The sequence below is a fragment of the Mammaliicoccus sp. C-M13 genome (genome assembly GCF_022386845.1).
Taxonomy (GTDB): Bacteria; Bacillota; Bacilli; order Staphylococcales; family Staphylococcaceae; genus Mammaliicoccus; species Mammaliicoccus lentus.
In genome coordinates this window covers 1-57,671 of record NZ_JAJNHQ010000001.1, presented here as the reverse complement: position 1 = coordinate 57,671, position 57,671 = coordinate 1, and the positions used below count along the sequence as shown (strand labels likewise).

The window sequence follows — 57,671 nt, the reverse complement described above, 5'->3', positions numbered from 1 at the left end:
ATTTTAATATTGGCATTTTAAAATTTGTGTATTTTTTAATTAATACATATCCAAGATTAAATATAAACAACATAGCAATAAACCATAAAGGACCTATATTCATACTCTTGAAAAATACATTTATATCGTATGTTTTGTTAAATATAAAATATTCACTTATAGGTTGAATTTGGCTAAGAATAATAAAATAAAAAATAATAGGTAATACTAATTTTTTAAAACGCTGTTTTAAAAATAGTTGACTACCCTTCCGATTATATGAGTTTTCAACAAATAACCCTGAGATTAAAAAGAATCCACCCATAAAAAATGCTTGGTTAAAACTAACGAGTAGAGAACTAATCCCATTTATAGACTCATTGACCTCCCCAGATAATACATAGCTCATTAAAGAATGATGAGTGATAACAAGCAATGCGAAAAATAATTTGATATTATCTAGGTACGTTATATGCTTTTGCATAAACTACCTCCTTCAAAAGTACACACTAACTTTAATACAGTTGTATTAAAAATTCAATAAGTTTATAATATTAATCGAGGTGAAAAATAATTAATAAAAAATCTGAACAAAAGAAAAAAGAAATTAGTAATGTAATAATAAAGCTTATATATAGGGATGGATTAGATACTGTAAGCTTTAGAAAAATATCTAATGAATCAGGATGGTCATTAGGATCTATTCAAAATTTCTTTGGAAATCAACAAAGTTTATTAATTTTTATTTTTAAAATAATCAGTGAAAATGGCCAAAAAAGAATGGAAAAACAAAATTTATTTGTAAATAAAATAGATTTTGAAGAATTTATAAATTTTGCATTACAACTGCTACCTTTAGACAAAGAAAGAGAAATTGAATTTGTAGCATGGACAGCGCTAGTAAATAAATCGTTATCCAATGAAGATATGAGGAAAGTCGCTCACGACAATTTATTAAAAAATTACGAAGGTATAAAACAAGTTTTTAAATTAATGATAGACTCTGGTATTTTCAAAGCAACTTTAGATATCAATAAATCGACTAACGAGTTTTACTCATTTTTAGAAGGCTTATCACAACATAGCTTATTATTACGTGACTATTATAATGATAAATTGTTAAAGGATCTTGTTGAAAGGTTTGTAAAATCTAATTATTTAGACAAAGACTTAAATAATTAGACTGGTGAAATCATAAAAAATTTATACATGTTAAAAATCTTTTAAATTTCCCTACTCTCTAACCACTATCACTACACAAAGGTACGATTTTTAATACTATGTATTATTATTTTGCCTTCTTCCATATGAATACTGAGTGGTTTAATATGCTATATATCATAAAGCATTAAATTAAGAGAGGGATTAATAATGAATGAAACTATAAATTTATTACAGAATCACAGTTCAGTACGAAAGTTTAAAAATAAACCTTTAACTGATGAACAAGTAAACCATATTTTCAAATCTGCTAATCAAGCGTCATCGTTTAGTTTACTTCAAGCTGTTTCTATTATAAGAATCACTGATAAGGATACAAGAAAGGCTATAATGGAATTAAGTGGCCCTCAAAGTTATATTCAAGAAGCTTCTGAATTCTGGATATTTGTTTCAGATTTCAACCGAAATCATCAAATTGCACCAAATGTTGATATAACTTATACAGAATTTTTACAAATAGGTGCTGTAGATGTTGGTCTAATGGCTCAAAATGCTATGATTGCAGCTGAATCAATGGGATTAGGTGGCGTTTATATCGGTGGAGTCAGATTAAATATTGAAAAACTATCAGAATTACTCGAACTTCCTAAGTATGTTATTCCATTAGTTGGTCTATGTATTGGTTATCCTGCTGAAGAAAAAGCACAGTTGAAACCTAGGTTACCAAAAGAGGTTGTAATGCATCATAATAAATATGAAGAATTTAGCTTAGAAGATATAGAAGATTACGATCAAGAAATGAAGAAATATTATGAGAACAGACCAATAAGAGCGCCCTTTACAGCTAAAAAAGTTAAAGGTTGGAGTGACCATATTGATGATCACTTGGAAAGAAGTATTCAACCGAATATGTTGAGTTACCTTAACAAGCAAGGTTATGCTGTAAAGTAAATTTTTAAAGATTAATAATAAAAAGAGCCTTAAATATAAGGCTCTTTTTATTATTGAATTTATATGGTCATTTAACATGTTTAACGACATTACCGGTTATTATTAAAATAATCCCAATTACACATCCAATTATTACCGGAATAGAAAAAGATTCTTCAAGAAATAATATATTAATTAAGCCCCATATAAAGAAGAGCACTATAATAGAAACACCATAAAACAAGAACTTTTTAGATAACTTTTCTACATTCATTTATAAATAACCTCATGACAAAATTTTTATACAGCTAAAAACTCTAAACGTTGTCTTTCATGCTTATCAATTACAATTTGTGAAGCATCAACGCCTAATTCAATTAAGTTTTTAATGTTTTGAGCTACGAACTCATCACTACCTACAATATAAAATAGGTCATTCTCTTCTGGTTTAATACTATTCACTTCTTCATAGTACGCTTGTCTGCTATCCACAAATTTTGAGGTGAATTTTTTATCTGGAACAGAATTAAATATATCATTAAATAAAAATTCTGAAGATGAATCAACGTTTATAGAATGTATTTTATGAACGCCTTCATTATCTTCTAAATACTTAAGTACTAATGGTCTAAACGTTGCTAACCCTACTCCTGAAGATAATAAGTAGACATTTTTATTTTCTCTCTTTAATGGAACGTTAGAATGCGTTTTAAAAATCGCTACTTCTTGGCCAACATCTAAATTTCTTAAAATTTGTTTGAACTCAGAGCATTGCTCTCGTATTCTCGTAGTAATCCCGATTGTATTCTCATTAGGTACAGTGGATATGGACATATGTCTTACCAAACTCTTATTTGGTTTTTCACCTTCATTGAATCCTTTCAAACCAAAGTGCGTATGCGCGCCTTCTTCCCAAGTAAACCCTTCTGGACAATCCAGCAAATAAGTCTTAATTTCAGATGTTTCATCTATAATTTTATTTATTTTAGTCCAATATATCTGCATTAATATATCCTCCTGTTCATTTATATCTATCTACTCAATATACCTTAAATGATAATGATTATCAATTAAATTGAATAGATATTTAAATATACTTATAAAAATTATTAGGGTAAACTGATATATAAGGAGAAGGTGATTGGATGATAACACGTGAAGAAATTTTTGATTTTGTTAAGGATAAATATAATATAAAGTCAGATTACCCTTGGGAAAAGTATTCTAATTATGCTGCTTTGAGACATAAAGATAATAAAAAATGGTTCGGGCTAGTTATGGATATTACTTCTGATAAAATCGGTTTAAATACTGATGAACATATTGATGTTATTAATCTTAAAGTTAGAAAAGAGTTTATAGGCCCTTTAAGAAAAAAAGAAGGATTTTATCGTGCTTATCACATGGATAAATCTAATTGGATTACGATTAATTTGAAAGAGATAAATACAATTAATGAAATTAAAGATTTAATTGCTGAAAGTTATGAATTAACGACATAAGGTTTAACTATATAAAACAAGAGCCTGGGCTTAGCCCGGGCTCTTGTTTATTTAAATATTAATCATATTTCGTTACAATCAAAATGTTTTTGTTAGGATTTTTCTTTTCAATCACTTTATAATATTTATCAGTAGATTTTGAATAGTATTTATAAACACCATCAGAAAATTCATCGACTTTTTTAGCATCTTTCTGCATAAATTCTTCTGGCGATACGTCATCATTTGATTTGTTGATAACTTTTATAATAGTATTGCCTTCACCTAAAATATATTTTGTTTGTGTTGCTTCGTCATAATAAGCACCTTGTTCTTTATGATCACTTAAAGTAAGATCTCCATATACAACGTTTTCTTGTTGTTTAGGTTCTTCTTTTTCTTCTGACTTTTCTTCAGACTTTTCTTCAGATTTAGAATCTGTCTTACTTACTTTTTCTTCTTTATTAGAATCTTGATTCTCTTGTTCACTCTTATCATTGCTTTTTGAAGTACTACATGAAGCTAATAACAATAACGCTATTAACGTAGTAAAATAAAGTTTTTTCATCTACAACACCTTTTATTATTATTTATTCTGCAGTTTCTCCGCCGTCTACTGGAAGATTAACACCGGTAATAAATGAAGATTGTTCTGAACATAACCATACAGCTGCGTTTGCTTGTTCATTTGGTACGCCCATGCGTCCCATTGGAATACCCGCTTCAAATGCTTTCGCTTGTTCTTCAGCATTTTTACTCCAAGTTTCAACTGCCGAAGTTCTTGTCATACCTGGGCAAATTGAATTAATACGTATATTTTGCTTACCAAATTCTAAAGCAGCGCTTTTAGTTAATCCGTTCACACCGTGTTTAGCTGAGATGTATGGTGATAAACCAGGTGTACCGACTAAACCTCCAGTAGAAGCTGTATTGACGATAGCTCCTCCACCAGACTCAAGCATAGCAGGTATTTCATATTTTAAACATAAAAATGTACCAGTCAACGTAACATCTATCGCACGTTGCCATTGTTCTGTTTTAATTTCTGTTACTGGAGCTGTTGGTGCACCAATTCCAGCATTATTGTGTGCCCAATCTAATCGACCAAATTGTTCAACAGTTTCGTTTACTAAGTTTTTAACATCTTCTTCTTCAGCAACATTACATTTAATAAATTGAGCTGTTCCACCTTGTTCTTTAATTAATCTAACCGTTTCATTTCCACCCTCTTCAGAAATATCCGAAACGACTACAGTAGCACCAGCTTTCGCAAAGGCTAACGCGCTTGCTCTACCAATACCGTCTCCAGCACCAGTTACAATTCCGACTTTATTTGTCATTAAGTTTTCCATCATATATCCCTCTATCTCTATTTTTTTAATATAATTTAATACTGCCGCCGTCTACCATAACTGTTTGTCCTGTAACGTATTGAGAATCACTACTGGCTAAAAATACTGCTACTGGGCCAATATCTTTTTCTACATCTCCAAATTTTTGTAACGGGATACCTTTGACGACTTGGTTATAATATTCCGGATTTTCTTTTCTCCATTGATCAACGCCTTCAGAATATGCAATAGGAGAAATGATATTCGCATTAATTCCAAATTCTCCAAATTCATTTGCAATAACACGCGTCATACCTCTAATAGCTTCTTTAGCTACAACATAAGCACCTTGATTTTTATCTCCTTTAACAGCTGCTCCTGAACCGAAGTTGATGATATTCCCTTTTGTTTCTTTCAAATAAGGAATCACCATTTGACATAAATAGAATGACGCATAAAATCCTGTATTTAAAGATAACTCTAAATCTTCTTCTGTAATATCTAAAAAGCTGCTCATTCTTGATGCATGTGCATTATTTACTAATATATCAATTTGACCATATGTTTGAATTGTAAGATCTACACACGCTTTTAATGATGCTTTATCACTTAAATCCGTTTTAATAAATAAAGTTTCATAACCTTGATTATTTAATTCTTCGCTTAATGCTTGTCCTTTTTCTTCAGCAATGTCCGCAATAACAACCTTTGCATTTTCTCTAACATAAGCACGTACAATACCAGAGCCTATGCCACCTGCTCCACCTGTTACAATTGCAATTTTATTATCTAATTTAGTCATATAAATCACCCTTCTATTTGGAATTCCAATATCCTTTTTCAACTAGTACTTCTTTATTTTTGAAAGCTAAAATAATAGAAATAATATTTACAATAAACAATATAATGATAATGATTAGGCCTAATGTATAACTGCCTGATACATCGTATATAAATCCATAAGCTGGTAAAGCAACAATTGATGCTAACGCCAAACCGATTGATGAAGATGAATAAATTTGACTGTAATCTTTACTTCCAAATAGCGATGAAGCCATAGCAGGCGCTATCGTTCCAATTGAAGCGGTAAACATGCCAAATAGGAATAATGCAATTGTTACTACAACTACTAAATCAGGAAGGCTAATTAATAACACACTTGCTAACAAGCCTAATGTCATAGCTAGTAGCCCAACTTTTTTAGCACCAATTTTGTCTGTTAAATAACCAAAAATAAGCGATCCAACAAAGACACCTGCCATAAGTGCAGACATCATTGCACCTGCAACACTAACTTTTTGACCATGGTTAACGAGATATGTTGGGACATGCATAGTAAAACTTGAGATTGCAGTAATAATAAAGAAAAATAGTCCCAACAAGAAGAAAGCTGGTGTTTTTTTAGCAATACTGTAATCAATACCTTCTACCACTTGTTGTTGTTCATTTTCGTTACTGTCATCACTTAAATCGCCATAAGCTTTCGTATTTTTATCTTTAGGGAAATTACGAATTAATAACAGAATGATAGGTGCAACAATAATCATTACCCCTAAACCAGTAATTAAGTATGCCGTTCTCCAACCAAACTGGCTAATTAAAGCACCTACTATAGGTTGTGCGAAGACACCGAGTAATCCACCAATGGCTGATAAAATACCAAGAGCAAGTCCTTTTCCTTTGCTAAACCATCTTTCAATTAAAATAGGACCACCTATCACTGTAATAAAGACGCCCCCGATAGCCAGAGGAATAGACAGCACGTACCAGCCCCATACAGAATTCATTACTCCGAATAAAGCGAACGATCCTGCTTGTAGAATAATTGCAATAAATAACACGATACGCGCACTATATTTAGATAATATCTTTCCTCCAAACGGAAGGAATAATAATGTAACTATTGAAGAAATACTTAAATAAATCGTTAAACTTCCCATACCTACATCTAAATCTTTAGCTACAGGAGATAAGAATAAACCAGATGAATTATTCAGTGCTGATTTCCCTAACCCTACAGCAACACAGAGTCCAATTAATATTAACCAAGCAAAATGTATCTTTCTTTTATGCATTTAGTACACTCCAATAATTTTATTTGTCGTCTTTATTTAGTTGTTTTACTCGTTCATATAGTTTTCTTTGAATATTTAATAATTGTGAAACTTCATCATTATTTAAGACAGAATAAACTTCATTCCTCATATTTTGTCCCTGATTTTGAGCTTCATCAAGCACTTCTATTCCTTTCTCTGTAATCGTAATTAAAATCACTCGACGATCATCTTCTTGATGTTCTCTTAAAATATATCCTTCTCTTAATAGGTTATTTGTTAATTTTGTAATTGCTCCAGAGGTATAACCTAAAGATTGTGCAAGATATGATGGTCGTTGAGGACCCTCTTCTTTTAATTTTGATAACGCTAAAATTTGAGAGATGTTAACGTTCAGCTCAAATTTTTTCATAAAGAGCGTCATTGTAGCATCGTTAAATAATTCAGCATTATGAATAAGTTCAAAAAAATTGTTATTTTCCATACATATTCCTTTCTTTAATCAAATTATAGTGATAGTATACCAGTAAAAGGTTTACCGGTAAACCAATTAAGGAGTGGAAGAAAAAATGAAAAGATTAGAAAACAAAGTAGTAGTTATTACAGGTGCAGCACAAGGCATGGGTAAAACGCATGCTGAGAAAGTTTTAAGTGAAGGTGGAAAAGTTGTTATTACTGATATCAATGAAGAACTTGGGAATAATGTTGCACAAGAATTAGGAGAAAATGCTATATTTATTCGACATGATGTTTCCAACGAAGATGACTGGAAAAACGTAATAGATACAGTGGTTGATAAATGGGGACGCATTGATGTGTTAGTGAATAACGCTGGTATTACGACTAATACATCGCTAGAAGAATTAACTTTGGATTCTTACATGAAAATCGTTAATATTAATCAAGTATCTGTATTTTTAGGCATGAAAACTGTAGCTCCAATTATGAAAGCTCAAAAAGAAGGTTCAATTATCAATATTTCATCTATGAATGGATTAGTTGGCGGCGCAATAGGTTACACAGATACTAAATTCGCAGTAAGAGGTATGACAAAAGCAGCTTCAAGAGATTTATCACCTCATAACATCCGAGTAAATTCAGTACATCCAGGTGTTATTCAGACGCCGATGTTAGAACTAGAAGAAGTTAAAGAACAAGTAGAACAATTCAAAAAGACGATTCCAATGAGACGAGTTGCTCAAACTGAAGAAGTTTCAAATATGATTGTCTTCCTTGCTTCAGACGAATCAAGTTATTCCACAGGATCTGAGTTTGTAATCGACGGTGGAATTACAGCTTTATAACGGTAAATATAATCTCATTAAGTAATATAATTAAACTTGTAGATGAAAATCGACGTAATACTTACGTTCGAATTGATTATTCTACAAGTTTTTTATTTATTATTTGCAGTTGTTATTTCTTTAATATTTTGTATAATTGAGAAGTGTTATCAATTAGAAATGAAGGAGAACGAAATATGAGAAAATACATAACTCTTGTCGTTTGTGCACTTTTACTATTAACTGCATGTAGTAATAATGACAATAAAGCAGCAAAAAGTGAGAAAGAAACAGTAACAATCAAGAAAACATTTGAATATAAAGAAAAGAACCAAGATCACAATCGAGGTAAGAAAAAGACTGAAACTGTGACAATTCCTAAAAATCCTAAGAATGTAATTGTTATGGACTATGGCGCACTAGACATTATGCAAGATTTAAACTTAGAAGACCATATCACAGCAATACCTAAAGGAGAAAACGGTAGCTTTTTACCAGACTATTTATCAAAATTTAAAGATAAAAAGTATACAAATTTAGGCAATCCTGGAAGACCTAATTTCGAAAAAATTGCAGAAAAAGATCCTGATTTAATTTTGATTTCATTTAGACAAGCATATACTAAAAACTTAGAAGAATTTAAGAAAGCTGCACCAAACGCTAAAGTGTTGTATGTAAGTCCTGATGATGATCAATATATAGATTCTATTAAAGAAAATGCTACGAACATTGGAAAAATATTTGATAAAGAATCAGAAACTCAATCACTTATCAAAAAGCTCGATAAAAAAGTTTCATCAGTAAAAGAAGTCATCAATAACGACAAAGTTATGTTCACAAATGTAGATAATAAAGGTATTAAAACTTACGGCTCAACTGGTAGATACGGTGGATTTTTAAATGGAGATTTAGGAATTAAACATATCGATTCAAAAATGCCAGCCAACTCAAGCGGTCAAGTCGTTTCGTATGAATACATAGCTAAGAAAAACCCAGATAAAATCTTCTATATAAATAGAACAGATAAAGAAACTAAAGGCATACCACAAGAATTAAAAAATCCAGTTATCAAAAATGTAAACGCAATTAAAAATAACGACATTTTAGAGTTTGATGCTAACACATGGTTCTTCGGTGCAGGCGGTATCAATTCTACAATTAAACAATTAGATGATATTGAGAAAGCTTATAAATAAAATTAAAAAACTGCTCTCCATTAATAAGTTTTTATTGGAGAGCAGTTTTTCTACTACTTTAATAAATCCATTAAAAAGTTCGTAAAATATGTTTCTAAAAACGCAGCGATAATACTAAGTGGTAGTACTAATAATATGTATACTTTAGCTACTGTGACGATACTTTTTAAAATAGATACTTTTGTCTTTTTGTTTTTGCGAAATAAATTACTTATCGTTCTAATAATTGATTTATTAAGTAAATATAATGCCGCAGCAAATACTGCGTAACTTAACAGCTCTATTACTGTATGAGGAATTGACGACCCTACACCTATTAATCCTAAATGTAAGTCGAACCTTATTAATAATGTAAAGACAAATCCAGTTAATATGGATGTTGATATTAAGTTTGCTGAATATAAGAATGGTATAGGAATAATTGATAATATTAACATTTGTAATGGCACTTTAAACCCATTATTTATAATATATTGCCAAACTTTCTCTAATCCTTCTGCCCGTTGTTTATCCTCAGGTAAACCTTGTATATTTTTTATTATTTCGATATTAGGATTCACAATATATGTAATAATTCCTGATATTAGCATAAGACTCATTGATATACTAAAAAATATTATAATCCTTTTAGTCATTGGTTTATCTAGAATTTTCAATGTTAGTCACCTTTATTTTTAGATTTATTTCTATTTTAACATAGTATTTTTCTAGATTGTTAGACTGTCGGCAGACTGCTTTTAAGTTATGATGTTTCCGGGTATACAAAGAATAGTCGATTTAAAAGAGGTGAAAGAAATGAGTAATATTTCTTGTAAACGTGTATTAGCAACAGGAGTCGTTGGTGGATTACTCGCTGGAGCTGTGAAAATGGGCTGGGAATCGCTACTCCCTCCTCGTACTCCCGAACGTGAAGAAGAACCACCACCTGTAAAAATGATGAAACAATTTAATGTTCCAGAAAACGTACAAAATTTCACCGTCACTTATAATGAGAATGAAATACCTATCCCTGTAATGGGCATTCACTATGGTTTCTCTGTTGGAAACGCATTACTATATGGTTTAATAGCTGAAAAATGCAGCAAGATTACTTTCGGCAAAGGTATATTATTTGGTGTAGGTGTCCATGTTATATTCCATGAATTTGTATTACCAAAATTAAACTTAACACCAGCAAAAAAAGACTTACCTGCTGAAGAACATTTATCAGAATTACTCGGTCACATTATATGGATGAACACGATAGATATTGTAAGAAATTCAGTAAAATAAGTATTAAGAAGAGTCCGGACAAATACTTGTCTCGGACTCTTTCATTGTGTTAGCAGCAGCTGCGTATATTGGAAATAGGCTTATATCCAGTTTTTCACCCCTTTTATCTTATAAGAGCTGACTTTATGTTGCACGTGGACCTCGTCTTGCAACATTCAGGGGTGCTATGTTGCACGTGCTCCTCGTCTTGCAACATTCGAGGGTACTATGTTGCACGTGGACCTTGTCTTGCAACATTCGAGGGTACTATGTTGCACGTGGACCTCGTCTTGCAACATTCGAGGGTACTATGTTGCACGTGCTCCTCGTCTTGCAACATTCAGGGGTGCTATGTTGCACGTGCTCCTCGTCTTGCAACACTCGTAACTTTATACCGTATTTACTAAAACAAAAAACTGAGACAATTTAACTGCCTCAGTCTCTTAATTATGAGCAAGGATTCAAATCCAGACTCCACTATTTACTTAGATTAATTTTTGATTTGTGTTTTGTTTTTTTATTTTCATTAAGAATCCGAATAGTCCTATACCCCACAATAAAAATAGAGGGTCCCACACCATCGCTTGGCCAAATGTAGTATGAAAGTCATGATACTGAATAACTTGCAGCAACTTTAACCATCCTACAACTGTATTTAAACCCCCATATATCATTAAAAATACTGAACCTATACATGATATATAAAATAAAATTTTATTATATGTTTTCATTAAATACAAAGGTGCTAATGTTGCTATTCCTTTAAATAAACCGACCACAATTAACATGAGGTTCATCCATATTCCCCACTGTGCATTAAATGTAAAAACCCAAGAACCGACTGATAATAATCCAGCTGTTCCTCCAAATGCCCAATACAACGAGAATAATGTATGTACCAGCCCACTTACAACGAAAATTGAAATAAATTTTTTCACTTTATCACCTATTTTGAACAAATATCGTCTTATTTGCTAAGCGACTTGCTTTCTAAATTTCAATAATTTGAATTGTATTTTGTATTTCTTGTTTTAAATCTTTAGAACGCCATTCTCTTTGATACCCTAAGCATGGACAAATAAAATTGACACCTTTTTCTTCTATATTATTACGAAAATGTACGTGTCCCATTATGCTATATTTTATCGGATACTTCTCATAAAATAAATCAAAATCTGATGTTCCTATAAACGCATTAAAATAATCAAATATTCTATGTGGCATAGGTACAGCAAATTGTTTGTGTGTGACGATGTGCGTCATCAAAATAATATTTTTGTCTTTAACTTTTTCTAAATCTCGTCTTACTGAATCTGCTGCTAGTTTAGACATTTCTAGATCAGACTTACCCCAATCTATTCTTTCTTTATCTAGCCAAGTAGATCCGTAATATTTTCTTCTTTCTAAACGCTCTAGGCTAAATTTTTCACTATCAGCAAAGCTGTAATCATACCAACCGCTATGACCTACAATCGCCCATTCATCATTGATTATATATGGGTCTGCAATTATACTTTCTGGTTGTGATTTATAATACTCAAATATTTCATAAGAAGTCTTTTCTTCCGCTTCATTTTTCCAATAATCATGATTGCCAGGAATAAATAACACTTCTATATTTGTTTGATGTTTAACATTTTGTATAAATGGCATTGTTTGTTGATAATGGTTAGAAATATCGCCTGCTATGAGTAACATATCTAGTCTCAATCGCTTCACTTCATCAATTAAAACATCTTCAAAATCTTTCGGAAAATAATGATTACTTCGATCGATATGCAAGTCAGAAATCGCACCAATTTTCATACTTATTACCTTACTTTCTATTGTATACCCTTTAACTTCAATCTTATATTAACATATAAATGTAAACTATCCTTTATAATAGAATTAATAATAATTATTGGAGGCATATAAATGGATATTCAAAAGTTTGAAGAATATTTAAAAATAGATTCTAAAAATTATAATCAAATTAATTTAGAAACTTTAAATCATTATATAACACGCTTTATGTACACTGTTCCTTTCGAAAATATTAGCGTACAAAATCAAAAACCTATTTCCGTTAATATCGATGACTTATATGAAAAGATTGTTATAAATCATCGTGGAGGATTTTGTTATGAAATGAACACTATATTTCAGTTTTACTTAGAACAAAAAGGTTTTAGTATTACTTGCGCATCCGCTACTATACACACACCTGATGATGGATGGAGTAACGATGGTTCACACATGACAACTATCGTGCAATTAGATAGACCATATATAGCTGACGTGGGATTTGGAGACTTACCTATTAACGCTTTACCCGTTCACCATGAATCTGAAAATATGACTGTCACTACTGTATCAGGTAGCTATCGCGCAATCTACGGAGAAAACGAAGAAATCCTTGTTCAAAAACTACAAGACGATAATTCTTGGAGAACTTCATATAAAGCTAAAAATATATCCAGACCATGGTCATATTTTGTAGAACATTTAGAATTTAATGAGCATAACCCAGAATCTATATTCGTACAAACATTGCTCATCACAATGGCCAAAACCTATGGTCGCGTTACAATGTCACAAGATCAACTAACGATAACTAAAGCTGATGGTAAAGAACAATCACCAGTAACACCACAAAATTATAAATCCATCTTGCAAAAATACTTCGGGTTAGACGTGACGATACAAACAATTGAAAATAAAGTATAAAAATCATAAAAAAATCTCCTAACCCGCTGCTGAATATACAACGGATTAGGAGATTATTTATAAGAAAAGGATATGTCTCAGTCCTTATTTCTCTTTTATTTGTAATTCTTGTTCTTTCCACCATAATGCTTCTTCAGCATTTTTAACAACGTGATTAAATTCTTTTTCATTTGATACAGTAGGATATGAGCCTTTTAAAGCTTTTCCTGAAGTTGTTTCAAATAATACAAGAATCGTTATGAAACCGATAAGACTGACAGCTGTTAAGTAATATGCTGGTGCTAGTGGGTTTTGAGTAACGTGCACTAACCATGTTGACACTAATGGTGTTGTACCACCAAATATTGATACTGATACGTTAAATGTAACAGCTAGTGTGCGGTAACGTACGTCTGTAAAGAAAATACTCGGTAATAGACTTGGCATAGAACCTTCATAAGTTGAAAGGAAGAATCCAAGTATTAAAATACCAAATGATACAAACATTAACTGATTCATGCCCATAAAGTAAAAGGCTAGTAATGAAAATGCAGTTAACCCAAATGAACCGAATAAGACAACTTTCTTATTACCAATCTTGTCACTTAGACGTCCGAATAAGAATGCTAGTGGAACCATTACAACCATAACACTCGTAATGAGAATTGTACTTACAGTCGTTGAGATGCCAATAACTTCGTCTAAATATGATGGCATGTATGAAAGTAACATGTAGTTCGTGATATTAAAGAATGCCACTGTAATAAAGCATAAGATAATATCTTTTTTATGATTTTTAATAATCGATACAAATGATTCAGGTTCTTCTTCATTTTCTTCGATTTCATTTTCAAATATAGGTGTTTCATCTAAATGTCTTCTTAAATAAAGACCAATTAATCCAAGTGGTGCGCCAAGAATAAATGGAATTCTCCAGCCCCACGCTAGCATTTGTGCATCAGATAAAGCAATAAACATACCACTCGCTAATAAAGAAGCAAGTATGTAACCTGCTAAAGTTCCAATTTCTAATCCACTGCCTAGTACGCTTCTTCTGTTATCAGGAGATAATTCAGCAATATATACCATTGCACCGGCATATTCTCCACCCGTTGAAAACCCTTGAATAATTCTAGCAATTAACAAAAGAATAGGAGCCCATATACCAATTTGATCATATGTAGGTAAAAGACCGATTAATAAAGTTGAAGCGGCCATTAATATAATAGTTGTCGTCAATACTGTCTTACGACCAAGACGATCACCAATTCTACCAAATATAACCCCGCCTAACGGTCTCATTAAAAATGCAATCGCAAACGTTGCGAATGTAAATACTAATTTTAATTCATCGTTCTGTACGCCAGTAAAAAAGTTTTGACTAATAATAATTGCTAAATAAGAATATAGACCGAAGTCAAACCATTCCATAGCATTACCTATACCTGTTGCGTAAACACTTTTCTTAGTTTGTTTCATATCAACAACATTAATTTTGTTTTTGTTAAATTTCATGTTTGATTAAACACCCTTTCGATATAGTTATGTATCTTAGCATATCGACAAATTAACACAACTGTAATATTACACTTATATACCTTGTCGTAAATTGTGAAAACCGCCACAAACGTTATAACTTATACCGATTGAAACTGGTCGACCAATGGTGTAAAATTATATTAATTTTCTTAAAATTTGCATTGATTTTCTATAGAAAGTTACTTTATTTATATAGTAAACAAATGTTATCTTTCCTAAAATTTGTATGATGAAACAGTGAAAATAATACCTTAAATTCAAAAATTTCATAATGTTTTTATAAAGTACTATAATTGGTTATAGAGATTATGAGATGGAGGTTTTATACTATGAAGCATTATGACATGTTAGTGATTGGTTTTGGAAAAGCTGGTAAGACGCTTGCTAAAGATTTTGCTGGTCAAGGAAACCAGGTTGCTGTAGTTGAGCAAGATTCAAATATGTATGGTGGCACGTGCATTAATGTCGGATGTATACCTTCTAAAACGTTATTACATGAAGGTAATGAAAATCACACCTTCACTGAAGCAATTAATCGTAAAAAAGATGTTGTATCGGCATTAAATAAGAAAAATTTTGATAATCTAGATTCTGATGAAAATATTAAAGTTTATACTTATAAAGCACAGTTTAAGGATAATGAAACTGTCGATTTGTTAAATAAATCAAATGAAATTGTTGAATCTATTCAAGCAGGCCATATCATTATAAATACAGGTAGTCGCTCAAATATACCTGAAATAGAAGGGATTGAGCAAACTGAGAACATTTATGATTCTAAAGGTATTATGGAATTGAGACATTTACCAGAACATCTCGTGATCGTTGGTGCAGGTTATATCGCTTTAGAATTTGCGACGATTTTCTCAAGTCTCGGTAGTAAAGTTTCGATGATTCATAATCGTAAACATATATTAGGTACTGAAGATAAAGATGTAGCATCTCATATTTACGACCAGTTGTTGAACCAAGGTATAGAATTTATAGATGAAGCGGAAGTTCACGCTTTTTCAACTGAAGATAATCATCCTGTCGTTCATACTAACCAAGGTGATATTTCTGGTGATGCTGTCCTACTTGCGACTGGACGCATACCAAACACTGACCTCGCATTAGAAAATACTGATATTAATCTAGGCGATAAAGGTGAAATTAAAGTGAATTCTTCATTAGAAACTGCTGTAGATAACATTTATGCAGTTGGTGATGTTAAAGGTGGCCCACAATTCACATACATTTCTTTAGATGATTATCGAATCGTTAAAGATCAAATTTCAGGCAATAAAAAACGTTCAACTAAAAATAGAGGTCATGTTCCATATACAGTATTCTTAGACCCACCTTTAGGACGTATAGGAATGACAGCTAGTAAAGCTAGAAAAGAAGGCTTCAATGTAAAAGAAGGTATGATTGAAGTTAAAAATATTCCTCGTCACAAAGTTAATAACGATGATAGAGGTATATTTAAAGCGGTAGTTGATGTAGATTCACAACAAATATTAGGCGCTAGTTTGTACGGCACAGGATCTGAAGAAATTATTAACGTTCTTAAACTCGCTATGGATATGGATGTGCCTTATACAAGATTAAGAGATAATATTTATACGCATCCTACTATGGTCGAAGCATTTAACGATTTATTTGATATATGATAAAAAAACTTTTGGTCAATAAAGGTCAAATTATTTGAAATGCACTTATATATCATTCACAATAAAGTTAAATATTATGATAGGAGTGATTTCATGTCTGAAGAAAAACAACAAGAAAAAGACATACTAACTGAAAAACTATTAGAAACACGTACGATCATTATAACTGGTGAAATTAATGATAAAGTTGCAAAAGAAGTCGGTAACCAACTTTTATTACTAGAAGCAATGGGTGATGAACCAATTACTTTATTCATTTCCAGTCAAGGTGGTCATGTCGATTCAGGTTATTATATTCATGACATGATTAATTTCGTGAAACCAGAAGTAAATATTATCGGTTCTGGTTGGGTAGTAAGCGCAGGTGTAATTATTTATCTAGCTAGTAAAAAAGAAAACAGATATAGCCTGCCAAACACAAGATTCATGATTCACCAACCATCAGGCGGCGTACAAGGACAATCTGTAGAAATGGAAATTACAGCTAAAGAAATTATACGCACACGTCAAAAAATCAATGAATTAATCGCGAAAGAAACAGGACAGCCTATAGAAAGAGTCGAAAAAGATACAGGCCGCGACTACTGGTTAAGCACAAAAGAAGCTTATGATTACGGCTTTATCAATAAAATTATTAAATCACGCGATGAAATTGATAAATAAATATATTGTTATTAAATAAGAATCTCTCCATTAGGTTTAAGTCTGATGGAGAGATTTTTATAGATTTTATAAACTTATTTCTTCGAATCTATCAATTGTTTCAAAATGGAAAGTGGCCCTCTAGTTGAAATCGTTACGATATATTGTACAAGTTCTTCTATAGAAACACGATTTTCGTCGTGCACCCAATATTTAACCATAGACATTAAAGCACCTGATACATATCTTAAGTAATAATCGTCTGGTACACCATAAACTGTGTTATTTTCTCCAATTAAATAATTAATATTTGAGAGAATCATATCTGTAATACGTTCTTCGATTTTACTAGTCCTATCTAAGTTTAAAATAGCATGATAAAATTCTATATTTTCGCTAATGTGTATAATCACTTTTTTAATAACTTCATTAGAGAATATTTCAATGAATTCTTCTGCAGTTTTTTGAGCAAGATTTACTTTTCGGATGTCGACTAATTTTTTTAAATCTGCAATTTGTTCGTCTTCCATTTCTTCAAGGAGTGCGTATTTATCATCATAATTTAAGTAAAAGGTACCTCTATTAATGTCGGCTTTATCAGAAATCTGACGTATTGTAATACGTTCTATTTGGCTATCTTCTAATAATTGTATAAAAGCTTTCTTTATAGCCGCTTTACTTTTTCTTACTCGACGGTCTTCAGCCATTTCATTAATTCCTTCCATAGAAAAGTTTATTTGTTAAATATCATTATAATCAACAGATTGTATATTAACAAAGAAAGAGTCCAGGACATAGATAATTGTCCTGGACTCTACTTTTGTATGGCAGTAGCTGACTGGACTGAAAATATGCTTATATCAAGCTTTTCAATTCTAGTCATCCTTGCTCGAGTGGGACTACGAAATCTTTTTAGCAAAATAAGATTTCTGTTCCACTCCCTTATAATATTTCTTTTGCTGCTAGTACTGCTTCTTGTGTAATTTCATGACTGTTCACCCAAGTTTCATGTACTTCTGCACCGCGTTCTTTAAATATTTCAATCACTCGTTCACTTTGTTCTTGTGTAACGATTGGATCTTGTTTACCCATTGATAGGAATACTTTAAAGTTTGATAAATCTTTTTGATTATCTTGTAAGTCTAAAGGATATAATGGTGCGAATAATAATGCTTTTTGGAAAGGTGTACTTTCTCTTAGTATTAAGTTAATCGCCATATTCGACCCGTTTGAAAATCCTACTGGTATAACGTCTTCTAAATTAAATTCATATTCTTTTGATGATTCTTTAATAAAGTCATATAATTCTTGACCTCTATACTCTAAATCTTCTAAGTCATAATCGCCTTCTGCACGTCTTTTGAAGTAACGCGCCATACCATTTTCGGATATTTCACCTTTTACACTTAACACATTATAACTTGGATCAAGCATTTCTGCTAAAGGTAGTAAATCTCTCTCGTCTCCACCTGTTCCGTGTAATAAAAGAAATACAGGTTTGCCTTGTTCACCTTGTTTAAATATATGTTTCACTTCTAGTCAACTCCATTCACTTTATGGTCTTTCTATTGTAAATGTGCGCCCTATTTCAGCGTAATCATTACCTGCTAATCTACTTACTGCACTTAATTCATCTTTATTAATATAGCCATCGTTATAAATAGCATCATCAAAATGATAATGTTTTATTTCTAATAATATTAAATCAGATACAGGTTTATCATCTTTTTTAATAACCATTGTATCGTGTAATACAGCTTCAAAGCGTACCTTACTTTGTTTCAATCCTGGTACTGAGACACTTAACGATTCTACAGTATCAAATGTTGTACGCGTAAGTTCACTTTCATTTCTATTTAAAAGCGCAGCGGTTTCATTTGTATTTTCAACATTTTCTGTATCTACAATGTGTACGACCGCTTCTTTTTGCTCCAATATATTTCGAGCCGTGTCTTTCGATTCTCCATTTACTCTTTGTACCGCTATAGATAGTATAGGAGGTTCTGAAGAAACAACGTTAAAGAAACTAAAGGGTGCAATGTTTAATATACCGTCTTCAGATTGTGTCGTAACTAATGCAATTGGTCTAGGTATAACAGACCCTATTAATAATTTATAGTTTTCTTTTTGCGTTAATTGTTCTGGACGTAACACTTTCATCAGAACCACTCCTTTTCTATTTAATTAGTCATGCTTTCTTGTCGTATCAAAATGTTTAATTTCAGATTCAATATACTCACGCTGAGACTCTAAGAATGGTGGTAACGCAAGACTTTCCCCTAATGTTTCATAAGGCTCGTCTCCCATAAATCCTGGACCATCTGTAGAAATTTCTATTAGTATATGTCCAATTCTGGCATATAATGCTTCAAAGTAGAAACGATTAACATTTCCAGAGTTACCAATGCGCAGTTCTTTATATTTTTCTTCCCATGCTTTGATAGCTTCGTGATCTTTCACTCTAAATGATACGTGATGAACTTCGCCGTACCCTTGTCTAGCTTCAGGTGTTTTGTCATCTTTTCTTAAAATAACTTGACCACCGTTGCCACCTTCGCCAACTTCAAATAATGTTACATCTTCTTCTTCAACAATTGGTTTCATACCATATATTTGTTTCAATACTGATTTGAAATCGTCATAATAACTAACTGTAATTTCAATTGGTCCTAATCCATATATCGCTTTATCTTCAGGAACTGGTCCGTTTTTCCATGGTATGCCTGGTTCAACACCTTTATTTAATTCATCTGAGAATAATTGATATCTTTGACCGTCTTTCTCTTCAAATGGTAAAACTTTTTTACCAAACAGTTCTTGAATACCGTCATTTTTAACACCAAATTCTTCAAATCTCTCTAAATAATATTCTAAAGCTGCATCGTTTGGCACTCTGAAGCCTGCACGGCTAATAGAATTTGTACCTCTTTGACCTTTAGGACTATTTGGGAAATCAAAGAATGTCATGTCTGTCCCTGGTGATCCTTGATCATCTGCGAAAAATGTATGGTACGTATATATATCATCTTGGTTTACTGTTTTTTTAACTAAACGCATTCCTAATACTTCTGTAAAGAATTCATAGTTTCTTACTGCATCATCTGTTATAGCAGTTACGTGATGGATTCCGATAAGTTCGTTATTACTCATTATAGATTCCTTCTTTCTTTATTTTTTATTTCGAATTCGAAATAATAACGCTGAAAAAAATTTGCGCGACTTACTCATTAGACATTGCGCTAATTTTTTTTAGTGCTCTTCTTAATATAGCAAGTTCTTCATCATCTAAGATAGAAAAAGCATTCGCAATTGTTTCAGCATGCTTTGGAAAAATATTTTCCATTAACTTATGCCCTTCATCAGTTAATACTGCATACGTGATTCGTTTATCTTTCGTATCTTGACGACGTCTCACATAACCTTTCTTAACTAATTGATCAATGACATATGTTGTACTACTACTTGCTATTAAAATACGTTGTTTAACCTTTTGAATAGGCTGATCACCTTTATGAAATAACAGTTCCATTACGGCAAATTCAGTAATATTCAAACCATAGTTCTTCATATCTTGCTTAACAATACGATCAATCGTATCATTCGAGCGTTTAATACCGACCAATGCCTTTAAAGATTCATCTGTTCTATTCATGTCATCACCTATCCACATATTATTTCGATTTCGAGATAATTGTAACGCGATTTTAGATGTAAGTCAACAGTTTTGAGTATATTAATTATACTAAGTATAAAAATGATGAAAAATAAAAGCCTGAGACATAGTACACGTCTCAGGCTGATTCAATATAATGGCAGTAGCTGCCTGGTATGAAGTTGCACTTATATCAATCTTTTTTCATACCTAGTCCTACTTCGCTTATTTTAAAACTTTAATTTATCTGGTCTATAGAACACTAATATAACCGCCGCAAATACGAAGAAACCTATCGCAACGTACATCGGGAAGTTGATATCTATATCGAACACTACCCCTGCTACTAACGGGCCAACTAAGTTACCGACGCTTGTTGCGGCAGAGTTTAAGCCACCCGCTGTTCCTTGATTTTTTCCGGCCAATTTCGAGAAGTAATTCGTCATTGACGGTCTTATTAAATCAAATCCTATAAATATAATAAAACTTACAAGCATAACGGATAAATAACTCGAAGCGAAAATAAATGCGAATAACACGATTACTGAATATATAAGTGAGAACAATGTAAGTCTAATTTCTCCAATTCTTCCTACGATTCTTTCAAATAGGAATAGTTGGAATATAACCCCTACAATAGCTCCACCTGTAATCGCAATAGAAATATCTTTCGGTTCGAATCCTACTTTTTCTGCTGTATATAATGAGAACATCGTCTCAGTTGAAGATAAACCGTAAGATAAAATCAACATCACAACGACAGGAACGACGAACAATTTATATGGGAATGGTTCTTTTACTTTCGGTTTGTCGACATCTTCTACTTCTTTTTCTTCTTTTAACAAAATAATAGAGAAGAGTAGCGCAATGATACCTAATATACCGGCAAAATAAAAAGGCATTCTATGCGATATTTCTGCTAAGAATCCTCCCACTCCTGGTCCAATAATAAATCCTGTGTTAATAACTGCTGACATGTAACTAAAGTTTCTTGCTCTATTTTCCGCGGTTGATAAGTCACCGATCATACCATTAACACCAGGCATTACAAACGCTGCACTAATACCACCTAACACTCTTGATAATAAAAGTATTGAAAAAGTATTCCCTACCGCAAAAATAAATTCTGATATGGAGAATAATAAAAGTCCAATAATGATAATGATTTTCTTACCAAACTTATCTGCAAATCTTCCTCCAAATGGAGAAGCAATCATTTGAAACAACGCAAACACTGCTACTAATAATCCTAAATCACTACCGTTCAAATCTAAATCGTACAATATTGTTGGTAGTACTGGGATAACAATACTAATACCTAAAAACATAAGAAATATATTAAAATATAAAATGTTTAACTTATTCTTCATATTAGACCTCCTTATTCATTACTTTATTAAATATTAAGTGATTTTCACTATATTCTAATCTATTTGTTTTCATTTTCATATCAAAAAACACCTTTAATATATTAAATTTAAAGTGTATAGTAACTATATAGTCAAGTGGAGGAATTCAATTTATGCAAAAAATTAATCATATACCTATAAGCGAGTTTGCAAGTCTAACAAATGTTAGCAGACAAACATTGATTTACTATGACAAAATAGGCTTATTTAAGCCGGATTTTAAAAATGAAAGTGGCTATCGTTATTACTCAGTTAAACAAATCGAGTTTATTAGTGTCATTACATTATTGAAAGAATTAGGTATGTCCTTAAAAGAAATTAAACAATATACACAAGACAAATCACCAGAACTTTTCTTAGATCTCATGCAACAACAAAAGAAAGTCATACAAGCACAGAAACAACAATTAAATTTTAATGAGCTCGTAATAAACGATAAAATCAAATCTATCAAAGATGCTATCCATACAGAATTCGATAAAATTGAACTTCACGATATAGAAAACACTACATTTTATATTAGTGATAACATCAATAATGTTTCCGAGCTAGATTTTCTAATGTCAATAAACCAATTTGTAGATGAGCTCAAGCATCACAATTTATTCTCTAGTCAGCCAATAGGCGTTGTAACAAAGAAAAATGAAATTTTAAATAAACAATATAATCAATATAGCTACCTTTATGTTGAAATCCCATCAAATAAAAGTGACTATACAAATACCATTACCCTAAACGGACAGTACTTAGTCGGGTATCATGTCGGTTTAGATCAAACAATTTATGAAACTTATCAAAAGATGTTTAACAAAATAGAAGAGTTGAATTTAGAGATCGGTCAATACGTTTTTGAAGAATATGTATTCGACTCAGTGATTAAAAATAATGAAAAAGAATATATTACGAAGATTATGATGGAAATTACTTAAGGGAGCCTGAGATGTTTATATGTCTCAGCTTTATTTTTAGATTCGGTCAGAAGAAAAGTTAGTTTGTATATTTATGTAATAATTAATCCAAAAAAAGAGCTCAGGATTTATGTCCCAAGCTCTTCAGAATTTTTGTAAGTACATGCTCTCCCTACTCATCAGCACCTTACAAAATCGTCATAGTTTTTATTTTCTACTATTATAAATATTCACTCTTTCATTCGAGCTTTTATCATTATAGGGTATATCAAGAGTGCTGCTATTACACCAACTGCTCCTAATATATGAAATGTTTCATAAATATGATTCATTATCCATTCTACAAGTGGCATAATATCACCTAAAACAGACCAAATGAATACAATTACGCCAAGAGCAAATACACTTAATGCAGTTGGAATTATACCAATTCGATACATAATAGCTGCTAGTAAGAAACATACTCCTGCGATAAATAGTATAGCTAAGAAATCAATCCAAAAGTTATCTAACACACTCGCATTTGGTACTAAGTCTCCTGCTCTCAATAATACTACTGTACTTTTTGAAGAGTCTGTAATTAATCGAACGATATAGCTAACAACTTCTTGTACGATAAGCAATGCAACCATGAATATTAGGTAACTAGACCATACGCTAAAAATATATTGTTTTCTCGTTGCACCTAGTTCAATAGATGCTTTAAACGGATCGTGAAATAAGAACAATGGTAAGAATCCTAATATACCAAACACAGGACCTGATAATAGTGGTCTAAAGTCTTCTGGTTCTCCAAAATAACCAATAGCCACATAAAGCGCTGCTAGAAGTATAAGCACAACCGTGAATATATAAAGTTGAAGTTTCAGTTCCCTAAATACAATTGAAAATGAACCTTTAAAATTATTCATGATGGGCCTCCTTCGTCATCGTTATATTAACTAAATAATCTTGTATATTCGCTTTATCCACTTTAATGTTTAAAGCTTTACATTGCTCTATCAGTGAATCACTATACGAAACATCTACCATTACTTTATGCTGACTGAGTATTGTAGATTGTTCGATAATATCTTTGTCTGATACAACTTGTTTAATATCTTCTAATTTGCCAAGTAATACTGCACCTCTTGATTGGAAATACTCAATAGGTTCATGTAACTTAACCTCACGATTAGAAATGATAATTAGCTTTTCACAAATTTTTTCTATTTCTTTAATATGATGAGAAGCAATCATTATATATCTTGGGTCTTCATCATATGACTTTATTAATGCTTTAACGAATACCTTTCTCATATATGCATCTAAACCATTCGTAGGTTCATCTAACATTGTCACAGGTGCATGACTCGCAATACCAATCACACCTTGTACCATAGACTGCATTCCTTTAGAGAAAGTCTTAATTTTCTTCTTTCTTGGTAATTCAAACAAATCAATTAAATAATCCGCTTCTTCTTGATCCCAATTCGTATTAAACATCGCTGCAAACTTCATCGCCTCATTTACTGTCCATGATTTCCCAAAATAATGATTCTCTCGCAAATAAGTGATTTCTTCCGTTGCACTCGTATTGTTAAATGGCTTCTTATCCAATACAGATAGATGACCTGCGTCAGGACGCTCTTGCCCAGAAATTAATTTCATTAAAGTTGTTTTACCAGAACCATTACGTCCCCATAATCCAACAATCATAGGTTCGTCTTCTTGGAGTGATAAATGCTCTAGAATGTTTTCATCCTTATACTTAAATGACATATCTTGAATATCAATGATTGTCATAATCTTGTTCCACCCTTCTTATGAGTTCTTCTTTACTTATATTTAGTCTTTTAGCTTCTTTAACCATATTCTGGATATAAGAATTAGAGAATGCTTGCATTCTTGTATTTACGAGCTTGTCGCGCGCGTCTTCAGCTATAAATACACCAATACCTCTCTTCTTAACAACAATACCTTCATCAACCAACAGTGTAATACCTTTTTGAGCCGTCGCCCTATTGATATTATAAAAATTCGAAAGTTCTGTTGTAGAAGGTATTTGTTCACCTTCTGACAAAAGTCCTTCAACTAAATCATCTTTAATCATATCTGCAATTTGCAAAAATATAGGTGTTTCATCATTCAATGTAGGTTTCATATTCATTCTCCTTATCCTATAACATGATTGGTTGATTAGTTGTGTAATCAACTATAATTCTTACCATGTTATTTGTCAATCAATTTTATGTATATTTACTCTCATAATACTGCAATATTCCCATTATATCAGTATTTTAAAGTTATGAAATTTTTATAAAAGGTTGGTTAGTCATCTTGTTGAAACAATAAAAAAGCAAGAGATAAATAATTGTTCCGGACTCTATTTTTGTATTGGCAGTAGTGGATTGGATGATTATGTTGCACGTGGACCTTCTCTTGCAACATTCGGAGGCTTTATGTTGCACGTGGACCTTCTCTTGCAACATTCGGAGGCTTTATGTTGCACGTGGACCTTCTCTTGCAACATTCGTTATCTTATTTACACAAACAAAAAAGCTGAGACAAATAAAAATTGTCTCAGCCTGTTTCATCACATTGGCATTAGCCGATTAATACAATATTTTATTAATACCCTCTGCAAAATACGTTTCAAAAAAGTGGTGACGATGTATACCTTCAGGATGTGTTACAAAAGTTAAATGAGAATCAGGGTTAACTAACTTCTCTTCAAGAATTTCTACACCCTCTTTAGTACAAGGAACCATATTCTTTAATATATTTGGATACTCAGCACCCTCTAACTCACCGACATACCAATAAACATCCCGAGGATATTCAATATTATCAGCCTTTTTAAGAAAATCAATAAATCCCGGATACCACATTGAAGCAGACATTACTAAATACTTACCAAACAAATGGGGTCTTGTAACTAAAGCATAAATAGATAATAACGCACCAAACGAACCGCCACCAATAGTTAAATACTCCGACTCATCAAAAATATGATACCTTTCCTTTAAGTAAGGGATTAATTCAAATTCCAGTAAATCTAAATACTGCTCAGCTTCCCCACCATAATGCTGTCCACTAACATCCTCAATCCAAGGCGTATATTCCCTATTACGCTCTACTGGTTCAACACCAACAAACATGACATTACTTGGATATTCTTCTACAAGCTTATCAAAAAGATATGAACCATCCTGTACAATAACAGTGTGAAAAGGCACAGGATCAGAATTATCATCTTCATAATGTTCAGGAAGAGCAATCGTTAATAAACGACCATTCCATAAAATTTTTTGTACCTCTTGCAAACCCATCCACTCCTATCATTCTCAATATTATCAATTGAGAAATATTATCATTTATAACATCATAACATAAATACTTTCATACGTTATAGCACAATCTCTTGCAGTTATCGTTTGCATATCAGTTATATTTATATCAAGATAAAACAAAATACTTTCATAAAAATACAATAGAAATAAGGAGCCAATAAAATGACTCAACATAATGAAATTATTAAATGCGCAGAAAAATATCAATTGCATATCCAACCTCAAACAATCTCGTTGAATGAATCAGGACTAGATTTCCAAGTTGCATTTGGAGAAGATGAACAAGGCGTAGAATGGGTTTTAAGACTACCAAGAAGACCTGACGTTCATAAGCGAACAAAATCTGAAAAACAAACGGTAGATTTCTTACAAAAGAACGTTTCATTTGAAGTACCAAAGTGGAAAGTACACGAAAAAGACCTTATCGCTTATCCAAAACTTACCGGTAAACCTGCAGCAACAATAGATCCGCAAATACAAAACTATGTATGGGAAATTGAACACAAACCAGTACCAGAAAACTTTGTTAACACATTAGCTGAAACACTCGTAGACTTGCACAACATACCAGAAGAAAACATTACCGCACATCATATAAATATCAAAACTATACAAGAAATAAGAAATGACTTTCAAAGAAGGATGAATAAAGTCAAAGAAACTTATGGCGTAGCAGATGAGTTATGGAACAGATGGCAACAATGGTTAGAAAACGATGAACTTTGGCCACAACATGCAACCATGATACATGGAGACTTACATCCAGGACATATAATGGTAGATAACGAAGCAAACGTCACAGGACTCATAGATTGGACCGAAGCAACCCACTCCGATCCTTCAATGGACTTTATGGGGCATCATCGTGTATTCGGAGACGAAGGATTAGAGCAACTTATAACAGCATACGATAAAGCTGGAGGAGAAACATGGCCACGAATGAAAGAACATATATTAGAACTCAATGGAGTGTTCCCAATGTTTATCGCTGAGTTTGCTATGGAATCAGGAGAAGTGGCGTATGAGAAAATGGCATTGAAAGAGTTAGGTATGGAAGAGTAGAAGTTATAAAATAAGATATTTATAAAAAGCTCCCTTTATGAGTTATAAAGGGAGCTTTTTATTGATTTCCGTTTTTAAATGCTACTTGATCCTACTGAATCAAGCGTCTTATTGGTAGAATTGTTTGTATTTCTATATTTGTGTAATTCATAATGAGTTAAAGAATTTACATTTCCTACGAAATATTTTCCGTATTTACTTAAATTAAACAAGTAAGATACAGCTACTGATAAACAGACTGCGACAATAAATTTATATAATATGTCTAAATAAACGATTTCACTAAGCATTGTCATTTTATTTAAAAATATTAAATGCATTAAATAAATACTAAACGAGAAATTACTGATAAATAATATAAATTTAGGTACATATGTAAACCAGCTACTCAATAAAAAGAATACTAATATTATAGATGTAGTGTAAATAGGTGTATCTATTCGTTTTGAACCTATTGCGCTATTAAATCCACTTGTATGAATATAATAAACAAATATAATACTAAATACTAATAATGAAATAATTGGAACAGTATATTTTTGTACACTATTTTTAAATGCTGTATAGTTTTTGCCGATATAATAACCTAATAAGAAATAAGTTAACCATCCTAAAAATATAGTTTGTCCTTCTTTACCCCAAACTAATTGGCCAAACATGTTATCAGGTGCTGGAAATCTTAAACGAATAGACCAATAAATTGAAGTTAATATAATCGAACCTATAATTATAGGTAAAGGCTTAATATTCTTTAAATATTTTGCAAATAGATAATGTAGAATATAAAACTGGAATATAATAACAATGAAGTATGTTACTGAATATCCACGGATGGAAACATGCATGAAATTATTTATAAATTCTACAAAATTGGCACTATCATATTTGCTAAAAGTCCAAAATATATTAAACAATACATATGGAATTCCTAAAATTATTAATCTCTTTTTGAAAAAACCTTCTTTTAAAGTATCACCATATTTATAGGCTGTTAAAAACTCAGTAATGAATACAAACATTGGCGTTGCAAACATTAAATAAACTTGTAAATATGTTGGCCACTCATTTTTCACAAGGTTTGGATTGTTCGATAACGTTATAGAAATAGAGTGTATCATTACTATTCCTAAACAAGAAATCGCCCTCATCCAGAAAACTACCGGTATAAACTTATTCATAAACTTCTCCTTTTAAATCCAATATCTGCTATTATTCTTTTAAACTATTAACAATACTTTCATAAATTCTATGATTGTTATTTTTATCAATATGCTTAAAGATACTATCTTTTTCAAGTTCAATTTTTTTAAATGAATCATTAACGACATAGTCGGATATTTGATCAACTAATTTCTTTTCATCGTAAATTATTTCTCCAAGAAACGTTTCATGAATTGGTCTTAAAATACCTTTTCTAAAGAACCTATCTACGTCGAAATGATAAAAAATAACAGGTTTATTCATATACGTAAAATCAAAGCTGACACTACTATAATCAGTGATTAACAAGTCATGCTCAATCAATAGTGATTGAACAGTCTTTTGACCCAGTTCAATGTACTGCACTTTTATATCATTATTCATTAAAAATAATTTAAAATAACTTTGAGCTCTATAGTGAGGGTAGAAATTTATTTCAATCTCTTCTTGCTCTATAAGCTGATTTAATTTTCTATTTTTTATTAGACCTAAATACCTTTCTAAATACTCACTATTTTCAAATGCAAAATCACTGTTCAACCAATCACGCCAAGTAGGCATTATAAGAATTTTTTTAATCTTTTTATTATCTTTTTCTATAGGTAAGTTATCAAAACGTGATAGCCCAGAAATAAACACATTATCTTTGTCATATCCCATTTCATTCACAACAACATCGTACTTTTCACTCATACTACTCACATTAAAAATATCAAAAGGCTGCTCATAAAACTCTTTATGATACTCAACATTCTTTCTACCTAAAACACCATGTTGTAAGAATACTTTTAACGTATTTTCATAACCAAAGAACCCTTTTGCTGGTTTATATGGAAGTATATTTTCAAAATCATGAGTGCTTACTAAAACTTTAGCTTTACTTGCTACTTTAAAGTGTTCTATAGAACCGAATTTAATTACATTTTTATTATGTTTTATATTTTGATAATCTAATGCCGTTTCATCTATTACATAATAAGCATTTATAGATGTATTTGCTCTCAACCAATTAAAGAAAACAATGCCATTATCTTGAGCAGTATCAAATCTTTCACCTATTAACCAAACATTCGAATCTTTAGTTGTATTATTCATGGCTTTCAATTGATTATCTGTAATAGAAAATCTTTCTAATTTAATGTTCTTAAATGGAGTTATAGTACTGAGATAATATATTTCTTGATTATTGTCGTGAATAATTTTTTTTGAAAAATATGTATCTTTTTTGTATGTAGCTGTTCTATATCTAATTTTTTCTCTTCTCACAATGTGATTTTGTTCTCTAACAGTTATAAATAAATCCACAATCGTTTTAGGCTTGGATATAATCTTCTCCATTTCATGGTATTCAAGATTTAAGTCAGTTTCACCAGGCTCAATATAATATTCAATTACTTCTTTACTATAGCGTTCTTCAAAAGATAAACTGAAAGTACAGTGTCTATATATGTCGTCTGCTTTTACAAAGAAATTAATTTTATTTTCATTAAAATAATTAACTCCTGTTTTTAAAAATGGCTTTTTATATTTTATAAAAATACCATTATCAGATATAAACTTCATATAATAATATTGATTATTAACTTTTATAGCAGTTTCATAAATTTTCCTCTTTTTAGCATATTCAGAAATACTATATAAAACTCTGCGATTAGTGTTTTGTTCAATTGCTTCTATATACATATTTTTATTAGACTTATTCTCAACAAAAGTATCAAAAGATATTTTTGAAGTAATCACATTCTTATAAATTTTTATTGGATACTTTCCAATAATTTCATTTTCACTATTCATTATTACAAAATTTAGATATTCTTTTATATGACTATTTTCTTTACTCTTTAAATTTATAATAAAACCTAATTTATCAGGTGACTCATTTAAAATAACAGTTTCTGCTTTAAAAATCTTATGATATACGAAGAAATTATGCCTATTAATCTTTATATAATAATGATCCAAATTAAAACTATACTTCTCATCAAACTCGATTTTATAAGCATTATCATCACTTATTAAGTACATTACTTGATACTTTTCCATCGCTAATAATTCTATTTTTTCAATAGGAACTGTATAATTAGAACAACCACTATTTGCTAAAGATATTTCGGATTTATTTTGTCCGTTTATTAATAATATTTTAGTAAATTTATTATCATTGATAGCTTCAAAGATTATTTTAGTTTCTTTGATAGAGGGTTTTAATTTCACTTTCTCACTAACAAATGAATAATCCTCATTTAATATTTTAATATACATACTTTTAGAGCATTCAAATTCACATAGTTTATTATTTAAAACCAAATACAAATTTTCTTTAATATTATTTCTTACCCATAACTTTTTTCCATTATAAAAACAATTTATTTTTATGAACGTCTCCATTGGTTCAAACACTAATAATTCTTTATTTATTTCAACTTTTATTCTGTTAGTCCCTGATTTTTTAACTGTCACAGGCACAGTTTTATTTTGAATTCTTATCTCAAATTTTTCCTTATTAAATAACAAATAGTTCTTATACTGGTACTCAATAATAATTTTATCCGTATTATCTTCTACAAAAACACTGTCAAACCTTCTTACAAGCAAATTTTTCATTTTATATAAAGTACTCATTAATTTACCTCATTTATTATTTGAATTTTAATACTAAATTCGTTAACCAAAAATTTTATTAAAAACTCAATGTTTATAATTCTATCTATTATTTTCAATGTAAATAATCAATAAAATAAAGTGTATCATTCCATTTATTTAATTTCATATAATTTTTAATTCAATATTAACAATATTAACAAATAGTTTACAAATGTCTACATTTTTTTGAAACACTATCATAATAATACGAGTTATCTCTGTCAATACAGGAGTTTCTATAAGTTTTAGTGTCTTATAATTAACCTTAAGTTTATTATATGGGTGTTTATAAATTTTATTGATTTTTATCTTCAGGTCATTTTCGTTTTCTAGTTAACAAAATCTAATTTTTAATTCCTATAGTTGGTAGTATTCAAATAAAAAAGCCACATTGGATTTTTTAACCCAATGTGGCTTTTCAAAATATTTTATTTCAAATTGTAATTTCGTAAAAACTTTTCAACTATACCATCAAAATCTTCTACATCAAGCGAGAAATATAATTTCATTTTTGGTTCTGTCCCTGATGGTCTGACTGCGATGAATCCTTCTTCAAATATAAATTTAATTAAATCTGCTTGAGGCAAATCGATTTTACTTTGTTCACCTGTTTCAATATTTGTTCTTTCTTGTTTAATATAGTTCTCTATAAATAAAGGCTTTAATCCTCCTACTTCAATTGTTGTAAGGTTATTAAAGTGTTCCATTATTTGTTTGATTTGTGCTTTGCCTTCCATCCCCTTAAAGGTTGGTGATAAAGTCTTATCTTGATAATAGCCAAGCGTTTCATATATTGTTTCTAATACATCTTTAAACGTTTGTTTCTCTTCTGTTAGCTGTTCTTTATATTTAATTAATAAGGCCGCGGTTTGGATGGCATCTTTATCTCTAGAAAAATCATTTAATAAATAGCCATGACTTTCTTCGAAAGCTAATACAAGTTTAGCTTCATCATTTTCTAACGCTTTAAGTTGTTCTGATATATATTTAAATCCAGTTAAGACATTAATTACATCTATATGTAAATGTTCTGCTAATTTCTCACTTAAAGCACTTGTTACAACTGATTTAATCATATATGATTTTGTACTTTGTAATTCATCATGTCTTAATTTTAGAAGTAACAATCCAATTTCATTACCATTAAAGTAACGGGTTGTACCATCTTCATATCGTTCTACAATACCTAACCTATCTGCATCTGGATCCGTAGCTACGATTAAATTCGCACTCTCTTTATCAGCTAATTCCTTCCCTAAATCAAATGTATCTTCCATTTCTGGGTTAGCAATATTAACCGTTGGAAAATCGCTGTCTGGCTCTGACTGAGATGTTTCAATTACAAAATGATTATAAGATAAATCATGTAAAATATCAGAAAGTATTGGCAAGCTTGTACCATGTAAACTTGATAATACAGTTTTTGAGTTTTGAGTTTTGAATGTGCCAACTAAATCGCAGACTGCTTTTTTATAAGCTTCTGTCGTCTCATTTTCAAATGGTATAACGATGTTGTTTTCTTTCAGTGTCTTTAAGTCATTCACTTTAATATTTAATGGGTCATTTACTTGATCAATATATTCACTGAGCTTTAATGATGGTTCTGTTAATAATTGTCCACCGTCGGCTCCGTATACTTTAATGCCATTATAGTTTTTAGGATTATGACTCGCTGTTATCATAATACCTGCGGTTGTATTTAAATGACGAACTGCAAATGATAATTCTGGTGTCGATTTATAAGTATCAGGTAATACCACTATCACACCATGAGTTCCGAGAACTTTAGCGATTTCTTCTGAAAATTCTTTTGATAAGTATCTTGTATCAAAGTGGATTACCACTGTTGGTTCCTCTGAAATATCCTTTAAGTAATTTGCGAAACCTAAAGCAAATTTTTGTATCGTAAATTTATTTAACCTGCCTGGCCCAATACCGAAAGTACTTCTAATACCGGCTGTACCGAATGCCAATGTATCTTGAAATCCTTCATCTATTTCTTGTTCAGTGAGTTCATTATGAAACGATTCAACTAAACTCTCAGAAAGCTTATCTTCCCATGCTTGTTTCACAATCTCGCCGCCTTTCTACACTATGTAAGTAACTCTATTCTAACCTTTTCAATTATATTTGTCTTTAATACCTACTATGCATTGAATGTTTTTAATAGCATTTTTATATTAGCCTATAAATTTATATTTCTTTAATTTTATTTACAATAGTTTCTCTTATATTTTGTTTCACTTCATACAGTCTTTCATAAGAATTTTCATATTCAGGTAATAATGCAAATTGATTATCTTTAAACTTGTTTAGCGTCGCAAATAATTCTTCTAAATTCGCCACTACTTCCCCTATTTCTTCATATCTAATTTGTTTTGAAGGGACATGATGAGAAGCATATTTATTGTACTGATAAAACACAACATTCTTTTTTTGAAACAGAAAGTCCACAGCTACAGATGAAAAGTCTGTAATAAGAAATTTACTCTTAGCAATTAAATCAGGTATTTCTACTTTAGTTGTACTTTGAAATTTCACATTTTCATCATTACCTGTTAGCTGTTCAGAATATTTTTCAAACTGAGGATGCATTAATACATTTAATGATAAATTATTATCTTTTAAGTAATTATAAAGTAACGGGTGATTAATAAAGTGATTTAACTTCTTGTAATATTCTGTCTGTAAAAATTGAGATTGACTTAAATTTTGTAATCCTCTTTGCCAAGTAGGCATAAATAATATTTCATTACTCATTTTTGAAGTTTCAAGTAAATTATCATGACGTGCCATTCCTGTTATAAGAACTTCATTATCATTATATCCTAATGTTTCCATTATAATTTCTTTCTCATATTTGCTATTTGCAGTAATATAATCAACTTTATAACAGTTTTTACTTAAGTATGGCGATATATTGTGAATAATCATACCATGCTGAATCGAAATAACTTTTTTATTCAGTAGTTCTTGTTTATATATTTTCTTATAGAGGCTCTGATTAAATGGTGCCATTGTTTCTTCAAAGGTAAAGGATGTAATGTATTTATCAGCTACAAGCATTAATATTTTATGTTTAAATGATTTAAGATATATCAAATTTTTATACTTTCTTAATTTTTTTATTGCTGATGTTGCTTTTTTATCTATTAAATAATAAGCATCTAAGTCTGTTCTATTTTCCTGGATATATTTGTATAAATAGTATGAATTATCAGAGGCACTATTAATCCTTTCACTTATTAACCATACTTCTTTTTTATTTTTTAATTTATACACTTTGGCGCAGATCTTAAGTAAATTTTTCTCAAAGTTAAATAGGTGTTCTTTAAGTTTTATTCGGGTGTCTCTAAATTTTTGTGTTTGTCTCCAAGCATTTGTTTGTTTAATATCTTGTGTTAAATCAACTGGTTGATCTAAATATTGTGCAGTTTTTTCTTTCCAATAACGTTCGCTTTTAATTAGGACTAATGCGTTTAATGCAGCTTCATCATATCCTTTCATGACAAGCTGATAAAAGAAAGAATATGGCGTATAGTTTTCATTTTGAAATAGCCTATCATTTTTCAGAAACTTACGTAATGTGTCTAAATAAGCTTTTTGCATATCTTTTTCAACATTCTGCTCAAAATATTTATTATCTATAGCAAAATCAATAAAACCAGTAAATTCTAAATCACTTTCGAATGCATTTAATACGTCTTGATATTTCACATGATTCATCAACATCATGTATAAATTCAAGAGATTTTCTTTATAATCATCATTTCTTACACTTTTACCCATATACTGCGATTCAACTAATATATAATCTTGGTTAAATAAATTCATTTTTGTATTTAAATAAGTGTCTACTAATGAATTATTTTTCACTAGACTGCTCTCAATAATTAATGTTGAAAATACATCTCTATAATTACTTAAATTGTATTCATATTCTTCAATATCGTATTTATCCCTTAAAGTAAATTGGGATATTTTTATATTTTTTTCTTTCATTTCACTGATTGTTGTCGTAATTAATTGTTTTGATATAGAAAAATTAGGATTTGTATACACGATATAATCATAATGCTCAACGTCATCAAAAATTTCAAATTCATCTTGAATAGTATCTACAATTATAGTTTTTTCAAAAATCTCATGATTTAATTGTTCATTAAATAAATCTACGTCTTTGTTCTTAATATCAAATAATACTTGTAGTAATTTCATGTTGATCTCCTATTTAAACTTTCTCATTTTACTTAGTATTCTATACAACTTTATACTTTTACTTTTTTTAAACTGATTATATATTCTATAATTTCTCTCTAGATTTTTACCTTCATAAAAATATTTTCTTCTTGATGTTAATAGTTGTGCATATGATATTGCTAATTGATACTCTTCTTTTTGAATTAAATTAATAATTGGTATTTCATTTTGTAGATACATCTTAAAAACTGCTTTATTATAATTCAAAATAATATTTCTTATTTCTTTAAAAATAGTAATTTTCGTATTTTCATCTAATTCTTTAAAATCTTCATCTAGCACTTTCCAAAATATTGATCTCAGGGCATTAATTTTAAAAAACTCTAAACATTCATCGTTATAATAAGAGCGACAAGTATTATATGCCTCTATATCATTGTATATAGAGGGCTTTATAGCTTGGTGAGTTAATGATTTATTAGCGTCTTCTTCTCTATTTCTATATCTATAAACGATATCTGGCGTATATGAGAAAGATTGAGCTTTTGTATACAGCAAAGTATCTACAATTTTGTCTTCTCCATTTTTCATATCTTCTACAAACTTAATTTCGTTATCTAAGTAAAATGACGTTCTTATTAATTTAAGGACAACACCAATTTTCACTTGTGCAAAAAATGGTGTATCTAATAAATTTGTTGATTTATAAGTTTTCATTAACTTATGTTCTCTGAAAGTAGGGTGAAGAAATTCTGAACCATCTTCGTCTACAGAAACCATTCTCCCCATAGCAAAATCATCTTTTTCATCCATAATACTTAACAATACTTCATAAGTATTTTCCTCAATCGTATCATCAGGATCCATAAAATGAATATAATCTCCCGTAGCCATTTCTACTCCAATATTTCTAGGTTTTCCAGGAGAACCTTGATTTACAGGAAGTTTATAATATATTAAGTTAGTAAACTTGTGTTTATTTTCCTGTATTATGTTAGCAGTATTATCTGTAGAACAGTCATCTACTAATATGATTTCTAAATTTTCTTCACCAATGCTTTGGAATAACAAAGAATCTAGACATTCTTCTATATAATCCTCAACGTTGTAAATTGGTAAAATTACTGAGATTTTCATTTCTTTGCTCCCTTTTTCATAATTCTTCTGTATAACCTTTTCACTAGCGCATCATTTTTTACCCAAATTATTGTATTTGTTTCGATATCTTCAACTTTGAATCTGCATCCAAACAATAAGCATTTCAAAGGAACTTTAGCTATATATTTAGCCATGCATATATCTTCTAGAGGATGGCCTAATAATGTAACATCTCGTAATTCTTTAACAGTTGCAGTCGTAACTTTTTTCTTACCAAAATAAACGGACACACAAGACCGGTAATCTAAACCACACATGTTTTTAGAGAAAGAAAATACCATTCTTTGAGTTCTCCAATTATATTCATTGATAACTAATTGAATATCCTTATAATGCTTAAAATAAGGAAACTTCACACCTTTCAAAGAATATAAATAGGCTTTATAAACATTCAAACAGCTTAAATTATCTATTATTTTCAAATCTATATACTTAAACACTTTTTTTGAATAAAATTCAAAAGACCTATCAATATTTGTGTGCATTTCGTTAATATATTTCTGATTATGCTCTACTAAATAATCTAAATAATGTAATGCAATTAAATATTGAATATATGGTATTACACGACCATGTATAGCAATTGATTTTTGAATTAAAGAAAAATAATTTTCTTTAATATGATACGTGTAACGCTTTTCTGAAGACCATATTTTGCGACTTAGCGAAGTCTCATTATTACGGTCATAATAATAATGACTGTCCTTTAACAACCCATACTTTAGCTCACTTAAAATAATAGAGTTAAACATGTCTGCATCTTCCCAATAAGATAAGGATTCATTAAACTTTAACTGACCACCCTCATACAACTCCGAACTAAAAACAATCCCACCGATATGGAAATGAATACACTTATAATCTCGCATAATATCAATAAAGTTCTGCGACCTCTGAAACCTATAATTCAGTACATGATCATATGTCTGTTCATTTCTCATAACCTTAATTGGTGTAATAGCTACTTTAATGTCTCTATGCTCACTAAAGAAATGTTTAGCAACTTTGACAAAATTTTCGCTAATTAAATCAGAGTCATCAATAAAAGTAATCAAATCTGTATCTTTATCAATAGAATCTAATCCTTTATTTCTAGCAACACTAACACCCTTATTTTCTTGGTGAATAACAATAACATTATCTAACTTTCCATATCCATCTAAAATATCCTTTGTACGGTCTGTACTACCATCATTTACAATAACAAGCTCAGAACGTTCGTTCTCACAACTCTTTAAAATACTTTCAATTGTATTTCTTATCGTATCCTCAGCATTGTATACAGTAACTATAATTGAAATTTTCAAATCATCTTTCACATTAATTAACCATCCTATAATAGTTTTTTCATGTTGGGTATGTCTTTATAATCCAAATAACTTAACTTAATTATACATATTTCCTATTAATTTACAATTATATTTTCAGTTCATCTATATTTAAAAATAATTATATATTTTTAATATGTAATGGCTCTACTTCTTAATAAAAAAGCTCTAACCTTAAAAAGGCCAGAGATTTTAAAATTGTTATTTTTACTTTCTGTTAGATAATCGTTTACATTACGTTTGCAATATATTAACATTTATATAATGTTATAAGGAGGTTCATTATGAAAAGAGTCATTACTTATGGTACATATGATTTGCTACATTACGGACATATAGAATTACTTAGAAGAGCTAAAGAATATGGCGATTATTTGATTGTGGCACTTTCTACTGACAATTTTAATAAATTAAAAGACAAAAAATCCTATTATAGTTATGAACAAAGAAAAATGATGTTAGAATCTATTCAATTCGTTGATCTTGTTATTCCTGAAAATGAATGGGAACAAAAAGTAAAAGACGTTAAAGAATACAATGTAGATACATTTTTAATGGGTCATGATTGGGAAGGTGAGTTTGATTTCCTTAAAGACCTATGCGAAGTTATATATTTAAATCGAACAGAAGGCATTTCAACAACTCAAATTAAAAAAGAATTATATGGAGATAGTTGATTAAATATATACATAAAAAGAGTCTGGAAATATCTAGACTCTTTTTATGTTTTTAAACCTTCAAAGATTCTACAACAATTTATTTTGAGGTTCACTTTTCTATATTATTTAACCAGTTATAAAATCATTATATTTTATTATTAGGTATCCAAGTGTTATAAGTAAATATTTAAATATCTGCTAATAAATTTTCTAAATTTTTAATAGCACATTCATAACGTAGACTATTTTTTGTCTGTACTTCCTTTAAAGGGTATTTTTTTATAGAAACCATAGCTTCTGCAAATTTTTCAATATTATTTGGTTCAATTAAATAACCGTTAACCCCATTCTCGATAATTTCACTAGGTCCATACTTTAAGTCATACGATATTGAGGGACAACCTTCATTTATACTCTCCATTACAGTTAATGCGAACCCCTCATATTTACTAGTTAATAATGAAGCAATTGATTCAGCAAAAGCCTTACTAGGATTATCTGTAAACGAATGTATTTCAACATCTTTTTCTAAATCTAAGTCGTATATCAAATTTCTTATTTCATTTTTTGATTTATCATCTGTACCCCCATATAACACTAATTTAGTAGAATATCCTGTTTCTTTAAATTTTTTATAAGCATGTATAATATGGGATATTTGTTTTTCTTCACTAAATCTTCCCAAATATATAAATTGATCTTTCTTTTCGCATACTAGATTAGAAGGTTTTATAAAGTGAGGTATTACAGCAAATTTTTCATCTTGTATTTGAAAATCATTTTGGATTTCAATCTTTTGTTTTTCAGTTAGTAAATAATATTTAGCTACTTTATCTGAATTATTTAATGCATATTTGTAAGAGTTTTTTAATTCTCCTTCTGTTACATGAGAATTATGAAAAACTAAAATAGTTTTTATATCTTTTTCACATTGTAGAAGTGATTTATCCAATAATCTAGCATCGTTGAATACTTTATCTCCCTTTCTAAAAATACTATCAAAAAAGTATTTAAATAGTTCATTTTCATTATTAAAAGATTTATTTATAATATTATTTTTATAAGTAACAATATTAACGAGTTTGTTATTTTCGTTTTCTTCAAAAAACTTTTTACAATATAAATTACCTTCTAAGTCATAAAAAAACTCAGCTATTTTTTTATTTATCTTTCTGCTAAAATTAGTTATCTTATGTAAATATCCACTTTCATTATATTCCCATCTTTCGCTTTTATGCTTTACACCCTCAGTAAAATAATCTTCAAATTTTATCACTTTTGAATTAGGATAGTACTGTCTGTAAAGAATATATCTGTTACTGTCATTATCATAGTATCTTTTACAATTTTTCTTTAAATCTGGTTTTGCATTATAATTTGATATTCTGATTTTCTGTTCAATGATATCCAATGGTTCTTCATTTAATAATTTAAAATCTGATAACCAATCATAAATATTAATTATATGCGTATCTTTATCCAGAATATTATTATCTATAAAAGATTTATACACTGTAGAGTAATTGGGGTTATAATTAGTAGTTAAAATATTTTGAGCAATATTTAAATCGTTATTATATAACTTTATTCTTTTTAATAAAGCTTTAGTTCTTCCTGCATGTACTAGTGGTAACGTAGATGTTATTGTATATATCATGATTTATCTTCCTTCTTTACTTTAATTATGTACATAAAATTAATTTTCATTTTCAAAACTTGTTACTGATAATTCATTTTTTTAAACATGGTCAATGTCAATATCTCGCAAAAACTCTTCAACTATACCTTCAAAATCTTCTACACCAAGCGAGAAATATAATTTCATTTTTGGTTCTGTCCCTGATGGTCTGACTGCGATGAATCCTTCTTCAAATATAAATTTAATTAAATCTGCTTGAGGTAAATCGATTTTACTTTGTTCGCCTGTTTCAACATTTGTGCTTTCTTGCTTAATATAGTTCTCTATAACTAAAGGCTTTAAATTTCCTACTTCAATTGTTGTAAGGCGATTGAAGTGGTCCATTATTTGTTTGATTTGTGCTTTGCCTTCCATCCCCTTAAAGGTTAGAGATAAAGTCTTATCTTGATAATGGCCAAGCGTTTCATATATTGTTTCTAATACATCTTTAAACGTTTGATTCTCTTGTGTTAGCTGTTCTTTATATTTAATTAATAAGGCCGCGGTTTGAATGGCATCTTTATCTCTAGAAAAATCATTTAATAAATAACCATGACTTTCTTCGAAAGCTAATACAAGTTTAGCTTCATCATTTTCTAATGCTTTAAGTTGTTCTGATATATATTTAAATCCAGTTAAGACATTAATTACATCTATATGTAAATGTTCTGCTAATTTCTCACTTAAAGCACCCGTTACAACTGATTTAATCATATTTGATTTTGTACTTTGTAATTCATCATGTCTTAATTTCAGAAGTAACAATCCGATTTCATTACCATTAAAGTAACGGGTTGTGCCATCTTCATATCGTTCTACAATACCTAATCTATCTGCATCTGGATCCGTAGCTACGATTAAATTCGCACTCTCTCTATCAGCTAATTCCTTCCCTAAATCAAATGTATTTTCCATTTCTGGGTTAGCAATATTAACCGTTGGAAAATCGCTGTCTGGCTCTGACTGAGATGTTTCAATTACAAAATGATCATAAGATAAATCATGTAAAATATCAGAAAGTATTGGCAAGCTTGTACCATGTAAACTTGATAATACAGTTTTTGAGTTTTGAGTTTTGAATGCGCCAACTAAATCGCAGACTGCTTTTTTATAAGCTTCTGTAGTCTCATTTTCAAATGGTATAACGATATTGTTTTCTTTCAGTGTCTTTAAGTCATTCACTTTAATATTTAATGGGTCAGTTACTTGATCAATATATTCACTGAGCTTTAATGATGGTTCTGTTAATAATTGTCCACCGTCGGCTCCGTATACTTTAATGCCATTATAGTTTTTAGGATTATGACTCGCTGTTATCATAATACCTGCGGTTGTATTTAAATGACAAACTGCAAATGATAATTCTGGTGTAGACTTATAAGTATCAGGTAATACCACTATCACACCATAAGTTCCGAGAACTTTAGCGATTTCTTCTGAAAATTCCTTTGATAAGTATCTTGTATCAAAGTGGATTATCACTTTTGGTTCATCCGAAATATCCTTTAAGTAATTTGCGAAACCTAAAGCAAATTTTTGTATCGTAAATTTATTTAACCTACCTGGGCCAATACCGAAAGTACTTCTAATACCAGCTGTACCGAAGGCTAATGTATCTTGAAACCCTTCTTCTATTTCTTGTTCAGTGAGTTCATTATGAAACGATTCAACTAAACTCTCAGAAAGCTTATCTTCCCATGCTTGTTTCACAATCTCGCCGCCTTTCTACTCTATATTAAGTGATTGAATATATTGCTTGATTTCTTCTTTCATTTCATTATCTTTCAATGCATATTCGATTGTCGTCTTAACAAACCCTATTTTTTCGCCAACATCATAACGTTCCCCTTCAAAATCATACGCATAAACTCTATCATCTTGGTTAAGGCGTTCAATAGCATCTGTTAATTGTATTTCACCGCCGCTACCTTCGGTTTGATTTTCTAAATAATCAAAGATCTTAGGAGATAATACATATCTACCCATAATCGCTAAATTAGATGGTGCTGTTCCTTGTTTAGGTTTTTCTACAAATTTTTCAACTTCATATCGTCTGCCATCTTGAGATTGAGGTGCAATAATACCGTATCTATGTGTTTCACTTGCTGGAACTGTTTGAACACCTATAACTGATTTATGAGTTTCTTCATATTGATCCATTAATTGACGAATAGCTGGTGTATCTGATTCAACAATGTCATCACCTAATAATACGGCGAATGGCTCATTACCAATAAATTGTTTAGCCGTATAAATTGCATGCCCCAAACCTTTTTGTTCTTTTTGTCTAACATAAAATATATTAGCTAAGTTTGTTGAGTATTGAACTTTTTCAAGTAACTCTATCTTTCCCTTATCATATAAATTTGTTTCTAGTTCTTTCTGAGTATCAAAATGATCTTCAATAGCACGTTTATGTTTCCCCGTAACTATAATAATATCCTCAATACCAGCTTTTGCTGCCTCTTCAACGATGTATTGAATCGTTGGTTTATCTAATATTGGCAACATTTCCTTTGGCATAGCTTTAGTTGCTGGTAAAAACCTTGTTCCAAGCCCAGCTGCTGGGATAATTGCTTTTTTAATTGTCATATTTTATTCCTCCTACTAAAAACATAAATTTAATTCATCGATACTCAATATAAAATTAGTATTTTAATCATCTATTGTATAATTTTCCTGCTAAATATTTTATACAATGCTAGTAATTTTTACTATTCTCTTATTATAAAGTAAAAAGCATTTTAATCAATTTATTCTCATTTTAACTTTAATTTATATATATTACTTGTTTTAAATTATTGATTTTATTAAAATAATACAAATATAATTTCGGTTTAAATAGTAATATAATAAGCTACAATCCATTTTCGCTTTAAACGATTATAAAAAAATGAAAGAACTTGGAGTAGATGACGGTTTTAATAATAACCATGAGTATTCTAACTAATCATTTATGTAAGATGTAGACACACAACACAAAAGCCCTGCATACTCTTTTATTCTAAATGCGTATGCAGGGCTTTTATATTTCTTCTATTCACTTATACTTTCTTTAATTTGCACTGACTCCTCATATGCGTAAACCGCTTCTTGATAATTATTACTTCTCGGTAATATTTTCTTTTCGACTGCTTGGTTATATGCATCCATTTTTGTTTTTTCATCTTTTTTGCTATAGATAATTTCAGCTAAATCTTGTTGATTATTTATTTTCATTTCTGAATCTTGTTTTCCTTCCTTTTTCTCTTTCTTTTCTTTAGATGATTTAGCATCTTTCTTTTGTTCTGTAGCTTTATCATCTTTTTCATCGGTGCCCATTTCCCCCGTTATCATTAAATAACCCGTAAATAATGTGAAACATACGACTAATATTACTGGTATCAAGTTTTTCATTTGTATACCTCTTTCTCTAGTTTCTATTATCATTAATATTAAACTACAAAATATTGATATACAACTATAGAGAGCTTCTTTGAATGAAATCATGATTTTTTAATAAATATCACATTCTAGTAACATAAAACCAAAAATTACTTAACTTTAAATTACAATACAAAAAATATTAAATATTTTAAAAAGTATATTGAATATAATTATAGGATTGATATAATTATTAGCATAATAATAAAAACGGGGTTATAAAATGAAATTAAGAGTTATTAACAATGAGTTTATTTTGAGTGATGTTGAATATAAAAATATTTATGTTTATCATAAAAATAATAAACTCAATTTCAAAAAGGAAAATGACAAATTTATATTATCTTACAATGACTTACAAGAGTTTTTAACAGATCCCAATGAACAACTATTACTCTATAATGAAAACGATAAAATAATAAATATTGACATTGACCAAGAAGAAGTGAATTTTGGGAAGAATTCACTTCTAAAAAATGGTAAAAATAGATATTACATCTATATTAATTCTAGAAATAATTTATCTTTGATTTATAATAAGAAGCCCTCTTTAAATCACCTTTATAATAGAGATGCTGAGTATAAAGGGACAAAAGTTATTGGTGAAGAAATCCATTTATATTTTGAATTCGTCTCTAAATACTTCTTACCTACATCTATGTCATCTACAATTGTTATCAGAAAGACAAAAAAACAAATAAATATTCCAGTGGATAATTTCGACTGTTTTAAAGAAAGTAATAATAGATATAGAATTTATGCTACTATAATTTTGGATGTACAGAATATTACAAAATTATTAGGTGAAGATGCCGATATATTAAATTATGATTTTAATGTATATGATGTGTTCTTCAATTATAAAATAAATGAATTTCCTTTAACCAATTTGACTCCAAAGATAAAGTTTTTTGAAAAAGATAAACTTTATTATAATGATGAAAATTGGATAACATTTGATAATGATAATCAAATGTTAGTTAGATTCTATCGGACTTTTCATGGTTACTTATCATTTAAAATAACTATTTTACCAAAAGATACTTATTTGTATTATATAAATGAAATAAAAAAGAAAAATATAAAAAATAATAAAACTACTATAGTTTGTATAGAATATCCATCAAGTGCACAAGATAATGGCTTAGTGTTTTTTGAATATCTTATGAAGAATTACTCTAAAAAATATAATATCTACTATATAATTAATCAAAATAGTAGTGATTTAAAAAATTTAGAAAAATATAAAGATAATGTAGTGTATTATAAATCACCAGACAATTTAAAAGTATTATATGAAGCAGATGTTATATGTCATACTCATACTTCTTATTACACTTTACCTTTTAGAGCAAATGAGTTAGAGAGAGAATTATCAACTAAAAAGAGAGTATTTTTACAACACGGGATTATTGGTGTTAGGAATTTACGTGGAATGTATGCTAGAAAACCACATGAAAGATTTACTGATTTGTTTGTTGTATCTTCAGAGAGAGAAAAAAAAATAATTGTAAATGGTTATGGTTTTTCTAATGATGAAGCAATTCTAACGGGATTACCAAGATTTGATATGTTAATTAAAGAGAAAAGAAATATTATTAAAAAGTTGAAAAAAAAGAAGAGTATACTATTAATGCCCACTTGGCGCCCAGCACAAGATGTTTTATCTGACGATGATTTTATGAAAACTGACTTTTATAAAACATTTAATAACCTTATTAATAATAGTGATTTTAAAAAAATGGTGAATTCAAATAATTATATAGTTAATTTATTTTTACATCGTAATTTTCAAAAATACAATCATTTATTTAAATCTAATATAGTAAATACTTTAAGTAATGAAGAGCATGACATTAAAGATTTATTATATAATAGTAATGTTCTTGTCACTGACTATTCTAGTGTCGGACTTGATTTTGCAATTATGGGCAAAAAAGTATTATATTATCAGCCACCACAAATCATGGAAAAACAATTAAAATCTATTAATAATATTGAGTTACCAGGTAAAGTTGTTAAAAATGACCATGAACTTATTAATGAATTAAAAAATATTAAAGCAGATAGTGATTTAGATTTAGCACATTTGTATAAATTTAAAGATAAAAAAGCCTGCGATAGAATAATGAAACATATGATTAAACAATTTGGAATATAAAAATATAAGTTAATAATATACGAATTAAAAGTAAGAATTCTGTATTTTACTAAATTCTTACTTTTTAATTTTATGTTACATCTCTACAATTTTTTTGTTTATTTATACCCTTCTGGATACTTCTTATGAAATGCCCATGCTGTTTTTATAATTTCTTCTATATCTGTATATTTTGGTTTGAAGTTTAATTTTTCGACTGCTTTTTCTGTTGAAGCAATAAGTATACTTGGATCTCCTGCTCTTCTTTGTTCTACTTTGCATGGAATGTTATGACCTGTTACTTTTCTTGCTGCTTCAATAATTTCTAGAACGGAATACCCTTTTGAGCTACCTAAATTTATTGATTGGCTCTCGCCACCTTTATTTAAGTATTTCAACGCTTTTATATGTGCGTCCACCAAGTCTGATACGTGTAAGTAGTCTCTTATACATGTTCCGTCTTTTGTTGGGTAGTCATTTCCGTATATGGCAATTTCTTTTCTTTTTCCTAATGCTACTTCTAATATTATCGGTATTAAATGTGTTTCTGGGTTATGGTCTTCGCCTATTTTTGCGCCAGCTTTTGCACCGGCTACGTTAAAGTATCTTAATGCTATATACTTTAATCCATATGCTTTGTTTGCCCATTTAACCATCTTTTCCATTACTAATTTTGATTCACCGTATGGATTGGTTGGTTGTAATATCGTTTCTTCTTTAATAGGTACTTGCTCTACCTCGCCATACACTGCTGCAGTTGATGAAAATATTAATTTGTCGATTGAGTATTTTTTCATTGTTTCGAGTAAAACCTGCATACCATACATATTATTATTAAAATATTTAAGTGGCTTTTTCATAGATTCGCCAACTAGTGAGTATGCACAGAAGTGCATGACTGCATGAACTTTCTCGTTTTTTAATACATTTTCCATAAACGCTATATTTCTACAGTCCCCTTCATAAAATTTAGCTTTATGATGTATGGCTTCTTTATGTCCTGTTTCTAAATTATCGACTACTACTACATCAAACCCTTCCTCAATTAATTGATCTACTGCATGAGATCCAATATATCCTGCACCACCTAGAACTAAAACTTTCATTTTCCCTTCCTCTTTTACTTTTTAGTTATATTGTTTTGCAAGTTTATTTATATGTTCAATAACAATACTCAATTGTTCTTCTGTCATATTTGAGCCTGACGGAAGACAAACCCCTGTTTCAAATAGTTTTTTCGCATTATCTTCTTTTTCAATTATGTAGTCATACCCATCATACAATGGTTGCAAGTGCATCGGTTTCCACACGGGCCTCGCCTCAATATTATGTTGATGTAGGTATTCTATTAACGTTTTAGCACTAAATCCTGTCTTTTCTGAGTCTATCGTTAAGGCTGTTAGCCATCTATTAGATTTACTGTTCTCTAATTCTGGTTGGAATTGAAATCCTTCTATTTCATTTAATACGTCGTAATAAGTATCAAATATAGCTCTTCTTTGATTTACGCGTTCTTCTAAAACTTCCATTTGGCCTCTACCTATACCTGCTGAAATATTACTTAGTCGATAATTATAACCTAACTCACTATGTTGATAATGAATGGCTTTATCCCGTGCTTGAGTCGCTAAATATAATGCATGTTCTATACTCTCTCCATTGCTTGAGACAAGCATACCTCCACCGCTCGTCGTAATAATTTTATTCCCGTTGAATGAAAATATCGCGTAGTCTCCGAAGCTACCGCTTTTCTCACCTTTATATTCTGATCCTAACGACTCTGCTGCGTCTTCTATTAACTTTACGTTGTATTCTTCACACAACGCTTGAATTTCATCCATTTTGGCTGACTGTCCGTATAAATTCACAACTATAACAGCTTTAGGTCGTTTGCCTACCTCAGTATATTTTTCTAAAGCTTTGCGTAAAGCATGTGGCGACATATTCCACGTATCCATTTCAGAGTCGATAAATACTGGTGTCGCTTTTTGATATAAAATAGGATTAGAAGTTGCGCAAAATGTTAAAGAAGAACAAAGCACAATATCTCCTTCACTTACTCCACATTCTATTAATGCTAAATGTAAAGCGAATGTCCCGCTTCCAACTGCTAAAGCATGTTCTACTTGGACATAATTTTTAACAGTGTTCTCGAATTCAGTTACATTTTCTCCAAGCGGTGCAATCCAATTTTGTTTGAAAGCACTGTCTATATATTTTTGTTCATTTCCTCCCATATGAGGCGATGATAAATATATTGTTTGATTCATTCTACCTACCTCCTAATAGGCTTTGCAGGTGTCCCAACTACTATTTGATGATTTTCGACATGATTTACCACTGTAGCGCCAGCCCCTACAATTGCGTCGTCGCCAATTTTTAATGCTGGTAATACTGTAGCGCTAGCACCTATTTGTGATGCTTCTCCAACTTCTACGCCTCCTGTTAGCGTTGAATTCGGTGAGATATGGACATAGTCTTTAATGACGTTATCATGCTCGATGATGGATCCTGTATTGATAATGTTATGTTTACCAATTGATGTTTCTGCGTTTATAACACTATTTGCCATCACGACTGTCCCGTTCTCTATTTTCGCTGATGAACTAACAATCGCTGATGGATGTGTCAGAACAGGAAATTGTTCAATTGAAATTGCTAGTCTATTAAACAATCTCTTTCTTATATGATTATTACCTATAGCAATATGGAATAAATATTCCGCTTTATATAAATGAATATTTTTCAGATTATCGTATATTAAATTTTCTTCTTTGTGATATTCTGTTATGTCATCCGTTAAATAGCCTTTAAGCTCATATTCATTACTTAAATCAATTATTTCTTTAACTACTTTCGCCTGGCCGCCACTTCCTATTAACAGTATAGGTTTCATAGTGGATTACCTCTAAATTTCTCCATTGTTACATGGTTAGTAGCTGTAATATCTTTTCTTTTGATGACATTCATAATCGTCTTATATAAGATAAACATATCTAATTTAAATGATTGATTTTCCACATACCACACATCTAATTTGAATTTTTCTTCCCAAGATATAGTGTTACGGCCATTCACCTGTGCCCATCCTGTTATACCAGGTTTTACGAGATGTCGCTTTCTTTGTTCTTCTGTATATAACGGTAAGTAGTCCATCAAGAGTGGTCTTGGCCCTACTAGACTTAAATCACCTTTTAATACATTAATTAATTGTGGTAGTTCGTCTATACTCGTTTTACGAATGAAATCCCCTGTCTTTGTCATTCTATCTTTATCAGGTAATAGCTCACCATTTAGGTCTCTTTCATCTGTCATTGTTCTAAATTTTAAAATCTCAAATGGCTTTTCATCTTTACCTGGTCTCGTTTGCTTAAAAAATATAGGTTTGCCAATCTTTTTGTTGATTACTATTGCAGTTCCTAAAATAACAGGAGCTGAAACTATTAAAGCAGAGAATGAGACCGTTATATCTAATGTTCTTTTTAACATTGAATCACGCCTTTGTTTATTTTGATAATACTTTATCGTATATACATTTCATTTGTTCTAGCACAGTAGTTTCGGAATATCTTTCTTTAATTTGTTCATTATTCAAGCCCATATTATGACGTAAATTTTTGTTCTGAATTAACGTTATAAACTTATCTATTAATTCTTCGTCATTATCTAAGTCGATTGTGAAACCATTAATTCCATTTTGTACTAAATCCGTATTACCACGTATATAACTTACTATTAATGGCTTATGCAATGCCATGCCTTCTAATACACATCTCGGTAGTCCTTCTTGAGTTGATAATAAAGCAACGATGTCTGACTGATAGATTATTTCTTTAATATCTTGTCTATATCCTGCAAATATAACGCCTTCAAGGTTGTGATTCGCCACATATTCTTTATATACTTCTCCCATTTCCCCACTACCGATGAGCACTAACTTTGCACGTGGACATTTATACGTAATCTTTTTCCAATTTTTAAGTAAGTATAGCTGATTTTTTCTTTTACTCATTTCTGCCACGTAACTGATGATGATATCATTTGAATCTAAGCCTAATTCCTCTCTAATACTCGTATGATTATCAATATTAACAGCATTATATTCACTTAAATTAACACCGATACCATTAATGAAATGAACATTTTCTTTATTAAAAAATTGTTGTGCGCTCTAAAAGTTGATTTGTTGGATGTAGCTTTTTTGTATTTGAGTCATGCTATTGATAAATAAGGACGTATTTTCGTCATTATATTTCCATATATGCAAAATACAGGTCGATAAAATATAATTATCGAACCGCAAATACAAAAAAGCAGTAGAAATATGGTTTTGACCATGATTTTCTACTGCTTTTCATTTTCCTATATACTTATCTCCACTAAGATTTTATATAATCACATTATCTATCAATCGTGCTTGTGAGAATTTAACGGCTAATGATATGAAGATTTGTCCCTTAATGGTTTGTTGTTCTATGAGTTCGGGGTAGCTATATACTGCGACTTCTACTATCTCTCCGCTCACATTTTTTTCTAAATATGTTGTAATAGCTTCTATTAACACTTTGCTATTTCTTTCGCCTGCTTCATATAATTCTTTAGCTTTTTGTAAGCTTTTAGATAAATGTACCGCTTCTGTTCTTTCTTCTTCTGTTAAATATACATTTCTTGAGCTTTTGGCTAAACCGTCTTCTTCTCTGACTATATCAATAGGTACAATTTCTATATTATGATTAAAGTCTTGGACCATTTTTTCGATAATGGCTAATTGTTGTGCATCTTTTTTCCCGAAGTATGCTTTTGTTGGTTCTATTATATTAAATAATTTATTAACAACTGTTACTACACCGTCAAAATGTCCTGGTCGTTTCTTACCTTCCAACACAGTAGCTAAATATCCTACTGTAATAGACAAACTTAATTCTCCTGGATACATCTCTTCTACTGTTGGATGAAAGACATAATCTACACCTATTTGTTTCAGTTTATTTAAGTCTTCTTCAAAAGGTCTTGGATAATCGTCAAAGTCTTCGTTTGGCCCAAATTGTAATGGATTTACGAATATACTCACGACTGTTATGTCATTTTCTTGAATAGATTGTTTCATCATTTTTAAATGACCGTCATGTAAAGCACCCATCGTTGGTACAAGTCCAATAGTCTTATTTTGTACTTTATATTTTGAAGAAATATTCATCATTTCTTTTATATATTCAATTACTTGAGTCACTTACCTGTCTCTCCCATCACTTTCTTTTTATACGTAAATTCTTCTGAAGGGAAAGCGCCACTCTTAACTTCTTTATGATAATTATTCAACGCATCTACTCCAGTTGAAAAGTTTCCATATTGTTTAACGAACTTAGCAACATGTTCTGAACCGTAGTTTAATAAATCGTGATATACCAATACTTGGCCATCTGTTCCTTTACCTGCTCCGATACCGATGACAGGGATAGTCAGCTTTTCACTAATGACTTCTGCTAAGTCACTCGGTATTGCTTCTAATACAAGCATAACTGCTCCTGCAGCTTCTACTTCTTGTGCATGTTTAATTAACTGTTCTGCATCTTCTTTAGAACTTGCTTGTAACTTATATCCTGTTATGCCAACACTTTGTGGTGTTAATCCTAAATGGGAAACGACTGGTACGCCGATTTGCGTGCAACGTTCGATTAAATTTGTGTGCATGCCTTCTATTTTGACGGCATTCCCTTTTGTTTCTTTGTATAAATCAATAGCATTTTTGATATCTGTTGCATCGTCTATTCCGATAGCGCCAAATGGAACATCAACTACTACAAAAGTATTTGGTGCACCTCTTCTTACTGCCTTAGCATGATGAATCATATCGTCCATCGTTACTTCAACTGTACTATCGTATCCTAGTACAACCATGCCTAATGAATCACCGACTAATATCGTATCAATTTGTGCTGATTCTGCTTGCTTAGCACTTGGATAATCATACGCAGTAATCATTGAAATTTTTTCTGTTTGTTCTTTCATGACTAACAATTCTTTAATTGTTTTCATCCCGTACCACCCTTAAATTTTTGTTATTATATATATAATAACACCGAAAGGAAAATAATAAATGAAAAAGTTTGGAATAATTGGTCCAGGTGCAGTTGGTACAGCAATTGCTTTTGCCTTACGAGAAAACGCTCTTGATGTTACATTATTAGGCAGAGAAAATTCAGAAGTTCAATTTCAAGATTACAATGAGCAAGCAATTCATACATTGCCCGTAGCGTCACTTAAATCCTCAACAGAAACATTTGATATTTTATTTATAGCTGTTAAGACTACTCAACTCGATCAAATCACACCTCATTTAACAAATATCACACATGATAAAACAGTTATTATACTAACTCAGAACGGTTATGGTCAGCTTAAACAGATTAACCATTCTCATGTATATCAAGCGGTTGTTTACATTAGTGGTCAAAAAACAGATCAACAAGTTACCCATTTTAGAGATTGGACATTAAAGTTACCTATCAATAATGATACTTTGTTACTAAAGAGTTTAACTAAAGATAGCATTTTAAATATTGAATGTATCGAAGACTACTACGAACAAGTCTGGTATAAACTACTCGTCAATTTAGGTATTAACACTGTAACAGCTATAACTCGCCAAACAGCAAAAGTACTCAAATCAGATGGTATAGAAAATCTTTGTCGTAACCTTTTAATAGAAGGAAGACGAATTGCTTCTGCTGAAGGTATTCATTTTAACGAGCAATTAATTGACAGTATCATGAATATTTATGCAGGATACCCAGATGATATGGGTACAAGTATGTACTATGATGTCATCAATCATAAATCACTTGAAATTGAATATATTCAAGGTTATTTGCTAGAACAAAGTAAAAAACATCAACTTTCAACACCTCTAATAGAAAACTGTTATGCAATATTAAATACATTTCAGCCAGAAGTCTAAGCTGTTTTATTTTTCATTGACGGGGTATGTTAAATAATAACCATTAAATGAAAAGGTGATGATTTTTACATGAAAGATAAATTTGAAAAGAAACATGAAGAAATCGAAGGTTACACACAAGATGTACAACCAGGCGTTGAACATGAAATGGAACCGAAGCCTATTATAGAAGATGAAGATTATAAAGCTGGCGGCAAATTAAAAGGTAAAGTTGCTTTAGTGACCGGCGGAGATTCTGGCATTGGAGAAGCTACAGCTATTTTATTTGCTAAAGAAGGCGCTGATGTTGCGATATCTTATTATGACGAAGATACTGATGCGCAATACGCTATAAAAAGATTACAAGAAATCGGTGCGAAAGCTAAAGCTTATTCACACGATCTAAAAAAAGACAATCATGCAGAAGAATTAGTAAATAATGTGATACAAGACTTTGGCAAAATTAATATCCTCGTTAACAACGGTGGTATTCAATATCCACAAAATAATTTTGAGGATATTTCTAAATCACAATTACAAGAAACATTCGAAACAAACTTTTTCGGAATGTTCTATTTATCCCAGGCAGTCTTACCGCACCTTAATAAAGGCGATGCTATCGTTAATACAACGAGCGTAACAGCATATCGAGGTTCGGCTCACCTTATTGACTATTCAGCTACTAAAGGTGCTATCGTATCATTCACAAGATCGCTTGCAACTACACTAGCTGATAAGGGTATCCGAGTGAACGCTGTTGCACCTGGTCCGATATACACACCATTAATTCCAGCTACATTCGATGAAAGTAAAGTTGAGAATGCTGGATCTGATACGCCACTAGGTCGAAGAGGACAGCCAAGTGAAAACGCACCTGCCTATGTATATTTAGCATCATAAGATTCCACTTATGTAACAGGACAAGTAATTCATGTAAACGGTGGAGACTTCATGACAACTTAATAATTACACTGAATTTTTAAAAAATTTAAAGAAAAAAATTCTTTTTTCAAAGCGCTTATTTTAAATATGAAGAAACACGTCTTTATGTCTAAAAATTAAGCGCTTTCTTTATTGTTATTAATACTGGTTTGAGCATTTAATATCTTATAAAATTAATTAACTTTTTATGATTTTTGCACGTAAGAATTTAAGTTTAATACGTTATAAATTGTGCAATATCAATTTGACTATAAAATTTTACTGTGCTAGTGTAATATAAGTCGATTAAATAGATAAGGACTGGTTATTTTGAGCAATATACAAATCAAAGACGTTACAAAAGTTTTCGGCGATTACAATGACCAAGTTAAATCACTATTAAAGGAAAATAAGTCAAAAGACGAAATCCTTAAAGAAACTGGTTCTACTGTAGCCGTTAAAAACGCTAACTTTACTATTGAAGATGGTGAGGTATTCGTAGTCATGGGGCTTTCCGGGAGCGGTAAATCAACGCTAATTCGCTTGATTAACCGATTAATAGACCCAACTGATGGCGATATCTTAATCAATTCAAATAATATTTCTTCTCTTAACAAAGAAGATTTAAGAAACTTCAGAAGAGATAACTTAAGCATGGTATTCCAAAGCTTCGCATTATTCCCCTTCAAAACTGTTGTAGAGAATGTTGCTTTTGGTTTAGAAGTTAAAGATGTTCCGAAAAAAGAACGATTAACAAAAGCTGAAGAATCATTAAAATTGGTTGGACTTGATGGTTACAAAGACCAATATCCAAATCAATTATCTGGTGGTATGCAACAACGTGTTGGTTTAGCTAGAGCTTTAGCTAATGACACAGATATCCTATTAATGGATGAAGCTTTCTCAGCATTAGACCCATTAATTCGTAAAGAAATGCAGAATGAACTATTACAATTACAACAAGATATGAAAAAAACAATTGTTTTCATTACACACGACCTAGACGAAGCACTACATATCGGGGATCGTATCGCATTAATGAAAGATGGTGCTATCGCTCAGGTTGGTACACCAGAAGAAATCGTTATCAACCCTGGTAACGACTATGTTAAAGATTTCGTTAAAGACATCGATCGTTCTAAAGTATTAAAAGTTAAACATATTATGGATTCAGTAGAAAATGTTGAAATGACAGACGATAAGACTTTCATAGATGCAGAATCACTACTGTTTGAAACATTTCCACATTTCAGAACGGGAACACATGAACTTTGGATTAAAGAGAACGACAAAATTGTTGGTAAATTAAACTTCAAAGAAGTATTCGATGTGTTAGCTCAAGGGAATGAGGTGATGGATCATGCTTAATCTATTACCTATCTTACCTCTTGGTGAATGGGCAGATTCGTTTGTTGAATGGTTAACTGATACGTTTAGTTTTATTTTTGATCCTATTAAAACGTATTTAGGAAACTTCATGCAGTTCATCATTTCATTATTAGATTTGTTACATCCATTCGTATTTATCATCATTGTTATGATATTAGCTTACTTCATTATGAATAAGAAAATCGTCGCACCTATTCTTGTAGGTATCGGCTTGCTCTTTATTTATAACCAAGAATTATGGGATCAGTTACTGAATACAATGACGTTAGTTATTATCAGTAGTTTATTATCAGTTATTATTGGTGTTCCACTTGGTATTCTAATGTCTAGAAGTGATCGTTTCCAAGCAATTATGAAACCAATATTAGACTTTATGCAAACAATGCCTGCATTTGTTTATTTAATTCCAGCAGTAGCATTTTTCGGTATAGGTATGGTTCCAGGTGTATTCGCTTCTATTATTTTTGCGACACCACCTACTATCCGTTTAACAAACTTAGGTATTAGACAAATATCTGCAGAACTAATTGAAGCAAGTGACTCATTCGGTACGACTTCAATGCAAAAATTAATTAAGGTACAACTCCCTCTTGCTAAAGCATCAATCATGGCCGGTGTTAACCAAACTGTCATGTTAGCTTTATCAATGGTTGTTATAGCATCAATGATTGGGGCACCAGGTTTAGGTAGAGACGTATTAAGTTCTCTACAACGTGCAGAAGTAGGAACAGGATTTGTAGCAGGACTAAGTATCGTTATTCTTGCTATCATCATTGACCGCTTCACTCAATCATCTAAAAACAAATAAACTTAGGAGGATTCAGAATGAATAACAAATGGCGTGTACTCGTTCTTATGCTATCATTAGCACTTGTATTAGCGGCTTGCGGGAATGGCGGCTCAAGTGAAGATGGAGACTTAGGTAAAAAAGATATTAAATTATCTTACGTTGAGTGGGATTCAGAAGTTGCCTCAACACATGTAATACAAAAAGTTTTAGAAGATGAAGGTTATAACGTAGAAGCTACACCTTTAGATAACGCAGTAATGTGGGAATCTGTAGCATCAGGTGAAACTGACGCAACAGTTAGTGCGTGGTTACCAGGAACTCATGGTGATTTATACAAAAAACATAAAAAAGATCTTGATAACTTAGGTGCAAACCTTAAAGGAGCTAAAATTGGTTTAGTAGTTCCTGAAGACTTCGATGGTGATTCAATCGAAGACTTGAAAGATCAAGCTGGTAAGAAAATTGTAGGAATTGAACCAGGTGCTGGTGTTGTTAAAGCATCTGAAAAAGCAGTTAAAGATTACAACTTAGATGGATGGGAAGTTGAAACTTCATCTTCAGGTGCAATGGCTACTACATTAGGTCAAGCAATGAAGAAAAAAGACGACATTGTAGTTACTGGTTGGTCTCCACACTGGAAATTCCAAAAATATGATCTAAAATACTTGAAAGACCCTAAAGGTTCATTCGGTGAAGCAGAACATATTAATACAATAGCTCGTAAAGACTTGAAGAAAGATAGTCCAAAAGCTTATGAAATTTTAGACAACTTTAACTGGAAGACAAAAGACATGGAAGAAGTTATGTTAGACATCCAAGAAGGTACATCACCTAAAAAAGCAGCAGCTAAATGGGTAGATGACAACCAAGATAAAGTTAAAGAATGGACTAAAGATTCAGACTCAGATAAATAATAGAGCGCGTGGTATAAACCATTAACTCAAAATAAAGCTCCTAACCCCTAGTTTATTGAACTAACGGGTTAGGAGCTTTTATTTATATATGCTTCGGGTTATGTGTTGGATTAATGAAGTAGATAATCCAACAAGGGTGTGTCTATTTGGATTACATAAATTCTGGGGAATCAAATCCAAGTGATGTTATTAGTAAATACACTGATAATGGCGTTGATGTAGCATTTGAGGTAGCTGGTGTAGCGCCAACACTTAAATCTGCAATAGATGTTACTAAAGCAAGAGGTATTGTTGTTATAGTTTCTATATTCGGTCATCCTATTGAATGGAATCCAATGCAATTAACTAATACAGGTGTAAAACTTACTTCGACGATTGCTTATACACCTACTACATTTCAACAAACAATAGACTTAATTAACGAAGGTAATTTAAAAGTCAAAGACGTCGTTACTGATGAAATTGAGTTAAATGATATTGTAGAGTCAGGATTTGAACAACTTGTAAACGATAAATCACAAGCAAAAATTCTCGTTAAATTATAATAAAGGTTATAAAAACTAATGAAAGGAGAATCTTCAAATTAGAGATTCTCCTTTTATTAGTTTTCTTCCTGTGATTATTTGTTTTTACTACTTCATTTTTATTATGGTTCTGTTGCAAAGTTGAATTTATAGTATAATTTTAACAAAAAGGAGTCTTCTGTATGAACTATTTCAGATATAAACAATTTAACAAGGA

Annotated in this window: 55 protein-coding genes and 2 pseudogenes (1 of these 57 running past the window's edge); 19 read left to right on the top strand and 38 right to left on the bottom strand. The window is 30.7% G+C overall.

All coding sequences use genetic code 11. From position 1 onward, the window contains the following. A protein-coding gene (locus LQ615_RS00285; RefSeq protein WP_239704030.1) for an acyltransferase family protein crosses the window boundary here: on the bottom strand, nt 1–463 show its start. The gene continues 644 nt to the left of window position 1, outside the view; the window shows 463 of its 1,107 coding nt (coding positions 1–463); it begins with the start codon at nt 461–463; its stop codon lies off the left edge, out of view. Between the two features lie 296 nt (nt 464–759). Between LQ615_RS00285 and LQ615_RS00280 the strand changes: the two genes are divergently transcribed. Together LQ615_RS00280 and nfsA are read left to right on the top strand one after the other, a co-directional pair. Further along, nucleotides 760–1,161 carry a TetR family transcriptional regulator C-terminal domain-containing protein gene (locus LQ615_RS00280; protein WP_239704031.1) on the top strand — a complete coding sequence of 134 codons (402 nt, stop codon included), beginning with the start codon at nt 760–762 and terminating at the stop codon, nt 1,159–1,161. 189 nt (nt 1,162–1,350) lie between these two features. Continuing rightward, nucleotides 1,351–2,091: an oxygen-insensitive NADPH nitroreductase gene (nfsA, locus tag LQ615_RS00275; protein WP_239704032.1), complete on the top strand. Its 741-nt coding sequence runs from the start codon at nt 1,351–1,353 to the stop codon at nt 2,089–2,091. A gap of 279 nt (nt 2,092–2,370) precedes the next feature. On the opposite strand, the gene LQ615_RS00270 is transcribed toward nfsA, so the two are convergent. Then, nucleotides 2,371–3,075 (bottom strand): dihydropteridine reductase, encoded by a 705-nt coding sequence (locus tag LQ615_RS00270; protein WP_182093741.1) that lies wholly within the window; start codon nt 3,073–3,075, stop codon nt 2,371–2,373. 140 nt (nt 3,076–3,215) lie between these two features. Here LQ615_RS00270 and LQ615_RS00265 point away from each other — a divergent pair, with 140 nt between their 5' ends. Then, entirely contained in the window at nt 3,216–3,572 is a 357-nt protein-coding gene (locus tag LQ615_RS00265; protein WP_239704033.1) for an MmcQ/YjbR family DNA-binding protein, read from the top strand. Between the two features lie 58 nt (nt 3,573–3,630). On the opposite strand, the gene LQ615_RS00260 is transcribed toward LQ615_RS00265, so the two are convergent. From LQ615_RS00260 to LQ615_RS00240, 5 genes are read right to left on the bottom strand one after another with little or no spacing between them, the layout of a single operon-like run. Further along, complete coding sequence (locus tag LQ615_RS00260; RefSeq protein ID WP_239704034.1) at nt 3,631–4,119, bottom strand: hypothetical protein; 489 nt, start codon at nt 4,117–4,119, stop codon at nt 3,631–3,633. A 22-nt stretch (nt 4,120–4,141) separates the two neighbouring features. Beyond that, nucleotides 4,142–4,903 carry an SDR family NAD(P)-dependent oxidoreductase gene (locus LQ615_RS00255; protein WP_017000004.1) on the bottom strand — a complete coding sequence of 254 codons (762 nt, stop codon included), beginning with the start codon at nt 4,901–4,903 and terminating at the stop codon, nt 4,142–4,144. Between the two features lie 25 nt (nt 4,904–4,928). Then, nucleotides 4,929–5,684, bottom strand: a complete 756-nt coding sequence (locus LQ615_RS00250; RefSeq protein WP_239704036.1) for an SDR family NAD(P)-dependent oxidoreductase — start codon at nt 5,682–5,684, stop codon at nt 4,929–4,931. Nucleotides 5,685–5,697: 13 nt separating this feature from the next. Beyond that, the gene (locus LQ615_RS00245; RefSeq protein ID WP_194201109.1) at nt 5,698–6,957 is read right to left on the bottom strand and encodes an MFS transporter; all 1,260 of its coding nucleotides are present in this window, start codon (nt 6,955–6,957) and stop codon (nt 5,698–5,700) included. 19 nt (nt 6,958–6,976) lie between these two features. Then, a complete protein-coding gene (locus tag LQ615_RS00240; RefSeq protein WP_017000001.1) occupies nt 6,977–7,420 on the bottom strand; it encodes a MarR family winged helix-turn-helix transcriptional regulator in 444 nt (147 codons plus the stop codon). 85 nt (nt 7,421–7,505) lie between these two features. Here LQ615_RS00240 and LQ615_RS00235 point away from each other — a divergent pair, with 85 nt between their 5' ends. Both LQ615_RS00235 and LQ615_RS00230 read left to right on the top strand, forming a co-directional pair. Continuing rightward, a complete protein-coding gene (locus LQ615_RS00235; protein ID WP_017000000.1) occupies nt 7,506–8,240 on the top strand; it encodes an SDR family NAD(P)-dependent oxidoreductase in 735 nt (244 codons plus the stop codon). A gap of 176 nt (nt 8,241–8,416) precedes the next feature. Continuing rightward, nucleotides 8,417–9,415 (top strand): siderophore ABC transporter substrate-binding protein, encoded by a 999-nt coding sequence (locus tag LQ615_RS00230; protein WP_239704037.1) that lies wholly within the window; start codon nt 8,417–8,419, stop codon nt 9,413–9,415. 53 nt (nt 9,416–9,468) lie between these two features. Here the strand turns inward: LQ615_RS00230 and LQ615_RS00225 are convergent, their stop codons facing one another. Next, the gene (locus tag LQ615_RS00225; protein ID WP_239705369.1) at nt 9,469–10,071 is read right to left on the bottom strand and encodes a stage II sporulation protein M; all 603 of its coding nucleotides are present in this window, start codon (nt 10,069–10,071) and stop codon (nt 9,469–9,471) included. A 139-nt stretch (nt 10,072–10,210) separates the two neighbouring features. Here LQ615_RS00225 and LQ615_RS00220 point away from each other — a divergent pair, with 139 nt between their 5' ends. Next, entirely contained in the window at nt 10,211–10,687 is a 477-nt protein-coding gene (locus tag LQ615_RS00220; protein ID WP_239704039.1) for a DUF1440 domain-containing protein, read from the top strand. A gap of 464 nt (nt 10,688–11,151) precedes the next feature. Here the strand turns inward: LQ615_RS00220 and LQ615_RS00215 are convergent, their stop codons facing one another. Together LQ615_RS00215 and LQ615_RS00210 are read right to left on the bottom strand one after the other, a co-directional pair. Beyond that, nucleotides 11,152–11,604, bottom strand: a complete 453-nt coding sequence (locus tag LQ615_RS00215) for a DUF3995 domain-containing protein (protein WP_231051330.1) — start codon at nt 11,602–11,604, stop codon at nt 11,152–11,154. 52 nt (nt 11,605–11,656) lie between these two features. Then, a complete protein-coding gene (locus LQ615_RS00210; RefSeq protein ID WP_064211189.1) occupies nt 11,657–12,472 on the bottom strand; it encodes a metallophosphoesterase in 816 nt (271 codons plus the stop codon). A 111-nt stretch (nt 12,473–12,583) separates the two neighbouring features. On the opposite strand from LQ615_RS00210, the gene LQ615_RS00205 reads away from it, so the two are divergent. Beyond that, complete coding sequence (locus LQ615_RS00205) at nt 12,584–13,375, top strand: arylamine N-acetyltransferase family protein (protein WP_194201116.1); 792 nt, start codon at nt 12,584–12,586, stop codon at nt 13,373–13,375. An 84-nt stretch (nt 13,376–13,459) separates the two neighbouring features. Here the strand turns inward: LQ615_RS00205 and LQ615_RS00200 are convergent, their stop codons facing one another. Then, a complete protein-coding gene (locus tag LQ615_RS00200; RefSeq protein ID WP_064204766.1) occupies nt 13,460–14,869 on the bottom strand; it encodes an MFS transporter in 1,410 nt (469 codons plus the stop codon). A gap of 353 nt (nt 14,870–15,222) precedes the next feature. Between LQ615_RS00200 and merA the strand changes: the two genes are divergently transcribed. Next, nucleotides 15,223–16,545: a hypothiocyanous acid reductase MerA gene (gene merA / locus LQ615_RS00195; RefSeq protein ID WP_239704040.1), complete on the top strand. Its 1,323-nt coding sequence runs from the start codon at nt 15,223–15,225 to the stop codon at nt 16,543–16,545. A gap of 93 nt (nt 16,546–16,638) precedes the next feature. After that, nucleotides 16,639–17,208, top strand: coding sequence for an ATP-dependent Clp protease proteolytic subunit (locus LQ615_RS00190; protein WP_064211198.1), 570 nt, complete (start codon nt 16,639–16,641; stop codon nt 17,206–17,208). 74 nt (nt 17,209–17,282) lie between these two features. On the opposite strand, the gene LQ615_RS00185 is transcribed toward LQ615_RS00190, so the two are convergent. The 6 genes from LQ615_RS00185 to norA all read right to left on the bottom strand — a co-directional run bounded on the left by LQ615_RS00185 (nt 17,283) and on the right by norA (nt 22,209). Continuing rightward, entirely contained in the window at nt 17,283–17,894 is a 612-nt protein-coding gene (locus LQ615_RS00185; RefSeq protein WP_064211199.1) for a TetR/AcrR family transcriptional regulator, read from the bottom strand. A 235-nt stretch (nt 17,895–18,129) separates the two neighbouring features. Next, a complete protein-coding gene (mhqD, locus tag LQ615_RS00180; RefSeq protein ID WP_064204757.1) occupies nt 18,130–18,720 on the bottom strand; it encodes a methylhydroquinone degradation carboxylesterase MhqD in 591 nt (196 codons plus the stop codon). A 21-nt stretch (nt 18,721–18,741) separates the two neighbouring features. Further along, the gene (locus LQ615_RS00175; protein WP_064211200.1) at nt 18,742–19,347 is read right to left on the bottom strand and encodes a flavin reductase family protein; all 606 of its coding nucleotides are present in this window, start codon (nt 19,345–19,347) and stop codon (nt 18,742–18,744) included. A 24-nt stretch (nt 19,348–19,371) separates the two neighbouring features. Beyond that, the gene (gene mhqE, locus LQ615_RS00170) at nt 19,372–20,337 is read right to left on the bottom strand and encodes a ring-cleaving dioxygenase MhqE (RefSeq protein ID WP_017000326.1); all 966 of its coding nucleotides are present in this window, start codon (nt 20,335–20,337) and stop codon (nt 19,372–19,374) included. 70 nt (nt 20,338–20,407) lie between these two features. After that, the gene (locus LQ615_RS00165; RefSeq protein ID WP_017000325.1) at nt 20,408–20,839 is read right to left on the bottom strand and encodes a MarR family winged helix-turn-helix transcriptional regulator; all 432 of its coding nucleotides are present in this window, start codon (nt 20,837–20,839) and stop codon (nt 20,408–20,410) included. 230 nt (nt 20,840–21,069) lie between these two features. Further along, nucleotides 21,070–22,209, bottom strand: a complete 1,140-nt coding sequence (gene norA / locus LQ615_RS00160; protein ID WP_218707868.1) for a multidrug efflux MFS transporter NorA — start codon at nt 22,207–22,209, stop codon at nt 21,070–21,072. Nucleotides 22,210–22,361: 152 nt separating this feature from the next. On the opposite strand from norA, the gene LQ615_RS00155 reads away from it, so the two are divergent. After that, nucleotides 22,362–23,177, top strand: coding sequence for a MerR family transcriptional regulator (locus LQ615_RS00155; protein WP_070045279.1), 816 nt, complete (start codon nt 22,362–22,364; stop codon nt 23,175–23,177). A 209-nt stretch (nt 23,178–23,386) separates the two neighbouring features. Here the strand turns inward: LQ615_RS00155 and LQ615_RS00150 are convergent, their stop codons facing one another. From LQ615_RS00150 to LQ615_RS00135, 4 genes are all read right to left on the bottom strand, one after another. Beyond that, nucleotides 23,387–24,067, bottom strand: coding sequence for a hypothetical protein (locus LQ615_RS00150; RefSeq protein ID WP_239704041.1), 681 nt, complete (start codon nt 24,065–24,067; stop codon nt 23,387–23,389). Next, nucleotides 24,060–24,941: an ATP-binding cassette domain-containing protein gene (locus LQ615_RS00145; protein ID WP_103269507.1), complete on the bottom strand. Its 882-nt coding sequence runs from the start codon at nt 24,939–24,941 to the stop codon at nt 24,060–24,062. Before LQ615_RS00145 ends, LQ615_RS00150 begins: the two co-directional genes overlap by 8 nt. Then, nucleotides 24,928–25,299, bottom strand: a complete 372-nt coding sequence (locus tag LQ615_RS00140) for a GntR family transcriptional regulator (protein ID WP_017000320.1) — start codon at nt 25,297–25,299, stop codon at nt 24,928–24,930. The genes LQ615_RS00145 and LQ615_RS00140 overlap by 14 nt, the downstream gene beginning before the upstream one ends. 451 nt (nt 25,300–25,750) lie before the next feature. Next, on the bottom strand, nt 25,751–26,467 hold the full coding sequence (locus LQ615_RS00135) for an alpha/beta hydrolase (protein WP_239705368.1): 717 nt from the start codon (nt 26,465–26,467) through the stop codon (nt 25,751–25,753). A 183-nt stretch (nt 26,468–26,650) separates the two neighbouring features. Between LQ615_RS00135 and LQ615_RS00130 the strand changes: the two genes are divergently transcribed. Further along, nucleotides 26,651–27,550: an Mph(C) family macrolide 2'-phosphotransferase gene (locus LQ615_RS00130; protein WP_239704043.1), complete on the top strand. Its 900-nt coding sequence runs from the start codon at nt 26,651–26,653 to the stop codon at nt 27,548–27,550. A 74-nt stretch (nt 27,551–27,624) separates the two neighbouring features. On the opposite strand, the gene LQ615_RS00125 is transcribed toward LQ615_RS00130, so the two are convergent. The 6 genes from LQ615_RS00125 to LQ615_RS00100 form a co-directional block, all read right to left on the bottom strand. Further along, complete coding sequence (locus LQ615_RS00125) at nt 27,625–28,728, bottom strand: acyltransferase family protein (protein ID WP_070045285.1); 1,104 nt, start codon at nt 28,726–28,728, stop codon at nt 27,625–27,627. Nucleotides 28,729–28,759: 31 nt separating this feature from the next. After that, nucleotides 28,760–31,372, bottom strand: a complete 2,613-nt coding sequence (locus LQ615_RS00120) for a CDP-glycerol glycerophosphotransferase family protein (RefSeq protein ID WP_239704044.1) — start codon at nt 31,370–31,372, stop codon at nt 28,760–28,762. A gap of 449 nt (nt 31,373–31,821) precedes the next feature. Then, complete coding sequence (locus LQ615_RS00115; RefSeq protein WP_239704045.1) at nt 31,822–33,465, bottom strand: phospho-sugar mutase; 1,644 nt, start codon at nt 33,463–33,465, stop codon at nt 31,822–31,824. Nucleotides 33,466–33,586: 121 nt separating this feature from the next. Next, entirely contained in the window at nt 33,587–35,611 is a 2,025-nt protein-coding gene (locus tag LQ615_RS00110) for a CDP-glycerol glycerophosphotransferase family protein (RefSeq protein WP_239704046.1), read from the bottom strand. A 9-nt stretch (nt 35,612–35,620) separates the two neighbouring features. After that, nucleotides 35,621–36,730 (bottom strand): glycosyltransferase family 2 protein, encoded by a 1,110-nt coding sequence (locus tag LQ615_RS00105; protein WP_218708798.1) that lies wholly within the window; start codon nt 36,728–36,730, stop codon nt 35,621–35,623. Then, nucleotides 36,727–38,070 (bottom strand): glycosyltransferase family 2 protein, encoded by a 1,344-nt coding sequence (locus tag LQ615_RS00100; protein WP_239704047.1) that lies wholly within the window; start codon nt 38,068–38,070, stop codon nt 36,727–36,729. The genes LQ615_RS00105 and LQ615_RS00100 overlap by 4 nt, the downstream gene beginning before the upstream one ends. Nucleotides 38,071–38,363: 293 nt before the next feature. Between LQ615_RS00100 and tagD the strand changes: the two genes are divergently transcribed. Then, nucleotides 38,364–38,756, top strand: coding sequence for a glycerol-3-phosphate cytidylyltransferase (tagD, locus tag LQ615_RS00095; RefSeq protein ID WP_070045303.1), 393 nt, complete (start codon nt 38,364–38,366; stop codon nt 38,754–38,756). 169 nt (nt 38,757–38,925) lie between these two features. Here tagD and LQ615_RS00090 read toward each other — a convergent pair whose 3' ends face one another. The 4 genes from LQ615_RS00090 to LQ615_RS00075 all read right to left on the bottom strand — a co-directional run bounded on the left by LQ615_RS00090 (nt 38,926) and on the right by LQ615_RS00075 (nt 43,812). Beyond that, complete coding sequence (locus tag LQ615_RS00090) at nt 38,926–40,395, bottom strand: glycosyltransferase (RefSeq protein WP_135031422.1); 1,470 nt, start codon at nt 40,393–40,395, stop codon at nt 38,926–38,928. An 81-nt stretch (nt 40,396–40,476) separates the two neighbouring features. Next, a complete protein-coding gene (locus LQ615_RS00085; protein ID WP_239704048.1) occupies nt 40,477–42,126 on the bottom strand; it encodes a phospho-sugar mutase in 1,650 nt (549 codons plus the stop codon). Nucleotides 42,127–42,141: 15 nt separating this feature from the next. Continuing rightward, nucleotides 42,142–43,008, bottom strand: a complete 867-nt coding sequence (galU, locus tag LQ615_RS00080; protein WP_135031426.1) for a UTP--glucose-1-phosphate uridylyltransferase GalU — start codon at nt 43,006–43,008, stop codon at nt 42,142–42,144. Between the two features lie 444 nt (nt 43,009–43,452). After that, nucleotides 43,453–43,812, bottom strand: a complete 360-nt coding sequence (locus tag LQ615_RS00075; RefSeq protein ID WP_239704049.1) for a hypothetical protein — start codon at nt 43,810–43,812, stop codon at nt 43,453–43,455. 250 nt (nt 43,813–44,062) lie between these two features. On the opposite strand from LQ615_RS00075, the gene LQ615_RS00070 reads away from it, so the two are divergent. Then, a complete protein-coding gene (locus tag LQ615_RS00070; RefSeq protein WP_070045306.1) occupies nt 44,063–46,000 on the top strand; it encodes a CDP-glycerol glycerophosphotransferase family protein in 1,938 nt (645 codons plus the stop codon). 98 nt (nt 46,001–46,098) lie between these two features. Here the strand turns inward: LQ615_RS00070 and galE are convergent, their stop codons facing one another. The 7 genes from galE to panB form a co-directional block, all read right to left on the bottom strand. Next, nucleotides 46,099–47,085, bottom strand: coding sequence for a UDP-glucose 4-epimerase GalE (gene galE / locus LQ615_RS00065; protein ID WP_239704050.1), 987 nt, complete (start codon nt 47,083–47,085; stop codon nt 46,099–46,101). Between the two features lie 21 nt (nt 47,086–47,106). Beyond that, the gene (locus LQ615_RS00060) at nt 47,107–48,249 is read right to left on the bottom strand and encodes an aminotransferase class I/II-fold pyridoxal phosphate-dependent enzyme (RefSeq protein WP_239704051.1); all 1,143 of its coding nucleotides are present in this window, start codon (nt 48,247–48,249) and stop codon (nt 47,107–47,109) included. 5 nt (nt 48,250–48,254) lie between these two features. Then, a complete protein-coding gene (locus tag LQ615_RS00055) occupies nt 48,255–48,875 on the bottom strand; it encodes an acetyltransferase (RefSeq protein WP_239704052.1) in 621 nt (206 codons plus the stop codon). Continuing rightward, on the bottom strand, nt 48,872–49,468 hold the full coding sequence (locus LQ615_RS00050) for a sugar transferase (protein WP_064211639.1): 597 nt from the start codon (nt 49,466–49,468) through the stop codon (nt 48,872–48,874). Before LQ615_RS00050 ends, LQ615_RS00055 begins: the two co-directional genes overlap by 4 nt. A 16-nt stretch (nt 49,469–49,484) precedes the next feature. Continuing rightward, nucleotides 49,485–50,048 (bottom strand): glycosyltransferase, encoded by a 564-nt coding sequence (locus tag LQ615_RS00045; protein WP_345772856.1) that lies wholly within the window; start codon nt 50,046–50,048, stop codon nt 49,485–49,487. A gap of 318 nt (nt 50,049–50,366) precedes the next feature. Continuing rightward, the gene (gene panC / locus LQ615_RS00040; RefSeq protein WP_064205271.1) at nt 50,367–51,209 is read right to left on the bottom strand and encodes a pantoate--beta-alanine ligase; all 843 of its coding nucleotides are present in this window, start codon (nt 51,207–51,209) and stop codon (nt 50,367–50,369) included. After that, nucleotides 51,206–52,015, bottom strand: coding sequence for a 3-methyl-2-oxobutanoate hydroxymethyltransferase (panB, locus tag LQ615_RS00035; protein ID WP_218729845.1), 810 nt, complete (start codon nt 52,013–52,015; stop codon nt 51,206–51,208). Before panB ends, panC begins: the two co-directional genes overlap by 4 nt. Before the next feature lie 61 nt (nt 52,016–52,076). Between panB and LQ615_RS00030 the strand changes: the two genes are divergently transcribed. The 6 genes and pseudogenes from LQ615_RS00030 to LQ615_RS00005 form a co-directional block, all read left to right on the top strand. Next, nucleotides 52,077–52,937 (top strand): oxidoreductase, encoded by an 861-nt coding sequence (locus LQ615_RS00030; protein WP_064205269.1) that lies wholly within the window; start codon nt 52,077–52,079, stop codon nt 52,935–52,937. 69 nt (nt 52,938–53,006) lie between these two features. Next, nucleotides 53,007–53,879 (top strand): annotated as a pseudogene (locus tag LQ615_RS00025) (SDR family oxidoreductase). Between the two features lie 288 nt (nt 53,880–54,167). Continuing rightward, complete coding sequence (locus LQ615_RS00020; protein WP_064205267.1) at nt 54,168–55,205, top strand: quaternary amine ABC transporter ATP-binding protein; 1,038 nt, start codon at nt 54,168–54,170, stop codon at nt 55,203–55,205. Continuing rightward, nucleotides 55,198–56,034, top strand: a complete 837-nt coding sequence (locus LQ615_RS00015) for an ABC transporter permease (RefSeq protein WP_064205266.1) — start codon at nt 55,198–55,200, stop codon at nt 56,032–56,034. Before LQ615_RS00020 ends, LQ615_RS00015 begins: the two co-directional genes overlap by 8 nt. 17 nt (nt 56,035–56,051) lie before the next feature. Then, the gene (locus tag LQ615_RS00010) at nt 56,052–56,930 is read left to right on the top strand and encodes a glycine betaine ABC transporter substrate-binding protein (RefSeq protein WP_239704054.1); all 879 of its coding nucleotides are present in this window, start codon (nt 56,052–56,054) and stop codon (nt 56,928–56,930) included. A 155-nt stretch (nt 56,931–57,085) separates the two neighbouring features. Further along, a pseudogene (locus LQ615_RS00005) lies at nt 57,086–57,475 on the top strand (zinc-binding dehydrogenase); the annotation flags it as partial. Between the last annotated feature and the right edge of the window lie 196 nt (nt 57,476–57,671).

Coding starts and splice junctions, on each gene's coding strand:
- LQ615_RS00150 (WP_239704041.1), bottom strand. CDS start 24,067: ATGAATAATTTTAAAGGTTCATTTTCAATTGTATTTAGGGAACTGAAA.
- LQ615_RS00140 (WP_017000320.1), bottom strand. CDS start 25,299: ATGAAACCTACATTGAATGATGAAACACCTATATTTTTGCAAATTGCA.
- LQ615_RS00155 (WP_070045279.1), top strand. CDS start 22,362: ATGCAAAAAATTAATCATATACCTATAAGCGAGTTTGCAAGTCTAACA.
- galE (WP_239704050.1), bottom strand. CDS start 47,085: ATGAAAGTTTTAGTTCTAGGTGGTGCAGGATATATTGGATCTCATGCA.
- norA (WP_218707868.1), bottom strand. CDS start 22,209: ATGAAGAATAAGTTAAACATTTTATATTTTAATATATTTCTTATGTTT.
- LQ615_RS00070 (WP_070045306.1), top strand. CDS start 44,063: ATGAAATTAAGAGTTATTAACAATGAGTTTATTTTGAGTGATGTTGAA.
- LQ615_RS00135 (WP_239705368.1), bottom strand. CDS start 26,467: ATGGGTTTGCAAGAGGTACAAAAAATTTTATGGAATGGTCGTTTATTA.
- LQ615_RS00075 (WP_239704049.1), bottom strand. CDS start 43,812: ATGAAAAACTTGATACCAGTAATATTAGTCGTATGTTTCACATTATTT.
- LQ615_RS00220 (WP_239704039.1), top strand. CDS start 10,211: ATGAGTAATATTTCTTGTAAACGTGTATTAGCAACAGGAGTCGTTGGT.
- LQ615_RS00145 (WP_103269507.1), bottom strand. CDS start 24,941: ATGACAATCATTGATATTCAAGATATGTCATTTAAGTATAAGGATGAA.
- LQ615_RS00165 (WP_017000325.1), bottom strand. CDS start 20,839: ATGAATAGAACAGATGAATCTTTAAAGGCATTGGTCGGTATTAAACGC.
- LQ615_RS00230 (WP_239704037.1), top strand. CDS start 8,417: ATGAGAAAATACATAACTCTTGTCGTTTGTGCACTTTTACTATTAACT.
- LQ615_RS00050 (WP_064211639.1), bottom strand. CDS start 49,468: ATGTTAAAAAGAACATTAGATATAACGGTCTCATTCTCTGCTTTAATA.
- LQ615_RS00235 (WP_017000000.1), top strand. CDS start 7,506: ATGAAAAGATTAGAAAACAAAGTAGTAGTTATTACAGGTGCAGCACAA.
- LQ615_RS00260 (WP_239704034.1), bottom strand. CDS start 4,119: ATGAAAAAACTTTATTTTACTACGTTAATAGCGTTATTGTTATTAGCT.
- LQ615_RS00245 (WP_194201109.1), bottom strand. CDS start 6,957: ATGCATAAAAGAAAGATACATTTTGCTTGGTTAATATTAATTGGACTC.
- LQ615_RS00205 (WP_194201116.1), top strand. CDS start 12,584: ATGGATATTCAAAAGTTTGAAGAATATTTAAAAATAGATTCTAAAAAT.
- LQ615_RS00015 (WP_064205266.1), top strand. CDS start 55,198: ATGCTTAATCTATTACCTATCTTACCTCTTGGTGAATGGGCAGATTCG.
- LQ615_RS00265 (WP_239704033.1), top strand. CDS start 3,216: ATGATAACACGTGAAGAAATTTTTGATTTTGTTAAGGATAAATATAAT.
- LQ615_RS00250 (WP_239704036.1), bottom strand. CDS start 5,684: ATGACTAAATTAGATAATAAAATTGCAATTGTAACAGGTGGAGCAGGT.
- LQ615_RS00010 (WP_239704054.1), top strand. CDS start 56,052: ATGAATAACAAATGGCGTGTACTCGTTCTTATGCTATCATTAGCACTT.
- LQ615_RS00280 (WP_239704031.1), top strand. CDS start 760: ATGGAAAAACAAAATTTATTTGTAAATAAAATAGATTTTGAAGAATTT.
- LQ615_RS00255 (WP_017000004.1), bottom strand. CDS start 4,903: ATGGAAAACTTAATGACAAATAAAGTCGGAATTGTAACTGGTGCTGGA.
- LQ615_RS00105 (WP_218708798.1), bottom strand. CDS start 36,730: ATGAAAATCTCAGTAATTTTACCAATTTACAACGTTGAGGATTATATA.
- LQ615_RS00125 (WP_070045285.1), bottom strand. CDS start 28,728: ATGAATAAGTTTATACCGGTAGTTTTCTGGATGAGGGCGATTTCTTGT.
- LQ615_RS00130 (WP_239704043.1), top strand. CDS start 26,651: ATGACTCAACATAATGAAATTATTAAATGCGCAGAAAAATATCAATTG.
- LQ615_RS00120 (WP_239704044.1), bottom strand. CDS start 31,372: ATGAGTACTTTATATAAAATGAAAAATTTGCTTGTAAGAAGGTTTGAC.
- LQ615_RS00110 (WP_239704046.1), bottom strand. CDS start 35,611: ATGAAATTACTACAAGTATTATTTGATATTAAGAACAAAGACGTAGAT.
- tagD (WP_070045303.1), top strand. CDS start 38,364: ATGAAAAGAGTCATTACTTATGGTACATATGATTTGCTACATTACGGA.
- LQ615_RS00185 (WP_064211199.1), bottom strand. CDS start 17,894: ATGGCTGAAGACCGTCGAGTAAGAAAAAGTAAAGCGGCTATAAAGAAA.
- LQ615_RS00175 (WP_064211200.1), bottom strand. CDS start 19,347: ATGAAAGTGTTACGTCCAGAACAATTAACGCAAAAAGAAAACTATAAA.
- LQ615_RS00190 (WP_064211198.1), top strand. CDS start 16,639: ATGTCTGAAGAAAAACAACAAGAAAAAGACATACTAACTGAAAAACTA.
- LQ615_RS00055 (WP_239704052.1), bottom strand. CDS start 48,875: ATGAAACCTATACTGTTAATAGGAAGTGGCGGCCAGGCGAAAGTAGTT.
- LQ615_RS00210 (WP_064211189.1), bottom strand. CDS start 12,472: ATGAAAATTGGTGCGATTTCTGACTTGCATATCGATCGAAGTAATCAT.
- LQ615_RS00200 (WP_064204766.1), bottom strand. CDS start 14,869: ATGAAATTTAACAAAAACAAAATTAATGTTGTTGATATGAAACAAACT.
- galU (WP_135031426.1), bottom strand. CDS start 43,008: ATGACAATTAAAAAAGCAATTATCCCAGCAGCTGGGCTTGGAACAAGG.
- merA (WP_239704040.1), top strand. CDS start 15,223: ATGAAGCATTATGACATGTTAGTGATTGGTTTTGGAAAAGCTGGTAAG.
- panB (WP_218729845.1), bottom strand. CDS start 52,015: ATGAAAACAATTAAAGAATTGTTAGTCATGAAAGAACAAACAGAAAAA.
- mhqE (WP_017000326.1), bottom strand. CDS start 20,337: ATGAGTAATAACGAACTTATCGGAATCCATCACGTAACTGCTATAACA.
- LQ615_RS00090 (WP_135031422.1), bottom strand. CDS start 40,395: ATGATATATACAATAACATCTACGTTACCACTAGTACATGCAGGAAGA.
- LQ615_RS00270 (WP_182093741.1), bottom strand. CDS start 3,075: ATGCAGATATATTGGACTAAAATAAATAAAATTATAGATGAAACATCT.
- LQ615_RS00240 (WP_017000001.1), bottom strand. CDS start 7,420: ATGGAAAATAACAATTTTTTTGAACTTATTCATAATGCTGAATTATTT.
- LQ615_RS00030 (WP_064205269.1), top strand. CDS start 52,077: ATGAAAAAGTTTGGAATAATTGGTCCAGGTGCAGTTGGTACAGCAATT.
- LQ615_RS00060 (WP_239704051.1), bottom strand. CDS start 48,249: ATGAATCAAACAATATATTTATCATCGCCTCATATGGGAGGAAATGAA.
- nfsA (WP_239704032.1), top strand. CDS start 1,351: ATGAATGAAACTATAAATTTATTACAGAATCACAGTTCAGTACGAAAG.